Below are 51,415 nucleotides of genomic sequence, written 5' to 3'. Positions count from 1 at the left end.
TATCGGCGGTGTCTACCTCTTCCCATTCCGAACAGAGAAGTCAAGCCCGCCAGAGCCGATGGTACTGCGGTAAAACGTGGGAGAGTAGGTCGGTGCCCAATCTTATCATCCGAATACAGGATGTAAAATCAAAAGCCTTAGCTAATCACTAAGGCTTTTTTGCGTTTAAGGAATTTCCTGAAAACAATAGCTAAACGAGGTTTTAACAACCTAAGGCTTCAGCGTTTCACCTTTCAGAACGGGAACCACCCTCTTATTTGCTATAACTTACCTCATATCACATCTGAACGAGGGTTCGAATCCCTCCGGCTTCACAGGGATTGTTGTTTAAATAAAGGTTTTATCGCCCTAAAGCTTCGTATTATTTATGGCTATCTGTCAATTGTTACAAGCAAAAGATAGCGAGATGCTGATAGTTGCAGTTATGGTTATTGCTTAAATTATCCTGATATGTCGAGATTGAAGCCGTTAACAAGTCAATGTAATCTTACAGAACTCTTCAAGTATTTCTTAGCAGTAAGGGCGTTGAATTTAAGGCTGAAATGTTGCTATATAAGTTTATTACATGGGAAATCTTAATGTTCAAACAAAATTAAACGGGACAATCGATTTATATGGTAACAGTGTTTCGTCATTCCAACGGAAAATGTACGGCAAAGGCTGGATCCTTATTCAGCCCGAAATCTGTAATCGTGAGGGATTGTTAAATGAATTGGCAAATCATCAAATTAATCATTAAGAAACTCCTGCGATTTTTGAACTTTTGAACGAACATACAGGAATGAAAGCAATATAAGTGTTAGTATAGCCAATAGGATGTACAGATTATAATTTTCCCAGAAAATATTTAAGCCACTTTGCGTATCTGTATATTCAAAATTATCGCCCGGTTTATTGACATTGAATAAGTAGGTGTTGGTATTAACATCAGCCAGGCATATGTTGCTTGATAAAACCGAAAGCTGCTCAGTTACTGCTTTTGATGCCGCTGAAAAGGCCTCAGGTATGTGTTTTCCAGTAGCGGTAAATACCAGCGTGGCATTATTGCTTCGTCCATAAAAGATCTGGGCAAGGCCGCTTGATACCGTATCAGATAAAGAATAAATAGGAACGTTGTTGTCTGTATTATATAATCTGAAGTTCTTTTTAAAATTGATGGGAGCATCAGGAAATTCATTCAATAGCTTGTCTGTTTTTGAAAGCAATGCAATGATGTTATATTTTTTCAGATCGGCTGGTTTAATTTCATCTGCATAAATAAACTCAGGAAAGTTTTTCGTGTTGATGTTATTATTTAATTCATAAATGATCTCGCCCAGTGCTGCCGCTGTAAATTTTGAATAATCTCTACTAATTGCTATGAGGGTACTACCGGTATTAAAAGCTTCCGGATATTGGTAAAAACTCAGATTACCTGTTACATAAGCATTTTTCGGTTCCAGATATGACTTGTCGATATCAACCTGCGCAAAAAAATTGTAGAAGTTGTCACGAGAGCGGCCTGCAGATGGGAAAAACCTAAACTCGGCTTCCAGCGTATTATATTTACGACGCTGAAAACGGTTAATGGTTATTGAACTATTTAGTTTTCCTGTTGCATCCAACTTTTCGCTACTGATCAATAACCCATTCAGGTAAATATTAAAGAAACCACGGTCGGCAATGCTTAATGCGCTGTAATTAGCTGTAAAATGAATTTCAATTTCTTTTGGTGTAAAGTTAAAATCGCTGTTTTTAAAGGTATAGGTACTTTTTAAAGATCCAATTCCTGACAGAAAATCTCCAATACCTCCCATTTGTTTCAGGGACAACTTTGTGGCTGGAGCCTCATTGTTTTTAAAAAATGAGGTTTCAGCTTTTTCAATCAGAAGATAATCGCCAAAAGATGAATTTAAGATATTCATATTACCCAAAGTGCTAATGGCTTTTTCGTATCCATCATCACCATTGCCGGTTATAAATAATATCTCTTTTTGCGTGGCATCTGGCTGCTTTACAATTTTAATCGACCCCGGATCATTGTAGGTTACAGCTCTGTGTGTGATGCTATCTTCATTTAATGTTTTGTGTAAGTAAAATAAACCCTGTGTGGTTTTAAGATCTACTTTTAACAATTTACGTTTGGTTGCAGGTAAACTATTGATGTTGCCAACCTGTATGTAATTCTGAATACTATCAGGCAGTTTTCCCTCTTCATATACTTGTATGTTTTGTACCTGCTGTTTTTTTAACCTGGAGTATGACCAGGCCACGGCTTTAAGATCATGGAGTGTAGGGTTTGATGGGTATACTATTGCTCTTTTTGAATCAAAACAATTACTGATATTTATTTTATCGGCACTAAGGCTGTTATTTTTAGGCAACCACAGGTATGAGTAATTTTTAATTTTTAGCCACAACGCAGGGTTATTCAAATCCTTAAAATCATCATCGCTTATGGTTAACAGCGTTTTAACCTGGATCTTTAATAATTTATCGGCCGGCAAATCTGCTGGGCTAAGATTTAAGGTGAGTTTTTGAATAGAATCCTTGGTTAACCGGTTGCTAAATACCGGTTTATTATTAATAAGAACATTGATAAACGATCGCTGCTTTACTAAAGCCTGTGATGGCTCAAAATACAGCACCAATTTACTTCCCTTCATATCTGTAAGCGGGGTAACTTTTACAGAAAATGAATTGGCACCACTTATCCCATATATCACATCATCTTCATGACCGAGAGATTTTAAGGTTATTATGTTTTGTGCCGAAGCGGCTGTAAAAGAAAAGAATACAAAGATCAATAAGGATAGAAATCTATTCATTAGGTGGTAAATGTTAATTGATAACGTTAAATTCTACTCTGAAATAATTGCCATTATCATTGCTGCGGTAGCTAAGTTCGCCACCCATTTCATGAGCCATTAATTTAGCTATGGACAAACCCAGCCCAAGGCGGCTCTCCGTAGCAATTGATGTGTCGTTAAGGGTTTTCAACTTATCAAACATCATGTTTAGCTCCTGCAGGCCAATAGCCGCGCCTTCATCAATAATTTCAAAAACAAATTTTTGGCGTTGTAAACTCGTAACTACCTTTATGGTGTTATTAGTTTGAGCAAACTTTATAGCATTTGATAGCAGGTTTTGAAAAACCTGCCCGGCAAATACCCGGTCGAGTTTTACGTGTAGGGGTAGTTTCAATATGCAATTAATAAGGTCGATATTCTTCATTTTGGCAGTTTCGTACAGTCCCTTAAAAACATCAGTTACTTCCATATTGGCATCAAATGTTTCAAGGTTAAACTTCATACCCGGTGAATCGCCCCCCTTTATATCCATCAGTTTGTTAAGCATGTAATGCATTTTATCGGTAGCTTCTGATATATACTTCAGCAGCTCTTTCTGATCGTTACTGAGGCGGTAATCTTCTTCCAGTATCATATCATTACTCATTACTATGGAGCTGATTAGATTTTTAAGATCATGACCAGCTATGTTAATGAAGCTGTTCTTTTGTATATCCAGTTTACGCAACTGCTCATATTGCGCGTCGATAACATTGTTTTTAATGTTGATATCCGTGTTTTGTTGTTCTATTTGTTTGTTTGATTTTACAATCAATAATTGCGAGCGTACATTATTTGTAGTTACCTTAAACCGTACAACAGGGATAACTAAGGAAACCATGGTAGTAACAAAAAAAAATTGCGCCCCGTTATTTATTACAATATCCAGATTATATTGGCTTAAAGCATTAAAGAATATAGATAGTAATAATAATGCAAATAATAGTTGTACAAAGGAGTTAAAAGGCTCCCAAAATGTCTGGATATTAAAAAATAATACTATTGTTGAAAATATGAGATAGTAGATATTAAGGCTCTCTATTGATACCTTATTGCACAATATGGCCGATGTTACCGCAATTATAAAGAAGCTGATATGCAGCAATAAGCGATAGTCATAGTTTTTAGCTGTAAAAATAACCTGCAATCCCCATATTAACGCACTGGTTGTTAACCGGATAATGAGAAATGGTATCCACAAATGAGGAGCATATATATAATCAACAATACTTAAAAACGGATATATGAAAATAATTGGCCAAATAATATTATTAGTTTGAAACCACCCTTTTTTTGATATCTCTTTTATTAATTCGTTTCTTGTAATTTGAACAAGCATTATTTGTTATCTTCAATTATACGTAAACCACGCGTAGCTACCTGTTTTTTGAGTTTTTACAACGTTTTGTTGTAAAATATAACATCCTAAAATATTTGCCAGCAATGAGTTGCGTAGAAACAAAAAGTAGTCCAAAAGTGTAGAATTTACAATAAAAATATCGATCTGAGGTTATGCATCTGCTTATACGAACTCTGATTTAGTTACAGGATATAACGGGCAAAACCTGTAAAACGTTGTACCCGTTTAGTGAGACGTTGTTAGGTAATATTTTTATAGCCTCAGTACCTAATTATGTGCGCCTTTGTAATATTATTAACATATTGATCAATACTATTTTTATTTATTAGCCATTGAAATTTAAGAGTTGCTGTTGGGGTATCATTTCCATATAGTGCGGAAATTTTTCCAGCCGTGAGTCTAAGGGCAGATACTACTGTGAAATGAAATAACGTAATTATTTTTTAATTGATTACCTTTGTCATGTAATATACTATTATGAAATTTTTTGAAGAAAAACGTCGGGAAGTAATGAGCCATATTGAAAAATATATGCTCGAAAAGATGTTTGAATATTTGAAACCTGTTGATTCTATATGGCAACCATCTGATTTTTTGCCTGATTCTTCAAGAGATTCCTTTTTTAGTGAGATTAAAGAATTGCAGGAAAGCGCGCAGGGTTTAAGTTACGATCTGATAGCAGTTTTAATTGGTGATACCATTACCGAAGAAGCACTGCCTACTTATGAGTCATGGCTTACTATGGTTGAAGGTGTGAATAGGGACGAAGATGGCGGCTGGATGAAATGGACCCGTCATTGGACTGCTGAAGAGAACCGCCATGGTGATTTGCTGAACAAATACCTTTACCTATCGGGCCGTGTAAATATGCGCATGATGGAAGTATCAACCCAATACCTGATTGCCGATGGCTTTGATATTGGTACCGGTACCGACCCATACCGCAACTTTATTTATACATCTTTCCAGGAGCTGGCTACCAATGTATCGCACAGGCGTGTAGCATCACAGGCCAAAAAGGATGGCGATACCCTTTTATCAAAAATGTGTGGTGTTATTGCGGGTGATGAAGCTCGTCATGCTAAAGCCTACAAGTATTTTATTGAAAAGATATTTGAGGTTGATCCGAGCGAAGCCATGATAGCCTTTGAGGACATGATGCGCAAAAAGATTGTAATGCCTGCTCACTTTTTACGTGAGGTAGGTTTAAAAATAGGGCAAACGTTTGGCCACTTTACTGATGCCGCTCAGCGCCTGGGTATTTACACAGCTGTTGATTATGTTGATATATTGAAGGAGCTGATTGAAGACTGGCACATTGAAAGCGCTACCGACCTGAACGAAGCCGGCGAAAAAGCACGTGACTATATCATGAACCTGCCAAACCGCTTACTGCGTGTTGCCGAACGCATGAAAAACCCAATGCTCGAATACAAATTCAGCTGGATAAACGGATAGATAGTTTACCTATTAAGATATTAAACAAAAGAGGCGCATTTATGCGCCTCTTTTGTTTGGAAAAAATATTGTTGTCATCTCGAACGAGATACGAGGAGAGATCTTATACATGTGTTATATATAGCGTATAAGATTTCTCCCTGCGATCGAAATGACAATTACACTTAATTTGCCTGCTCTTTAAAGTCTCTGTTTTGGTATGTAATTTTAGCCTATCAGCTTTAGTTTAGCCCTCTTGTACCAGGTCGGTGCCATGATCGCCGGCGATATCTTTAAACAGATCGTTCAGGATAGATTCAATGGTGAGCGAGTTTACATCATCAACATAATGCTCCGAGCGGGTTATCCAAAGCTCGGCACCGTTAAGGGTTAAGCTAAACAAAAATCCCTCATATATCTCGGGGCCATATATTTCAATAGCATCGCCTTTACGTTCAATCGTAAAATTAATATCACTATCGCCTTTCCTGCGTTCATGAAAAAGCGGGTTAAGCTTTTGCTGCAGCAGGCTATGCAGTTCATTTATATCAACTGGGGTATGCAGTGTTATTATTTTCATGGTAGTACATTTGCATTGTTTAATATTACAAAGCACCTTTGTTATTGTTTCAATCAGGATTTTGGCAAGCTTAGTATATTATGCCGTAACCGGGATTTATATAATTAAAACATCACCTATATGAATTACAAATTACTGGGCCGCTCGGGCCTTAAAGTTTCTGAACTATGTTTAGGCACCATGGGTTTCGGTACCGAAGCCGGATGGGGCGCCGATAAGGATACCAGCTTTGCTATTATGGATGCCTACGCCAATGCCGGAGGCAACTTTTTAGACACGGCCAATATTTATAAACTGGGTACCAGCGAAAAGATCATTGGCGAATATATGAGCAATCATGATCGTGATTATTTTGTGGTGGCAACCAAGTACAGCTTGAAGGATAATATGACCAACCCTAACGCATCGGGTAATAACCGTAAAAACATGATGCGAAGCGTGGAGGAAAGCCTGAAGCGTTTAAAGACGGATTTTATTGATGTGCTTTACCTGCACATCTGGGATGATATTACCCCGATTGATGAAGTGCTGCGCGCCATGGACGATCTGATAAAGCAAGGTAAAATAAACTATGCCGCCATAAGTGATACCCCTGCATGGGTAGTAGCTAAAGGCAATACCCTGGCCGAGCTCATGGGCTGGAGCCAATTTATTGCCTTACAGATTGAGTACAGCCTGCTTGCCCGTACAGCCGAACGGGAACTGATACCGATGGCCAAACACTTCGGGATGACGGTTACTCCCTGGGCACCTTTAGCTGGTGGTGCTTTAACAGGTAAATATTTAAAAGGCGATAAAGGACGTATAAAGACCGAAAGTAAAAGACTAAATGCTCAAGCCGAGGGTATCACCAGGGTAGTTATGGATATTGCTGCAGAACTGGGGGCATCTGAAAGCCACGTGGCCTTAAACTGGACACGCCAACAGGGTTTTTCCTGTATCCCGATAGTTGGTGCCACTAAAGTTGATCAATTACTGGATAACCTGAAAACAGTTGACGTGGTTTTAAACAACGAGCAGCTCAAAAGATTAAACGATGCCAGCGCCATCGAACTCGGTTTTCCCGGTGATTTTTTTAATGAAGATGCCGTGCAGGTTAACTCCTTCGGTGGGTTTTACAATAAGGTTGAGAAAAGGTAGATGGTTAAAAGAGGATGTTAGGGGGAGGCATCCTGAGCTTGTCGAAGGATCGTGCTGGATGGCCTGCGCACCATGGTTCGACGGGCTCACCATGACGGCCTACCCTAAAAACTATCACCCGTCAATCTTAATATCGTACTTGCTTAATAAACCCGGAAGGCCGTGTAAGGAAAACATGGCTTTTTTTATTTGGTTATCATCCGGATCAATAGTAAAGTTGTAAGAACTGCGCAGATCAGCTCCCTTTAATATAGTACGGCTGAAAAACGCCCGGTGCAGGTTGCAGTTAATAAATTTTGAATCTGTAAGATCGCACTCGGTCAGGTCGGTTTCAACCATGGAGCAATCATTGAAGCGTGCCTTTTTATTTTTCTTTTTATAAAAGATGGCATTATCAAGAATACAGTTTTCAAAATGTACCTCAAATAAAAAATCGAGGCTTTTACCAAAATTTACCCCGCTCAATTTGCAATGTTTAAAGCTAACGTTCTGGAAACCGGCGCTGCTAACATCGGCTAAGGAAAGGTTACAATCCTCAAACCTGCAATCAATAAAAATAATACTATACAGGTTGGCATAGGATAGATCGCAGTTAGCAAAGCGGCAGTTTTCATAAGTACGATTGTGCCCGGTTATCTGGTCGGCACTTATTTTGGTAAAAGTTTGGTCTTCCTGGTGTTGAGGTTGCATACAGCAAATTTATATTTCTTGTATTACATTTTGCCTTGCCCTCGTTTTAAAGTAAGGTTATATTTATAAGCATTAATTAAAATGCCAGTCAAGATTTATTAGGCTAAAGCCGGTTTTTGATTTCTTAAACTGGCCCATAAATGGGACGGCAATGAATTCTTTAAGCATGTTTGTTATTCATGTATTTATCATTGCCGTTGGCTTTAGCCAACGGATAAAAGTATAAAAGCCAAAGTTGATGCGGCAATAAACTCCCGCTTCAGGATGTAATAGCTCACAAATGACAGGGAGAGGTAAAAACATGTGGAAAAGTGGGTTGTCACCCTGAGCTCCGTCGAAGGGTAGAGCGCAGAGGCCTACCCATCATGCTTCGACGGAGCTTAGCATGACAGCTTTTTAATTAATGTCTTGGCCATTACCCCTTTTTGGGGCCGCTGCTACATATTCCGCCTGTACTGCCCGCCAACTTCGTACAGCGCGTGGCTGATCTGCCCGAGGGAGCAATATTTACAAACCTCCATCAGGGTTTCAAAAATATTATCGCCGACAATAGCTGCGTGTTGTAAGTTTTTAAGCAGTAGCGGCACGCGTTCCTGGTTACGTTGTTGAAATGCCTGTAAAGCCGCTATCTGGTACTGCTTTTCATCTTCAGTAGCACGGATTACTTCGGAGGGGATAATCGTAGGCGATCCTTTTTTATTCAGGAAGGTATTAACCCCAACAATAGGGTATTCGCCGCTATGTTTCAGCGTTTCATAGTAGAGAGATTCTTCCTGAATTTTGCCGCGCTGATACATGGTTTCCATGGCACCCAGTACGCCGCCGCGTTCGTTAATGGCTTTAAATTCGGTAAGTACAGCTTGTTCAACCAGGTCAGTGAGTTCTTCAATAATGAAAGCTCCTTGTAAAGGGTTTTCGTTTTTGGCGAGGCCAAGTTCACGGTTAATGATGAGCTGTATGGCCATGGCCCGGCGTACAGATTCTTCGGTAGGGGTGGTGATGGCCTCATCATACGCGTTTGTGTGCAGGGAGTTGCAGTTATCGTAAATGGCATACAAAGCCTGCAGAGTAGTGCGGATATCATTAAAATCTATTTCCTGTGCATGTAACGACCGACCGCTTGTTTGAATATGGTATTTCAATTTCTGCGACCTGTCGTTTCCCTTATATTTATTTTTAATAGCCTTAGCCCAAATGCGTCGGGCCACACGCCCGATCACCGAATACTCCGGATCGATACCGTTACTAAAAAAGAAGGATAGGTTAGGTGCGAAATCGTCAATGTGCATACCCCGGCTCAGATAATATTCTACATAGGTAAACCCGTTAGAGAGTGTAAAAGCCAGTTGGGTAATAGGGTTAGCCCCTGCTTCGGCAATATGGTAGCCGGATATGGATACGGAATAAAAGTTGCGCACCTTTTCCGTAATAAAATACTGCTGCATATCGCCCATCATACGCAGGGCAAATTCGGTAGAAAATATGCAGGTGTTCTGAGCCTGGTCTTCCTTTAAAATATCAGCCTGCACCGTACCCCGAACGGTGGATATAGCATAAGCCTTTATTTTCTCATACACATCAGCAGGCAGCACCTGATCGCCGGTAAGGCCAAGCAACATTAAGCCGAGTCCGTTGTTGCCAGGAGGGAGAAGAGAAGCCTCACCTAAATCCTCTTCTTTGGAGAGGGCAGGGGTGAGGCTTTGATACCCTGGCCTTTTAAGCCCCTTATCATGGTACAGTTGTTTAAACTTGGCTTCTACCAGATGCTCCAGCCCATGTTCCATGATATATTTTTCACATTGCTGATCAATAGCTGCATTCATGAAAAAGCCCAGGAGCATGGGTGCAGGACCGTTGATGGTCATGGATACGGAGGTTGATGCCGCGCAGAGATCAAAGCCTGAGTATAGTTTCTTGGCATCGTCAAGCGTGGCAATGCTTACGCCTGAGTTGCCAATTTTACCATAAATGTCGGGCCGAGTGTGCGGGTCTTCGCCATAAAGAGTTACCGAATCAAAAGCGGTTGATAACCGGTGCGCCGGCTGACCAAGCGATACATAATGAAAGCGCTTATTGGTGCGCTCGGGCCCACCCTCACCCGCAAACATGCGGGTTGGGTCTTCGCCTTCCCGTTTCAGGGGGAACACCCCGGCAGCGTAAGGAAATTCGCCAGGGACATTTTCTGTAAGCAGCCAGCGTAAAATATCGCCCCATGCCTGGTACTTTGGTAAAGCTATTTTAGGGATCCGTAATTGCGACAGCGAAGTATAATATAATGGCTGTTTGATCTCCTTATCGCGAACGTGGTAAATAAAATTTTCGGCCTTGTATTTTTTAACGGTTTCGGGCCAATCTTGTAATAAGCGTTTACAATCGGGGTGAAGGCGGGCTTCGAGCACCTCAAGCACCCCCTCTAAATCTCCCCCAAGGGGGGGGACTTCTTCCGGCATGTTGTTATCCCTGTTCTTTTGTCCTTTGTCCTTGCTCTGGTTTATCAATTCCATCGCGCCCTTTAGCTGGTATAGCTGTTGGGCTATCAGGCATTGCTCATCTACCCATTCATCATAAGCCTTGCTGCTTTCGGCTATTTCGGCTAAGTAGCGGTTACGATCAGGCGGAATGATATATATCTTTTCAGATTCAACGTGTTCCTCACCCAATCCCGGCACCTCACTCCCCGCACCTCGCTCCAACAAATCCACCCCGGTTTTGGCTTTAATGGTTTTCATGATGGCGGTGAACAGACTGTTCATGCCCGGATCATTAAACTGGGAAGCCATAGTGCCATACACTGGCAGCTCATCATCCTTAGCGGTAAAAAGCTGGTGATTGCGCTTGTACTGCTTGCGAACATCGCGCAGGGCATCAAGTGCGCCGCGTTTATCATATTTGTTAAGTGCTACCAGATCGGCAAAGTCAAGCATGTCTATCTTTTCCAGTTGGGTGGCGGCACCAAACTCCGGGGTCATCACGTAAAGTGAAACATCGCAATAATCGGTGATCATAGTGTCTGACTGGCCAATGCCCGATGTTTCCACAATGATCAGATCAAATCCGGCAGCTTTGCAAATATCAATACTCTCTTGTACATGTTTTGACAGGGCAAGGTTAGCCTGCCGCGTAGCCAGCGACCGCATATACACCCGCGGATTGTTAATGGAATTCATGCGGATGCGATCGCCAAGCAAGGCACCGCCCGTTTTGCGCTTGGATGGGTCGACGGAGATAATGGCCAGCGTTTTATCTGTAGCCATCAAAAAGCGCCGAACAATTTCATCAACTAATGACGATTTTCCAGAGCCGCCCGTGCCGGTAATGCCGAGGGTAACAGCCTCTAAATCTCTCTTTAAGGGTGAAGCTTCCTGATCTGTTTGCTTTTCAAAAGCCCTCTCCTTTGGGGAGGGTTTGGGTGGGGCTCCCTCCGCCCAGCTGATTAACCTGGCAATAGCACCCGCGTCTTTTTCGGGTAGATGATCCATTTCGCCGTTGAGCTGGGTAACGGTAGGGTAGTCGCACTGGTTCAGCATATCATTGATCATTCCCTGCAAACCCATAGTGCGGCCATTATCGGGCGAGTAGATACGTGTGATGCCGTAAGCCTGCAGCTCCTCAATTTCATGCGGCAGGAATACGCCGCCGCCACCGCCAAATATCTTGATATGGCCAGCCCCGCGCTGGGCCAGCAGATCATGCATGTATTTAAAATATTCCAGATGGCCGCCCTGGTAGCTGGTGAGTGCAATACCCTGCACATCTTCCTGAATGGCACAGTTCACCACCTCATCAACCGAGCGGTTATGCCCCAGGTGTATTACCTCGGCCCCACTGCTTTGCAGTATGCGGCGCATGATGTTGATAGTGGCATCATGCCCGTCGAACAGTGAAGCGGCTGTAACAAAACGGATCTTGTACCGGGACTTATACGGGGCAATACTTTCCATGAAGGGTTATAGTTGGTTATCACAAATTTAGTAATAAAGTGAATGAGGGACGAAGGACTTTGAGACAAAGGATTTTGGACGAAGGAGGAATGATATTTTTCGACGTGTGATTGTGAGGAACGAAGCAATCGCGAACTGTGTATGACTATTGTCTGAGCCACGATTAAACAGATTCACGGATTTATAGATTTAACCAATTGATTAAGGAAATCCTGTTAATCACTAAATCTGTTTAATCGAGGTTCAGACTAATGATTGGAATTATCCCCCAAACTGCCTCAAATGATGATCAATATGTTTATAAGCTAAAAGGCCGGTCTGTTCATCGGTCATTTTGCCGATGAAGGCGTGTACATAGTTGTGGTTGGTAAAATGGGCATATTCATTTATCAGCTCTATCCATTTCGCTTTTTCGGCGGCCACATCAATATCACTTTCTGTTACCCTGAGCTCGGCGAGAGTGGGCATATTTCGCCTTATGGGGTTTTCGTCTTTTATCATTTCTTTCAAGGCCATTTTACCAAACAGCAAACCAATAAATACGCGTTTAAATTTCCGTTTACCTAATGTAGCCTCATCGTAAAGGGTACAATGCTTCAGCATTTGGTTGATGTTCATTTTGCCCCATTGCGCCCTGCTGTTTTCATCAAGTGTATTGATCCTGTTTATCAGCTCATCACGGGTTGTTTGATCAAATATGGTTTTCATACTTATGGTGTTTGTGGTATTGCCTGAGTAAAGATATTTTTATTTATGACCTAAAAAAAGGTGCAAAAGCGACAATAAACAGGGTGTTTACGACAATGGTTTTACCATTAGACCTGGGTTGCCAATGCTCATGAATACTCTCTTTTTCGCGGTTTATTACACTTTAATACACAATAGCGGCAAGCTAATATTAAATACGAGTTAAATATTTAACTTGTATTTATCGAATCTATCGAAACCAATTTGCCTTTTTAAACCATTTATTATGAAAGTATTAACCATTAGCATTTGCAAAATTGCGTGTTTAATTTTCATTTGCTATTTTTTATCATGCAGTAAAAATGAAGCCGGTATCGTACCCGAAAAATTAACCCCGGTAAACGCCGAAACCCAAACGGTGATGCCTGAACCTATCTTTACAGCAGCCCAACATGTTTTTACCGATATTCAGGTTTGTTATGATGATAAAATATTTTTGCTTGAAAATGGCAAACTCAAACGGCTCATTGGCTCCGAGCTGGTTGATGTTGATCTGCCTGCCTCAGTTTATACCAATTTTCATCCTACATTTCTTACCATCTCTAAAGATTATACCTTTTACCTGAGGGCCAGCAATGGCATCAAAATTATTAAGGGAGGGCAGGAAATTAAATTTTATAAAGTTGGCCAGCCGCCCCTGCAAAAATTTACCCCTGCAACTTTTGGCAACCTTGAGGTTGGTACCGATGAAACGGATCATTCTGTAGTTTTCGGAACGGTAAGGAGCGGGTTTGATTCGGTGTTCTTTTCACTGTCGAAAATTACTAAAGACGGTCATTTTGGTGATCTTACCTATACCGGCAGTATTGATGATACACAACAATTTATCAGTACCTTCGGTATCGGTGGTAATCCCGGTACACTATGGGATGCCGGTTTAGGAGCATCAAGCAATAGTTTTTACAGCGAACTTTTTAAAAGTACATTAAACACAGCGCCATATGGCTACCTGGTGAGCAATCGCTATGGTGTAGCACCAACCAATCATACTTCGCCTCCCGGAGAAGGGCCTATAGACAGTGTTAAGTTTAATGTACTGGTTGCCATTGAGGTGAGTAAGGATGGTAAAACACTATATCTGAAAACAGGCGAATATGGTACCGATAATCCCGAACCGGGCGGCGGTATCAGCAATATGGGCGAAATTATGAAAATAAGCGACGGGCAAGTAAAACTGATTGCCACCAATGTGGAGAATAAAAGAATAGCCCTTTCAAATGATGGTAAAACGCTGTACATAGCCGGTAATGGCTTGTCGAAAATAAGTTTCTGATAATGCCCCTATTATATAAACCGGTGGTGGGTAAAAACTCGCTGCCGGTTATTTAAACATAAATAACCTAAGATTTTTCAGCTATTAAAATACTCTTTAGCAGGATTGCCATGCGCCCGGCAATAGCCGCATCTCTCCTTGCTATTTAGCGGGAAATATGCAGCCTTAATTTGCAATTGATGTGGCGGGGTGGGGTAGCTTGTAGGGTAAAATATTGAATTTTAGTTAAATAAAAGTAGTCATTTACTTTTGATAAGCACATACTGATGCTACACAATTGTTGTGAAAAAAGTGTGCAATATGTATACAATTTGTGTGCAAAAAGTAGCTCATGTTGCATTTGAGTTTATTTAAAATTAACTTGTACTTAAAGTTTACCATATATAAACCAATATAAAACCTTATTTTATTATGGCAGATCCGCAGAAAGATATTGAGGACGCACGCAGGGATATTGAGGAAGATAATAATCATTGGGATAAGCTGTTTAAGCTTTGTGCATATGTTATAGGGGCAGTTATTGTATACTGCTTTCTAATAACTTTTATTCCTATTCCACTTGCCAATGTGGAAACAGCCCGGCAGGTGCTTATATTTTTTATAGGCACTTTGGTTGGTTATTGTTTCAATTTACTAAGCCCGGGCATAACCTCTAAAAGAACCTTGCCCACGCAGCTTAACGTTAAAGGCGACAATACCAGCATAACCAGCGGTACAACCACCCGTACTGACATTGGCGTGCAGCCTGCCGATCCAGGCACTGCAGATCAGTAAGCCAAGCATGCGGCGAAGAGGTATTAGCAATGCACTCCCAAAAATTACCTATCTTTGCCGCAAATGCAATTAACAGGATCAACAACAGCGGTTTGGGAAAAGGGCTACAATAACTATGGCCCGTGGCTGCGCGATAAATATAAAGGGCAGCGGGTGTTTAAGGTAATTGTTGATGGTGGGTTTACCTGCCCTAATCGTGATGGCTCTAAGGGCTATGGCGGTTGCACCTATTGCAATGTTGATTCGTTTACACCATCGGTTAGCCGTAATGCGCCTACTGTGCGTCAGCAGGTAATGGAGGGTATGGAGCGCGCGCGTAAAGGCAACCGCGCCGATAAATTCATTATTTATTTTCAGCCCAATACCAATACCTATGCGCCGGCACATTACCTCAAAATGATGTATGACGAGGCGCTGAGCTATGGTACCGAAGACATTGTTGGCCTTAGCGTTGGCACACGCCCTGATTGTATCGACGCGGAAAAGGTGGCCCTGCTGGAAAGCTATACCGACCGGTTTGACGTTGACCTGGAAATGGGCATGGAAAGTATCTACAACGATACCCTGAACCAGATAAACCGCGGTTGCAGCCATGAGGAGCTTATAAAAGCCCTGAAACTTGTTGAAAACAGCAAGCTTGACATTTGCGTTCATACCATATTCGGTTTCCCGTGGGAAACACATGATATGATGTTAAAGTATGCCGATGAGATCAACCGTTTTCCGCAAATTAAATTTGTTAAATTTCATCACCTGCATATTGTGGAAGGTTCAGTGATGGGTGTTAAATACAAACGCGAGCCATTCAAGCTTTTCAGTATTGATGAATATGCCGATTTTCTGTGCGAACTTTTACCCCTCGTTCGCCCTGATATTGTGATACAGCGCCTTTTTGGCCTGAGCGACAGGGAACTGCTGATTGCTCCAAACTGGGGCCTCAAAAAATCAGAGATACAATACTATATAGATCAAAGGATATTAAGCCGCGGCGTAGTGCAGGGATCGAGCCTCACCTAAACTGCGGAGCACCTCACGAGCACGAGAAATATTTGATTGCGAGTAATCCTCTCCAAAGGAGAGGACTTTGATATGCTACTTTGACTCATTCTCCTTCAGATAGGGCTGGGGTGAGGCTTTTTGGTATCACTTTGTAAATCATTGATTATATCATATTGATCTGTTAGTTAAATTTGCATTTACTTTGTCACAACGAGCGCAACAAAACTATATTCCAGCTTTAACCGGGGTGCGTGCAATGGCAGCCTACCTGGTTTTTATATCGCATTTTGCCTATATCTTTGATGGTAGTGTCCCTTACATCCTGCAACGTTTTTTGGGCGAATTTCACATTGGGGTAAGTATTTTCTTTGTGCTTTCGGGCTTCCTGATCACCTTTAGGTATTATAATAATTTTGAGGGCCTAACTAAAAGTTGGTTTTTGCAATACCTTAAAAACCGCGTCGCCCGCATTTATCCCATGTATTTTCTGTTAACCGTGGGAGCATTTATTTACTATTTTATCACCAAAGACGAAACCATTACCAAAGGTTACGAACACCCGGTAGCGCTCCTGCTCATGAACATTACATTTGTGCGCGGTTTTTTTTACCAGTTTTGGGATACCGGAATAGCCCAAGGATGGTCATTAACGGTAGAAGAATGTTTTTACTTTTCGGCGCCCGTTATATTTTTGGTTGCCCGCCGTTATGGTAAATTTTATGTGCAGCCGCTTATCATTACGCTTATTGGTATTTTACTGTACCTGATCTTTAGCCATATTAACTGGTATGGCTTTTTTGGCAATTTTACATTTGTAATGTTGTTTACCTTTCTGGGCCGCTGTTTTGAATTTTTTGTGGGAATGCAATTGGCCCGCTATGTGCTAAAAAAAGGTTTTAAGCGAACTAACAAAGTAAATTATACATACGGAGGCTTTATACTGATTTTTGTTTGTGTACTGGTAATGGCCTTGCAGCCTGTGCCCAAGGGCTGGTTGGCCGGGGTTGAAAGTAGGGTAGGTATTGTTGTTAACAACTACTTCTTATGCATAGCGGTGGCCCTTTTCTTTTACGGCATATTAACCGAAACCACGATCTTTAAAAAATTCCTGGCTTTGCCGTTTATTGAGTTACTGGGGAAAAGCTCATATATATTTTACCTTATTCACCTCGGTTGGATATACACGCTCCTGCATTCGGGTTTTGACCACTTAAATGATTATACGTTTGAGCTGTTTGATAAATGGGGTGTATCATGGTATTCGCCTTTTGAGTTCGATACCTTAAACTTGTTGTACACCTTTATCTTATTAAATATATTATCGGTAACGCTGTTTAAACTGATCGAAGAGCCGCTTAATCATTACATCCGCAAGTCTGATTTCTTGATCAGGTATAAAGCGGCATCTGAAAAATCAATTGTATAAAGCGCGATCATACCGATATAAAAAAGGTCATTACACCTTATAAACGCCGAACAGCTTTTCAATAGCCTTTTCCCGGTAGGCGAATATCTGTTTCACCTTATCGCCTACAAAAATACTGTTGCTTAACCGGCCTATGGGGCCATAAGGGATGGCATAGTGCAAAATATCATTCATCATTACGCCGCCTTTGATTTCCTTAAAATGGTGCTGATGATGCCACAACGCGTATGGGCCAAAGCGTTGCTCATCCACAAAGTATTGTTTATCGGAAACGTGGGTTATCTCGGTCATCCAGTCCATTTTAATACCCAGTAAAGGCGATATTTTGTAGGTGATGATCATGCCCGCGTACATTTTGGTTTCGGCGGTATAATCAGATGTTACCACAAACTTCATATCGTTGGGGGTGATCTTGGCCAGATTCAGTGGCGATGAGAAAAAATCCCAGGCCATATCCAAACTAATGGGTATGGCCTGTTCGGTTTTTAATACGTATGTTTTCATCAAAAGGCTGACAAACCGCAGCGGCTATTTGTTTCAGATAACGGGTAATTATATTTTGGTACTACCTATTGGCAAATCCCTGCGCGACCATTCGCTCCATGACCCCACGTACAATTTTGGCCCGCTGATGCCTGCATAATCCATACCCAACAGCGTATGGCAAGCCGTAACGCCTGAGCCGCAGTGTACGATGACCTTGTTAGGTGTTATATTACCAATGGTATCCTCATAAAGCTTTTTCAGCGTTTCTGCGGAGAGGTATTTGCCTTCGGCATCTAAATTATAAATATAGGGCAGGTTAACTGCTCCGGGAATATGGCCCGCTATGAGGTCAATCGGTTCGGTTTGGCCCTGGTAACGGGGCGTTTCGCGTACGTCTATCACAATATAGCTTTCGTCATGGGCCGCAGCGCCGGTTTGTTCAATGTTAACCGTACCCTCAAACAGATCGGGCACTCGGTATGGGGCTGTTGAGGTTGGTGTGTACTCTTCGGTGCTTAACTCAATGCCTGCATTTTTTGCGGCCTGCAGCCCTCCGTTTAAAACCTGTATGTTTTTATGTCCAATGGCTTTCAGCATCCACCAGAAACGTGCACCGCCAAAAGCACCGGCTTTATCGTCATAAACAACAACATGGCTTTGCGTGGTAATGCCTAATTTACCTAAAAGGTTTGCAAAATCATTAATATTGGGCAGGGGATGGCGGCCACCTATGGCAGCATCGGTAACTTTAGATGCCAGGTCTTTATCAAGGTCAACAAATGCCGCGTTTTTTAAATGGCCGGCAAGGTAGCGTTGGTTTGCATCCTGCCCGGCACGGGCATCGATAAGAATAGTATTCGGGCCGGCTAAAGCCGGATCGTTGATTTCAATTAATGGCGACATAGTGTATCTGGTTTTATTGAAAACCAAATATAATTACACCGCGGGTAGTTTAAAGGTTTTTACTGCACTATTTTGTTGGCACAGTAAGAGCTTGCAAAAGCTTCAGGTTTGGCCTTAAATACAAAGCCCATGCTCAAAATGTAACCCATGGCTTCGTGCAGGGCCTGGTTTGATTTAAACAGTGGATTGGTATTAATATCGGCATGTACTTCCAGTTCTACATCATACAGGTCAAGCAAATCGCAAAGTTTGTAGGCAATATCGATTGATTTTTGTACTTCGCTCAGCATACGTTCTTTAATGCTCATTTTTTGCGATGTACGTTCCTGGTGAATGAACATAAAAGCGCCGCGTTGCTCACGTACAAACACAATAACGGTGGCAAAATCAGTTACACTGCCTTTCACCTGTGAGTCGGTACCGATACATACTTTGAGTTTATTGCCGAGGGCGGCTTCGCGTTCAATTGCCTTTTCAACCTCTTCCATAATTGGCGATTGGATAACCTCGCCGCTGAATTTTCTCCAGGTCATAAAAATTGTTTTAAGTTAATTTTAGCTGACCTTTTTTATAGGTCTATAAAAATAAGTGATAAGGTTTCATATTAACGTAAATATGCTATGATTTATTTGTTAACATTTCACTGATTATTAACAGATTATGATTATTTTCTGAACTATAAATTTACGCAATTGCAGCGGCTAAAGCAAAAACCTACGTTTAAACAGTTTAAAGAGGGGTTTCAATTTCGGATTTGGGAATTTCGATTTCGGATGTTTTCTTATCTGGTGCAAGTATGAAGGGGAGGGAGGATGAGTGTTACTTATCAGTGCCTCACCCAACCCTCTCCAAAGGAGAGGGTTTAAAAAAAAGTGTTTAAAGTCTCCCCCTTTGGGGGAGATTTAGAGGGAGCTTTTGCTTTGTTCCTCCTTTATTTGGCGCAAGGATGAAGCAGAGGGGTAATGCGTGAAGGCTACTTGTGCCTTGTAGGCTGTAAGTTATGATTGCGTGAATCAAACTTTATGTTGAATATTAAGAAATCCGAAATCGAAATTCCCAAATCCGAAATCACGCTAACGCAGCTCTGATCTTGTTTTCGGCCTCAAGCACGAGGTCTTCATATGGGGTTTGGCCAGGCTCAATTGGAGCAAGCACCTCCCAGGTCATGGGGGTGAAGGTATTGAGCGGATACAGGCCATAGCGGATCATTTTCCATGAATCTTTAATAGCGATGGGAACCAGCAGGGCATTTGGGCATTTTTTTAATATGGTAGCAATACCGCCCACCTGGAAAGCTTTTACCTCGCCGTTTTTTGATCGTGTGCCTTCCGGAAATATCACTGCCGACCAGTTATTCTCTTTCATGCGGTTGGCCAGCTTAACAATTTCGGCAATAGACTGGCGCGAATCTTTACGATCGATATTAGCGCCGCCGCCATGTTTTAAGTTGTATGATATGGATGGTATGCCCTTGGTAAGCTCAACCTTTGAAATAAATTTAGCATGATACTTACGCAGATACCATATGAGTGGCGGTATATCAAACAAGCTTTGGTGATTGGCTAAAAAAATGATAGGCCTATCGGTTGGCAGGTTTTGTTTATTGATGAAAGTAACTGAATTACCCACAATATAAGCGGTACTCAACAGACACAGGTTTAACAGATCAACAGCCCGTTTATGTGCGGTATATCCAAAAAACCGAAAACACAACCATTGTATAGGATGGAAGATAAGCAGAGCCAAAAAGAATGCTATAATAGCAAATGGGGACAAAATGTAGCCTAAAAACTTTTTCATCGACCACCAAATTTATATTTTTTTTGTGAAAAGGATAATTTACAACTGGTTTTCTAATATCAGCAGTTGTACTTTGAGTATAGCGGCTACCGTCATCGAGTCGGTGATTTGGCCGTTGCAAACCATGCGGTAGGCTTCGGCAAAGGGTAGTTTTTTGATGATGAGTTGCTCGGTATCTTCGGGCTCGGCCTCAAACTGGGTAAGGTTGCGGGCCAGGTAAATAATGCCCCACTCATCGCTTACCGAATTGCTGAGGTGTATTTGTTGAATTTCGGTCCACTGGCTGGCTTTAAGGCCTGTTTCTTCCAGCAGCTCGCGTTTGGCCGATTCCAGGGGATCAATACCATGCGGCCCCCCGCCTTCAGGCATCTCCCAGCTATATTGATTGAGCGGGAAACGGTATTGGCCAACGAGGTAGGTGTTTAGCTCGTCATCAAGCGGTAACACGCCAATAGCCATATTTTTAAAATGCACCTTGCCATAAATACCGGGATTGCCGGAGGGGTTGATCACCTGAAACTCGGTAACGTTGATCCAGGGGTTATCATAAACATTTTTTTCGGAGGTGATTTTCCAGGGATTTTCTTCAGGATGATGCATGGCGTTAAAAATAGTAAAAGCCCCTCTAAACTGCGAAGCATTCATGAATACAATTTAAAAACAAACCATCGTGAATAATTTCCCCTAAAGAGGAGACTTTATATTGTTACAATAACTCCCCCTTAGAGAGTAATAGCCCATGAAAAGGCAGTTTCATCAAACGACTCACCCCGACATCGCTACGCTTGTCGACCCTCTCTACGGCTTCGCCGTAAAGAGGGTGAGGAAGTTTTTCTTTATGCATTTTCACTACCCTCTTTCCGCCGAAGGCAAGGAGAGAGGGTGGTCCAGCGAAGCGCAGACCGGGTGAGTTTTTTGTATGCCATACAATCAAAGACTATGCCTTTTCATGGGCTATTAAACTTTATAGGGCTGGGGGTTAATGCTTAAAAAACGTGAGGTATATCTGTTTAATAACATGGTATGCCGCAAATGCAAAAAACAGTATGGCTATACCCGTATTAATAAAGCGTGTGCTAAGCGCGAATTTTTCCTGTATGTATTTGGCAAACCTGGCATAAAGAAACAGGCACAAAAAGGCGCCCGCGGCCGAACCTATACTGAAAATAACAAGGGCCACTTTACCATCCAGTATCCACTCATGGGTAATAAGGTAGGTACCTGTAACCATCCAGAACGGAACCTGCATGGGGTTTAAAAAGCCAAGCAGTATGCCGTATTTGATGCTGGCATGTTCAGAGTAATTAGTTTCGGGTGGTTTATTACGGTTTATCCAGGTAATAGTACCTAAAACGCCGAATAATATCACCATTACCCAGTCGATAATAACAGCAAGCCTTAACTCTCCTGATAGCCAGCGCGCGGCATGCATAATAAAATAGGTAAAGAAAAATTCAACGCATGAAAATGCTGTTATAAAGCGGATGGCTTCTTTTATGCCACGGTTTATGGTGATCTGTATTAACGTAAGGTTGATGTTTCCGGGCGGTATGTAACCAATAAAATTGGCGATGAGCCCTATAAAAAAGGTCAGGAATATCATTTAGGCAAAGATAAGTTGTAAATAAGCAGATGTGCAAATTTCATATGTGAAGTTTGTGGAGTTGTCTGAACCACGATTTTTGGGATTTAGTTGACGATTTTTTTTTTAATTAAATGTCTTTCGTCCACAAGTCACTAAGTCCAAACAATCCCTGGTTCAGACAAAAAATCCGCATATTTGCACATCTGAAATCTGCACATTGATAACATGCCAACTGATAAAATAGTTTCCTTACTGCCATCTGCCACCGAAATAGTTTGTGCCCTGGGTCTTGAAGATAACCTGGTAGGCCGCTCGCATGAGTGTGATTATCCCGAATCGGTAAAGTATTTGCCGGTATGTACCGAAGCTAATTTCCCTGATAATTTAAGCAGCCAACAGATAGATGTTAAGGTAAAAGAGATCCTGGCCGATGCACTTTCGGTTTACACGGTAAAGCGCGAGCAAATTAAGCAACTTGCCCCCGATGTGGTGATCACGCAGGATCAGTGCGAGGTTTGCGCAGTATCTCTGGCCGATGTGGAGTTTGCACTTGACAATTACCTCGACAAAAAAGCACGTATTATATCCCTGCAGCCCAACAGTCTGGATGATATTTTTGCCGACATTACTACCATTGCCAAAGCCTTGAATGTGCCGGAAGTAGGTGCCGACCTCTTGGAGCGCCTGATTGAACGGGTAGATATCATTAAACATAAATTAAAATTCAGCGAAAGCAGGCCAACCGTTGCCTGTATAGAATGGCTCGACCCAATGATGGTATCGGGCAACTGGGTTCCGGGATTGGTTAATATAGCTGGTGGCACACCGGTGCTGGCGCAGGATGGTAAGCATTCGCCCTATGTACAGTGGAGCGACATTCAGGAGCAAAAGCCCGAATTTATTGTTGTGATGCCCTGCGGATTTTCTATTGAGCGCACCCTCAAAGAGATCGATATTTTAATGCAGCTGCCCGGTTTTACCGATATGAAAGCAGTTAAAAATAACCAGCTGTTTATTGCCGACGGTAACCACTACTTTAATCGTCCCGGTCCGCGCATAGTTGATTCTATCGAGATACTGGCCGAGATCATGCGCCCCAAACAATTTGCCTTTGGCTACGAAGGTGAAGGCTGGATCAGGTTTGGAATTTAGGACTTCTTGGACTATGAGATAAAAGACAGTCTTGAAACTTACGAAGTTTTAAAAACTTCGTAAGTTTGGGATGCGCTATCAAAAGTCTCATAGTCCTTCCTCCAAAAGTCCTCATGAATATCTTCTTAAAATAATTTAAAAAGTATAGTTGAAATTTTGAAAGGTTAATTATATTTACCTTTCAATCCATTATCAATCAATACTATATTATGCGCAAAATTTTTACAACGATGCTTGTCGCGGTGTTTTTTATGAGCACGGCATTTACGCTTCATGACGAAATAAAATTCAAGGTATCCGATCTGCGCGTTACCTGGCAGGTGGTTGATAATGATTACCAGAATAAAAAACAAGCCCTAACCGCGCTGATACTTACCAATACCGGGCACGATGTATTGTCCGCCACCGGCTGGAAGTTTTATTTTAACTCGGGCCGTGGCTTTGCCGAGCATGCGGTGAGTAATAACGCTAAAATTACCCAGGTAAACGGCGATTTATATTGTATTGCCCCGACAGATGGTTTTAAAGACCTGAAACCCGGTGCATCTGTACGTATAGAATATGTTAATGACGATCCTGTGGTGAACGTTACCGACGCCCCAGAGGGTATTTACCTGGTTTGGGATGCCCAGCCCGAAAAAGGATATACGATCACCTCATTTAACATTGAGCCTTACAAGCCCAATTACCAGGGCCTGGTAACTCCCGAGATAGTTTTTGACAGGAACAAGATCATTACCGATATTCCGGCCGATAACCTGCCGCAGGTTTTCCCTACACCGTTAAGCTATCAGCAAACAGGTACCGATCATTTTGTTTTGAATAACCCGGCACCTATAGCGGGTTTCTCCGACAAAAGATTTGAAAAAGAGGCCCGTTTGCTAACCGATTATATTGCATCATTAAGCGGTGAAAAATCCAAGACCGAAACAAAAGCCGGAGGGTTAAAAACCATTGTTATTAAATATAAGGAAGGTATAAATCCCGAAGGATACGAAATGAGCATTACGCCGGCGGGTATCCACATTTTCGCATCTGCCACGGCTGGCGCATTTTATGCGGTGCAATCAGTAAAAAGCATGATCCCGGCATCGGCATTTGCTGATCCTAAAAAGAACATCGAGATTCCTTGTGCCGAAATTAAGGACGAACCCCGCTTTGCCTATCGTGCTGTGATGCTTGATGTGGCCCGTAACTTTCAGCCTAAAAAACAGGTGTTAAAACTGCTGGAAGCCATGAGCTTGTACAAACTGAATACGCTGCACCTGCACTTAACTGATGACGAGGGCTGGCGGATTGAGCTGCCATCGCTACCGGAGTTAACAGCTGTGGGTTCTAAACGCGGGCATACACTGGATAGCAAGCATTTTTTACCGCCATCGCACGGTTCAGGCCCCGATGTAAATAATACTGTTGGCACAGGTTTTTACACCCGCGCGGAGTATATTGAAATATTGAAATACGCTACCGACCGCCACATTATGGTGGTACCCGAAATTGAAACCCCGGGCCATGCAAGGGCACCCATCAAGGCTATGGATAACAGGTATAACCGCCTGATGGCCGAAGGTAAAAAGGCCGAGGCCGAAAAATACCTGCTGCGCGACTTGAATGATAAATCGGAATATCGTTCGGTTCAATACTGGAACGATAACGTGATCGATGTATCGCTGCCCTCAACCTATAATTTTGTGGAAACTGTGGTGAATGATGTTGCCGCTTTATATAAAGAAGCCGGGGCACCGTTAAAAACCATCCACTTTGGCGGCGACGAAGTGCCTGCGCATGTGTGGGAGAAATCGCCTGCTTACGTGGCTTTAAAAGCAACGCACCCGGAGATACAAAGCACTAACGACTTGTGGTATTATTTTTACGGCCGCGTTAATGATATATTAAAAGCCAAAGGCCTGCTGCTTTCGGGTTGGGAAGAGATGGCCCTGCGCAAAACCATGTTGGATGGCAAACCGGCCTATGTGCCCAATCCCGATTTTACCAAAGAACATTTACAGGCCGATGTATGGAACAATGTGCTTGGCGACGGACAGGAAGATCTGGCCTATCGTTTAGCCAACTCGGGCTACAAGGTAGTGCTTACCTGCGTTACCAATTTGTATTTCGACATGGCCAACTATAAGTCGTTTGATGAGCCGGGATATTACTGGGGAGCCTTTTTAGGCATCGATAAGTTTTTCTCGTTTATCCCTTTTGATTACTTTAAAAATGCCGATGTGGATAAAAACGGCGTGCCTATTAACCGGGCGTTATTCATAGGCAAACAGCGCCTTACCGATTATGGAAAAAGCAATATTGTAGGCCTTCAAGGTGCGCTTTGGGCCGAAACAGTTAAAAGTACCGAGCGGATGGATTATATGATATTCCCCCGCCTGCTTGCGCTGGCCGAACGCGCCTGGGCCAAAGACCCGCAATGGGCTACAGAACCTGATCCGGCCAAGGCTCAGCAACTGTATCAGCAGGCATGGTCGAACTTTTTAAATGTGCTGGGCAAGCGTGAACTGCCTCGACTAAGTTATTACGAAGGCGGTTTTAATTATCGTATCCCTAAACCGGGCATCAGCCTGCAGGATGGCAAGTATCTGAGCAATATAGAATTTCCGGGTTTAACCATCCGCTATACTACCAACGGTAAAGACCCTGACGATAAAAGCAAGGTTTACAATGGTCCGGTTAACTATAAAGGTGGCGAGATCAAATTCCGCGCGTTTGATGTTAAAGGCCGCGGCGGTAATGTAGCCGAGGGCGGAAGCAATGGTTTGAATCCGTAAGATATAGGGAGACGCATGTAATGCGTTTCTACCTTTTTATAATCATTGTAGAGGTGCATCACATGCGCCTTTTTTCTTTAATAAGGATTGAATAAAGGAGGGGATTCATCACATAAGAATGTGTGAGGTTTGAGTCCCTTCTTTCGCACAAAACAAAAAGAAGTGTTTAAAACAATTTAGATTTAACTTTCCATTGTAATAGAATCCACGGTTTTGCTATCATTCATGTTAACAACCAAAATATACTGTGATACGTCTCCGCTAAATACAAAATCGAAAACAGCAAATACATCATCGTTGTCAGGATAAAAGCCTATCCTTCTCAATGTCAATACGGAAAGCATTTGCTGTTCTATAGATAGAGTTTTGTCTGCATGATTCAAGAGATCATCCAATTCACTTTGATCAAATTCATCAATATGATAAGCTAAAAAATCTTTAACATCTTCGCCGTTTTTGAAGTCGTTAAAAATTTCCTTTTTAGCAGTATTGATAATAGCTTGCGGTTCATCTAAATATTCTTTTAAAATGGAGAGTTTAGCGGGATCTATATTTGTTTCATCGAAATTTATATCCAGCTGAACTTTATCTTGTTCTATATCGATATCACTTCATAGTAATCTGTTAAAGATTCAGAATCTAATTCGTTAAAAAATGGTAGGCTAATTATCATTTTGTTTAAAGGTTGGTTTAGGTTAAACTTATGAATTAAAAAACGTAATTGAAAGATAGATTGAAAATGAATAACGAAAGAAATGTGTGATGCGCCTCTACCTTTTCTGTAACTGTAGAGGCGCATCACATGTGCCTTTTTTGATAAGAAATTATTCAATTCCCTCCCCACGGGAGGGGCGGACCGGGTGGGAGCCGGGAGGGAGGGGGGCTGCACGCAATGGATCAAAGGTTGCTAACCCCTTCCTCCTCCTTCCCCAAGGACGGAATCGCACAGGCCGGATTTCTCAAATTAAAAAACAACACCCATGCCCACAGTATAATTCCTCAAAGGCGCTGCATTATAATAACGGTTGCCAACGGCGTTCAGGTCATTCCCCAGGCTGTATTTTTTATTCAGGATATTATCGGCACCGGCATAAATTTCCAGGTGTGTTTTGCTGCCGATGGTTGGTTGCCAGCTTGCTTTGGCCTGTAACAGATTATAGCCCGCGGCATAAACGGTATTGCCATCATTCAGCGGAATGCGGGAGGTATAATTATGCTGTGCAAACAGCGATAGGTTATACGGCACTCTCAACTGTAAACTGGTTACAAATACCTGCCTTGGTACACCTGTAAGGTTATTGCCCGAGTAGCTGGTACTCGCATTGGCATAATCCCTGAAGGTGAATTTACTGTAGGTATACGATTCATTGAATTGCAGCCCACGCACAAAATTATGGCTGTTCGGGCGAATGAGCCAGTCGGTAAAGGAAAGTTCAATCCCTAGTTGATTGGTACCGCCTGCGTTAATGTAATGTTCCGTTTCATCGGCATTTACCCGGCGCACAATGGCATTGCTAATGCGGTAGTAAAAACCTGATACATCCAGGAACATGGTTTCGTCCTGGTTGCGCAGGCGGAAACCAGTTTCATAGTTCCAGCCGGTTTGTGCTTGCAGGGCAGTGTTCACGATATTGTCCGTAGGCCTAACTTCGGCTGTGGTTGGGGTAGAGTAACCACGGCTTACCGATGCCCGCCAGATAAAGCTGTTGGTTAGCTGGTAGCTTAGCGCCAACCTCGGCATCAATTGCGGTGTAAAGTTGCGGTTGGTAAAATCGGTTTGGGCAAGCGGGTAAATATTTTTAAAATCATACTCGTACCAGTTCAGGCTCAGTGCGGCTTCCAGGTGCAGGCGTTTGTAAATATCGGCCTGGTAGCGGGCAAATATGAAATGCTGGTTGGTGTGTATGTAGTCGCTGGTTTGGGTGGTGTCTTTCGCGCCCTTGTTATTGCCATAATTGCTGATGATGGAGTTGGTTTGCTGCCACTCCATGCCCAGATTCACTTTCCAGTTCAGGTTTTCTTTAGGCAGGCCTATCAGCTCAAAATAAGTGCGGAAACCAAAGGTGTTTTCGCTGCGCTGCTCAAAGTTGGTGATGAAAGGATTGGCAAAATCAACACGGTTGCCAAAAACGGCCAGCACGTTGCGAATACGATCTGTAAAATGATACTCATTCACCAGGCCACCGAGGTACATAGTGGTGCTAATGCCGATATGCTGTTGTAAAGCTCCGGGCACTACCGGCGTTGGCAAGCGGGCCAGCCGCGGATCGGTATTGAACTGAGCCAGCGTTAAACCACCCGGTGTTTCGTAGGCCAGGTCGGAGTATAGGCCCAGAAAACGTAATTCGTTTTTGCCGCTGTAATTCCATTTATCGGCCATCTGCACATAATTGCGGCTCATGTTACTATTTTGGCGGTAGCCCTGGTAAGCCTGGTAGCTTTGATTAATGCTGAGCAGGTTTTTGCCAAACTGCTGTTGAATATTGGCTTTTTCATGAAATAACCCGTATGAGCCGGTGTTGATACCGATTGAGCGGTAGCTGCTATCAGCATAACGATTGGTGGGGCTCAGCAGCATTACACCGCCCGAGTTGGCGCCGAACAAACTGCCATCGGGGCCTTTTAAAATTTCAATGCTGGGTACGCTGGCTATATCAATACTATTTAAATAGGTGTTGCCGCCTGCATCAGTTAGGGGTATCTCATCAAAATAAACCTTTACATCGCGCACCCCAAAAGGCGACCGCAGTAAACTCCCCCTGATAGATAGCCTGTAACTCCCCGGCGACCGCTCCTCGGCCCTTATCCCCGGTACAGTATTCAACGCGCTTACAAACGAATTATCGGGCTGTAATTTTAATTGGGCCGCTCCCAAAACGCTTACAGAGGCGGGCACGCTGATCACCGGCTGCTCGCTCAGGTAACCTTTAACGGTAACGGTTTGCAAATGGGTAGTATCTCGTTTGGTCGCAGTTTTTTTGGTTTGCGCGCTGGCACTAATAACGGCTGCAAAGGCCAAAACAAGTGTAGTATAAGTTTTTAACATAAACACATAGGTAGAACCCAAAAATATGTGTTTTAACCTGTAAAACCATGGGTATAATAGTAATGTTGCGCATAGGGTTTAACCAGCTTTCAGCTGATGTAAGCTGGAAGCTTACTGCATGCCTACCACGAGATACGCTGCCCTAATCTCGCGGTAGCAGAAGAAGTAAAGGAAAAATTGTCATTACGAACGAAGTGTGGTAATCGCGAACTTTACAGAGAAAACTTGCATTTCCGCGATTGCTTCGTTTCTCGCAGCAATGATATTTTTTGCAGTTTCATCATAATCTCAGTTTAAAAGGGCCTGTCATCCTGAGCTTATGGGAAGGATCGCGCGCAAAGGCCCTCCCACCATGCTTCGACTGGGCTCAGCATGACATCCATTTACCCTCGCACCTCAATCCTCACTCCTAAATATTACACCAGTAAGTCCATTTAATAACCAGCTGGCGGTTTTTAACGGTGTAAGGTGAAGGGATAGAATTATCGCCATAAACAATAAAAAAGTCGGATGCCGGTTTGTAACGCCATTGCATACGGATATTGGTGTTGATGTTTTTAACCTGCCCGTTGTATTGAATGTAGGTAGTAAAGTAAAGCGTATTGCTTACGGTAACATCGGTACGGGGGCCTATGAGCCAGAAACTGGTATTACCATAAGGCTGCGGCAGTTGAAGATCGTTATATGAACTGTTGATAGCGATGTTTACATAAGGTTGAAAGCGGTAACCCAATTGGCCTATGATACTTGTTTTATGGCCGTTCTGGTAATATCCGCCATAAGCGGCTTCGGCCAGGTAAGTGAATACAGACTGGGGCTTTGATACAAACTGGGCGTCCACCGTGTTCCAGTGATTTTCGGTGCCGATGGGCAGCGGGGTTTTACCGGTATTGGTAGGGTCAAAGGGAACCAGCAGTTTGATGTAATCATTAATGGCCGATAGCGTGAACGTGCTGCGGTTACGCATGGTGATAATGTAAGCCAGGGTACTTTCATTATCGGTACGCTTAAACTGTTCGTTGAAATAGTAATTGGAGGTAAGCTGAATACCGTGGATGAGGACATCGCCAGATTTTGGAAAAAAGTTGCGCAGCAACAGCGGACTGATCTTGTTATAACCCGTACGCGGAACATAGCCGACTCCGGCAGTGTAGTTTTTGCCTACATACTCTTCCTGCAAATAGGCTGTCCAGTATTTACTCAGGTATTGCAGGTGCCCGGCCGCCACAAAATCATGCCCCTTTAAACCGGGCGAAAATGATTTTATACCCAGCAGCTTACCCGTTAACAGGTTGTTTGACGATGCCAGGTTAAACTCCATACCCACGTTGCGGTTGTACTGATTGCCGGGAGTGGTGCTGCCTGTAGCATCTTTATTAATAAACATAAAGCCGATGTTGGAGCGGGCAAATACCCGGCGCTGCAGGGTAAGCACGCCAAAGTTTTCGGCAGGCGAAGCGGCCGCATCCGATTCGCCGGTTTGTATATCCATCAGGCCTACGCGCCAGTCTTTATCGAGTTTGCCGGTAAGCCTGGTGCCAAACCTGATAGGGGCATTTAGCCCGATACGGCGCGAAAAGAAAGGGCGAATATCAGCATAACCAAAGTTTGCAAACAAGTCGCCATTCTCTAAAAAGAACTGACGTTTTTCGGGGAAAAAGAGTTCGTAGCGGTTCAGGTTAACTACCTGCTGGTCCACATCTACCTGCGAAAAATCGGGGTTTACGGTAAGGTCGAGGTTGAGGGATGAGGTAAGGCCTATCTTGGCATCGCCGCCAATTTCTTTTTTCCAGGCAGTACCGGTTTTGGCCTGGTAATCTTTGGAGATCCCGCTTAGTGCATAGGGGATCAGGGAAATGTTAGTGCCAGCATCAGGCGGTAATTCGTCCCAAATCAACGAGCCGGTATAGGCCAGCGATGCGGTAGGGAACTGCCTTGGCACTGGTGCCCAGGCCGATTTTTCGGTGGTTTTTAAATCGTTACGGCTAAAGTTAACACCCCATACGCCCACACCTTTTTTATAACGGATACTTTTAAACGGGATGGCGGCTTCAAAAACCCAGCGGTCGGGGTAATTTTTTACTACGGATGTCCACTTGTTGTCCCAGCTCAGGTCAACTTTGCCGCCCTCATACATGGTACCATCCCATTGGGCCCCGGCTGCATTGGCCCCAAAGCTGAAACCATCGGTACGGGCATCAAAGGGATCCAGAAAAAATATGAAGTTATCGTTCTTTACAAAGTTAAAATCGCGTTTTAAAGACTCAACCATGTACTGGCCTTCCTGCTTGTTGTAACAGGTGGCAATAATGTACAGGTTGTTATTGTCAAAGGTCATGCGCACTTCGGTATGTACACTGGCCTTGCTGGTATCCATAGGGGTAACCATGAAAAAGCTGCTGGCCGAATCGGCTTTGAGCCAGGCATCATCCATTGCGCCATCAATAACAATTGGCCCTGCCGCCCTGCGTATGTGGTACTGAAATGCCGCGTTCTTTTTTTGATTTTGAGCCGATGCTGTGTATGCAAACAAGCAAAATGGTAAAAGCATGCATAGCAATTTGCCTGGTGAAAAGGTAAAAGTGAGGTTCAAATTAGTGCTTGTTTGGGTTTTTTAAATCGATTTACTGGCGGGGTTAAGTTAATAATAATTCAGATTGCTTTTATGTAATGTATCTGATACGAAAGCAATGCATGCAGCATTTGATCATCTTGAAGGTCAATAAATTGGTTTACAGTTGGTGTACGAATAACACTTTTGAAAACGTGAATATAAGGTTGTTTTTTAAATTAAGAAAGAGTTTTTTGAGGGGAGGTGCGGCGAGTGGGGTGTGTGGTGCGGAGGGGGGAGTGGGGTGCGTGGTGCGTGGTGCGGGGAAAGAATATGGGCTGTTTATTGTTTTAAACACTTACGAAGTTTTTAAAACTTCGTAAGTGTGCCGTATTGTCTGAACCACGATTATATAAAACTAAATCCTTTAATCCGATAAATCAGTTTAATCGTGGTTCAGACAAATATTGCGATTGCTTAGTTAACCAATCAATGCTTCACTTCCTTAGCGTATAACTTCTCACCTGCTTCAATAGCTATGGGGAGGCGGTTGCCGTCGGGTGGTTTAGGGCAGGTATAGCCATTGCCGAAAGCGCAGTAGGGGTTATAGGCTTTGTTGAAATCAACTATCACTGTACCATCTTTAAAATCGCCCTCGCGCAGGTCAATATACCGGCCACCGCCGTAGGTAGTTGATCCGTTGGTGTCATCCATAAAAGGCAGGAAAATATAATCGCTGTATTGTGGGTTTTGAGAAAGCATGGTGTTTTTGTACACGGTAAGTTCAAGCGGTTTACCTTTAAGGGTAAACTTGAGCAGGGCATAAGGCCTGTGTTCTTTTCCCGCTCCGCTGAAAACCGGCATAATAAAAGCCTGCGCGTTTACCAATATCTGTACTTTGGCAGTTACCCGGTAAGTGCTGTCGGCATCATAAAAACGGAGGTATTGCAGGTCTTCCTGTTTTAACGGCGAGCGCGGGTCGGTCAAAAAATCGGCCATATAGCTTTTGCGGAACTCCGCTATCTGGGTTTTATGATCTTGAGCAAAGCAATTAATCGAAACAAGCAGCAACAAAAGCAGGAAGTATTTTTTCATGATGAATTAGCGGTTGGCCTGTGCTAATATAGGGAAAAACAAAAAACGATTTGTCATGCTGACCGGAGTGAAGCATCTATTCGGCAGTTTGCATTGTTCAAGAATAGATCCTTCGCTCTCGCTCCGGGTGGCAATCTCATATACGTTTCGGGTTCTAACCCCCACAACTTTTATCTTCCCTTAAATACCTAAAACGATTTACAGAAAATTATATTTGCTTATTGAACCTATAATACCAATAATTTTATGGAGAGTAAACCGCTAAGAAGCCGGCAATGGTTTGGAAAAACGGGTAAGGACGGCTTTATTTACCGCGCCTGGATGAAAAATCAGGGTATTCCTGCTCACCAGCTACAGGGTAAGCCGGTGATAGGCATTTGCAATACATGGTCGGAACTTACGCCCTGCAACGCGCATTTCAGGGAGCTGGCCGAATCTGTAAAGAACGGTATTTATGAGGCCGGGGGCTACCCGGTGGAGTTCCCCGTAATGTCATTGGGTGAAACTTTAATAAAACCTACTGCCATGTTATATCGTAACCTGGTGAGTATGGATGTGGAGGAATCTATCCGCGCCAACCCGGTGGATGGGGTGGTGCTGCTTTGCGGCTGTGATAAAACCACACCTGCCCTTATCATGGGGGCCTGCAGTGTGGATATCCCTACCATCGTGGTATCGGGCGGCGCCATGCTTACCGGTAAATACCGCGGGCATGACATTGGTACCTCAGATATATGGCGCTTTGCCGAAGATCACCGGGCCGGCCACATGAGCGACGAGGAGTTGTACACCGCCGAAGCCTGCATGGCCCGCAGCCGTGGGCATTGCGCGGTAATGGGCACGGCATCAACCATGGCTTGTATGGTGGAGTCGTTAGGGCTTTCGCTGGCCGAGAATGCCGCTATTCCTGCTGCTGATTCGCGCAGAAAAGTGCTGGCGCATTTATCAGGCAACAGGATTGTTGATATGGTTAGAGAAGATCTGAAAATGTCAGACATACTTACGCCCCAGGCCTTTGAAAATGCCATCAGCGTAAACGCAGCCATTGGCGGGTCAACCAATTTTATTATTCATTTGCTGGCTATTGCGGCACGCATTGGAGTTGATCTGAATATGGACGATTTTAATACCACCGCCAAAAAGATCCCGCTGCTGGCCAACCTGCAACCATCGGGCCAGTATTTTATGGAAGATTTTTATTATGCCGGCGGCCTGCCCGCCCTGATGAAAGAGCTGCGTGAAGTATTGAACGAAGATGCCATCACCGTGAGCGGCAAACCCATCAAACACAATTACGAACGCAGTGAATGCTTTAACCGCGACATGATAGCCACCTGGAAAAAACCTTTTAACGAGGTTGCAGGCATCGTAGTGCTGAAGGGTAATTTATGTGAGAACGGGGCTGTAATGAAACCATCGGCAGCAAGTACCGAACTCATGATCCATACCGGCCGTGCCATTGTGTTTGAGGATATTGAAGATTACAAGAACAAAATAAACGACCCTAACCTGGAGGTTGATGAAACCAATGTACTGGTGCTCAAAAACGTTGGCCCTAAAGGCTACCCCGGTATGCCGGAGGTGGGTAATATGTCTATCCCCAAAAAGCTGTTGGATAAAGGCGTACGCGATATGGTACGGATATCTGACGGGCGCATGAGCGGCACCGGCTTTGGTACGGTGGTGCTGCATGTTTCGCCCGAGGCCGCGGTAGGCGGTACGCTGGCTATTGTACAGGATGGCGACATCATCAGCCTTGATGTTTACGCGGGTACTTTGCATCTCGACGTAAGTGATGCGGAGATAAACGCCCGTAAGGAGAAGCTGGTACTGCATACCAACATCAGCAAACGGGGCTACGTGCATCTTTACCAAACCCACGTGGAGCAGGCCCACCTGGGTGCCGACTTTGACTTTTTAAAAGGAGGTTCGGGCAGCGAGGTGGTGAGAGATTCGCACTGATTAATTGTTGAATTAATGAGTTATTGAATTATTGATTGCGGAATATACTCGCCCGACGATGTTTCGCTGGAAAGAGGGCGGGGGAAATAAATATATCATTGCGAGCGTAGAGTGGCAGAAGCCCCCTCTAAAGTCTTTTTTTTTAAGCCCTCTCCTTTGGAGAGGGTTGGGTGAGGTTCTTGTTGGTAAGTAAAAGGTCAGGTACGATTCCCCTCTTGAGAGGGGCGGAGGGGTGTGTTATCAAACGGAAGAACACACCCCTGCCAACACACTGGCTTACGCTCCCCCTCTCGAGAGGGGAAATGGAAAGATTGATTGGGTTAAGGACTGAAAGCAGGGGTCAGGTGCGATTCCCCTCTTGAGAGGGGCGGAGGGGTGTGTTATCAAACGGAAGAACACACCCCTGCCAACACACTGGCTTACGCTCCCCCTCTCAAGAGGGGAATGAAAAAATGAATTATATCAACCTAAATAAATATGACAGACGGAAATTTTACCGGACAGGTTGCCATTGTAACCGGCGCTGGACTGGGTATAGGTTTTGAAATTGCCAAACAAATAGCCCTGCAGGGTGGCACTGTACTGCTTAATGACGTGAACCCGCAGCTGGCTACTAATGCTGCCGAGGCCATCACTAAACTGAGCGGCAATTGTATTGCTTTGGATGGCGACGCTGCCGATGTTGACTTTATACAGCACATGGTTGATACTGCGGTTAAGCAATTTGGCAAGCTCACCATAGCTATAGCCAATGCCGGGATTACCTTATTTGGCGATTTTTTAAATTATCCGGCAAAGTCGTTACAAAGCGTTATGAACCTGAATTTGCAGGGGAGTTTCTTTTTGGCGCAGCGCGCGGCACGGCAAATTATTGATCAAAAAAGCGGGGGGAGCATATTGTTCATGTCGTCGGTAACGGGGCACCAGGCACATAAGGACCTGGCTGCATACGGCATGACCAAGGCCGGGCTCGAGATGCTGGCCAAAAGCCTGGTGGTTGAACTGTCTGAACATCAGATCACGGTGAATACAGTAGCTCCGGGAGCCACCCTAACTGAGCGAACTATGGAAGATGCCGCTTACCAGGATACCTGGGCACGCATCACCCCTATGGGCAGGGCAGGCACCGTACAGGATGTGGCCAACGCGGTGTTGTTCCTGGTATCGCCGCAGGCCAAACAAATTACCGGGCAAAACATTGTGGTAGATGGCGGCTGGTCGGCAGTGAGTACATCGCCTTATTGATTAACGGGCTGCCTGAACGGGGATTTGTATTATTGAATAATAATTTGTCATTGCGAGGAGGAACGACGAAGCAATCGCGAACTATGTTATTCTCTCAGCCTCTGTGCGATTGCCACGCTTCGCTCGCAATGACATGATGTTTAAGCTAACCGTAAATGCCTCAATCAAACTTGGCCCTTAAGCGGTTCCATTCGGGGTGGCGTTTCAGGTAGGATATGATGTAGGCACAAAGCGGTACCATTTTTAAATTATGCTGCTCCAGGTACAGGAAAGTTTTTTCAACCAGATCGGCAGCTATACCTTTGCCTTCCATTTCTTCAGGAACCTCAGTGTGGATGAGGTATACATTGTCGCCTCTTTTTTTGTAATCAACAAAAGAGCGGGTTCCGTCAACTATAAGTTCATAATTATGTATGGGCTCATTATCAATTAGTGGAATATCAGGATATTTCATATATTATGGTGCGGTTATGAGGTGTAACAAAAAAACAATTAAACGGTAACATACCGGCCTTGTTTGCATCTGATGTAAAGATAAAAGCAAGAGTCAGTATCACTAACATAAGTAATTTTAATTGATGATATTTGTTTGCGGCTCAAATAAATTGAACAATCATCCGTTTGTAATACGGTTAAAATGAATAGTCAAAAGCAGCTGGCCTTTGTCTATTTGCTTAAATTTTTAATTAGTTTTGATTTGTATTCCTACTTTTATACAATTTTTATAAAGTTACTTTAAAGCACGTTGTGTTTCGCCCCGAAATGAAAGCTATTGTTAAACTGACCAGGCAACTATTTATACAGTTTGTGCTTTTATTTTTTGTTACCGCTGGTGAAGCTCAGGTAACAGAATCCCATTCATTAAAACCGGCTAAGCGTAAAACATTGGTTGCCGAACAGGCAAAAGTTCAGGGGAGCGCCCAGTTCAGAGAGTTTTCAGTATTGTTGAACCAGGCCAATGTTGCTTTTACTTTTCCAAAAGGATTTAAAGAGATACGTGCTGTTAATAACGAAGATTTTTCCTTTGACTATGCCATGCAAATGCCAGGGAAAGATTTTGAGGTTTGGTTCCAGGTAAAATCGCAGAAAGAAAACTGGGCCAGTTACGAACGTGCGGATAGTGATAATGGAAAGGAGTTGGCTAATCCCGATTCGTTATATATAGATATGGGTAAGGCCCATGCCACTGCCTTTACCGGCGACAGGAATTACTTTGTGCGCAACATGCCGCAAAACGTATTAACTCGCTACAATGCCGATGCCGGAAAATCATACCTGCTTAACCTGCTCGATCTGCCTGCCACCAAACATTACAAATACGCCCTGCTTATTACCCTGCAGCGCAACCATACAGGCACCATTGTAATGGTTTGCTTTACTAACGAGAAAGATCCCGAGTTTTTTAAAAATATTGACAGGGCCACTAACTGCCTTAAGTTTAAAGTTTAAGGATGTTAGCCGGGGTTGTTTTTTTAGTCGACTCACCCCGACTGCGCTACGCTTGTCACCCCTCTCTGCCCTTCGGGCAAAGAGGGGTTTTTCTTTTTCTTTTCTTTTTTTCTCCGCGCCCTCTTTCCGGCGAAGCCGAAGAGAGAGCCGACCAGCGAAGCGGTGTCGGGGTGAGTTGATTACGCTTGTAACTTGCTATTTGATTATCGTATGGTCGACTCACCCCGACTTCGCTACGCTTGTCACCCCTCTCTGCCCTTTGGGCAAAGAGGGGTTTTATTTTTCTTTTTTTCTCCGCGCCCTCTTTCCGGCGAAGCCGAAGAGAGGGTCGACCAGCGAAGCGGTGTCGGGGTGAGTCAACTGCACCAGGCAATCTTCAAGCCTGAGTGAATCAAACCTTTATTTTACCACTTACCATTATCAAAATTACAAATGTTGATAAGTTGACAGTTTTGAATCAAAAGTTCGGAACCGAAACTATATTTTTGCATGAGGTGCATTTTGCGCTTTTTTTTAAATCCACTTTGTAAATGGCAGACGCAGTTAATTATAGTGAAGATAGTATCCGCTCGCTGGATTGGAAGGAACACATCCGTTTACGCCCCGGTATGTATATCGGTAAACTGGGCGATGGTTCAGCTTATGATGATGGTGTTTATGTATTGCTTAAAGAGATCATTGATAACTCCATTGATGAGTTTGTAATGGGATCGGGCAGAACCATTGAAGTAAACATGAGCGATCACAAAGTATCTGTTCGTGATTATGGCCGTGGTATCCCGCTGGGTAAAGTGATTGATTGCGTATCAAAAATTAATACCGGTGGTAAATATGACAGCAAGGCCTTTCAAAAATCAGTAGGTTTAAATGGTGTGGGTACCAAGGCAGTTAACGCCCTCTCAAATGCGTTTGTGGTACAATCATACCGCGATGGCCGTACCAAACTGGCTGAATTTGCCAAAGGTGAGCTGATTCGCGATGAGGCGGAAAAAGACACTACTCAACGCAACGGTACTGCGATAAACTTTACGCCCGACGATACCATTTTCAGGCACTACCGCTTTATACCTGAGTTTGTTGAGAGCATGATCTGGAATTACGTGTATCTGAACTCTGGGCTTACACTTAACTTTAACGGACAAAAATATTTTTCAGAGCGGGGTCTTTATGATCTGCTTACCCGCCATACCGATGCCGAAACGCTGCGTTATCCTATCATTCACCTTAAAGGCGAAGATATTGAGATAGCCATGACCCACGGCCAGGCTTACGGCGAAGAATACTACTCGTTTGTGAACGGCCAAAACACTACACAGGGCGGCACCCACCAGGCGGCTTTCCGTGAGGCAGTGGTTAAAACCGTGCGCGAGTTTTATAAAAAAGAATATGACGCTGCTGATATCCGTGCATCTATAGTAGCAGCCATTGCTATTAAAGTACAGGAGCCGGTATTTGAATCGCAGACTAAAACCAAGCTGGGTTCGCAAAATATTGGTCCGGAAGGCCCGTCGGTTCGTGGTTTCATCAATGATTTTGTTAAAAAGGAATTAGATAACTACCTCCATAAAAACCAGGCTGCTGCCGATGCATTGCTGAAACGCATTCTGCAATCGGAACGTGAGCGTAAGGATATTGCCGGTATCAAAAAACTGGCCAACGAACGTGCTAAAAAGGCATCATTACATAACCGCAAACTGCGCGATTGTAAGCTGCACTTTGAAGATACGCACGAGCGCCGCCAGGATACTACCCTGTTTATTACGGAAGGTGACTCGGCCAGCGGATCCATCACCAAATCGCGCGATGTGATGACGCAGGCTGTTTTCAGCTTAAAGGGTAAACCGCTAAACTGCTACGGGCTTACCAAAAAGGTGGTTTATGAAAATGAAGAGTTTAACCTGCTGCAGCACGCCCTGAACATTGAGGATGGTCTTGATGCGTTACGCTACAACAATATCGTAATAGCTACCGATGCCGATGTGGATGGTATGCACATCCGCCTGCTACTCATGACGTTCTTTTTGCAGTTTTTCCCTGACCTGGTAAAGGCAGGGCATGTGTTCATTTTGCAAACACCGCTTTTCCGTGTACGTAATAAAAAGGAAACTATTTATTGCTACAGCGATGAAGAACGAAAAAACGCCATTGCCAAGCTGGGCAACAAGCCAGAGATAACCCGATTTAAAGGTTTAGGAGAAATATCACCTGATGAGTTCGGCTTATTTATAGGTAAAGATATCCGCCTTGATCCGGTGATACTGAAAGATGCCAACATCAAGGGCTTGTTGGAGTACTTTATGGGTAAAAACACCCCAAGCCGCCAACTGCACATTGTAAATAACCTCAGGGTTGAAAAAGATGATGAAAGCATCAACCCGCTGATTGCCGTAGAAGCAGATGATTTAGCTTTGCCGGTAGCGGTGTAATTGTCAGATTGTTTGTCTGAACCAGGATTTTTGGGATTAAGGGATTAGTTGGATTTTCCTTTTCCGATATGATTAATTGGAATTTAAAGAGGTACATTACATGTGCCTCTTTTTTTGTTTGAACCACGATTTATGGGATTAAAGGATTGGTCAGATTTTTTTCATAATCAGGATGAACAAACCCCGTCGGGGGTTAAAGCTTTGCAGCCAATGTAAACACCATTTGTACCGCGCCGTAGGCACGTAACCTAAAATAGCAATTGTGCCCAATATTTCGTATCTTTATATCATAGCAGCCCGCCTTTCTGATATTGCAGAGAAGCGGGCTGATTGTTTAAGAACCCAAGTGGTGAAAATAGTCCAATATTTGTTCATTGAATTGATTGTCAATTAATTAAAACTTTTTAAAGCTTTTAAAACATCCAAAAATGCCATCAAAATGAGTTAAAAAGGTTCTTTTTATCAAAAAACACAGAATTTTGATTGTTTTTTGATCAATAACTGAATCAAAAAGTGTTAAAAAACAATTTTAAAAAGTTTGGCAAGGATAAAATTGACGGTTCAAAAACACTCCAATTTTGAATAATGCTTTGATCTTATAAAATAATCCTTATATTGTTTCCCCCGGTTTTTTGATGGGGGGATAATTATGATTAACCACGAGATAAAAATTGCTTTTGACGAATATGATTCGATAAAAGAACTGGAAACCGCCGATTATGATTTGTGTGTTGAGGCGGCCAATGCATTAAAAAATTCGCATTCACCATATTCAAAGTTTAGGGTAGGGGCCGCGCTGCGCCTGCAAAGCGGAAAGATAGTTTATGGTAGTAACCAGGAAAATGTGGCCTACCCTTCGGGCCTCTGCGCCGAGCGTGTAGCGCTGTTTTACTGGGGTGCCAATCATCCTGATGACCCGGTTGAGGCTATGGCAGTTACAGCTCAAACAAATGAATTTCAGCTTTCAAAACCGGTAACATCATGCGGCTCATGCCTGCAGGTACTGGCCGAAGTTGAAAAAAAACAGAACAAACCCATCAAGATCATCTTATATGTAGAAGAAGGGCCGGTATGGGTAATAAAGGGAATAGAAAACCAGCTACCCTTTTTATTTTTTGAAGAACGACTAACTACATAAACCATGAAATCAAAACTGTTATTATTTTTCCTGGGCTGTATTTTTGCGTCGAATGTGTTTGCCCAGCAGGGTTTCCCATTTGATAATGAGATCAGGGCCTTTAAACATCAGGATAGTTTAAGCTTTCCTAAACCTAACGGCATATTGTTTATCGGCAGCTCATCCATCCGTCTCTGGGCCGATCTGGAACAACGCTTTGCCGATAAACCGATCATTAAGCGGGGAGTTGGCGGATCAACCATAGCGCAATTGGTTGATTATTATACACCTTACATATTGTTCCCGTACCAGCCGCGCAAAATATTTATTTACGCCGGCGAAAATGACATTGCCGATGGTAAGCCAGCCGCATTTGTTTCGGAAGAGTTTACCAAGCTATGGGAGATGATCCACCAGAAACTACCCGGAACGGAGATCTATTATATGTCGATAAAACCGAGCCCTGTACGTGCAAAATATTATGCCGAAGTAGCCAAAGCAAATGAGCTGATAAAAGGCTATCTGCAAAATAAGCCGCATAGCCATTTTGTAAACCTGGTGCCTGCCATATACAAACCAGGTACCACCGGCCCTGATTCAAGCTTGTTCAAGAGTGATTATCTGCATCTTAATCCTAAAGGTTATGATAAATGGCAGGCCGTGTTGCAGCCGCTGGTAAATTAATATATAAAGCCCAATCCAAAGGAGAGGGTTGGATGTGGCAAAAAAAAGGCCCCGCACAGCGGGACCTCTTACTTACATACATATTAACACTAAACTAAAACTAAACTTATTTAAATACGCTGTATACATTGGTTATTTTCCAGCCTTTACCGGTGTTAGTAACGGTTACCATATTGGTGCGTAAAAAGCCTTCAAACTGCATATCAACTTTTACTACTGCCATAGCTTCGTTGCTTTCAACAATAGTGGTGGTGGTAGTACATTCCTGCTCTGTATTTTTTGAAGCATTTAATGATTCAAGAATTTCGTCCTTTGAAAAATTTAATACTTTAGTACCGCGTAGCATGCTGAATTTAGCATCCGAATCTACTACTTCGCTAAAGTTTTTTACTTTACCATGTGTCATGGCGTCGATGTAAGTATTGATGGCGTAGTTTTTGGTTAAGTTGTCACCATCTGTATATGTATTTGCTTTTGCAACGCTGCAAACTACAAGTAAAGCTAATCCGAGTACTATTGATTTTAAGGTTTTCATTGTATTTGATATTAATGATTGAATGATTATTATTAATTAATTTTATACTCATAAGACAGCAGAAGTATAGCCTGCGTTACAGATTATCTAATAAATATTCACGATTTAACAATCATTTAACATATTGCGGGTTATTTTAAATACTTGGCAATAAAAAGTACCATACGCTAACCTCTATGGTTGATTTTACTACCATTATTTTACAATTTGGCGAACAGGGCGAAAAAACCGGTTGGACATACATTGAAGTTCCGGCCGATGTGGCCCTGCAAATGAAGCCCGGAAACAGAAAATCGTTCCGGGTAAAGGGTAAACTGGATGAGCTACCCATTCGTGGAATGGCTTTAATGCCTATTGGTGAGGGCAATTTTATAATGGCCTTAAAACGTGAGGTATGCAAAAATCTTCACAAACACCGCGGCGCTATGCTGCGGGTACAGCTGGAACCTGATGATGATTTCAAATATGTAATACCTGCCGATCTGCAGGAATGCTTTGAATATGAACAACCCGAAGCCTGGGAGTTTTTCAATAGTCTGGCCGAAAGTCATAGGGGTTATTTTATCAAATGGATTGATAGCGCCAAAACCGAATCTACCCGGGCTAATCGAATAGCCAGTACCATTAGTGCTATGGCCCGCCGAATGGATTACGGACAAATGCTGAGAGAACAAAAGAAAGCCAGGGAATAACTTTTCCTGAACATTGGTTGATAAATTTACTTGTATTTATATAAGCACTTATATAAATTGCATCATGAATTTATATCAAAGCCTCGGGTATTTAGTTTTGGGCAGCAGGCTGCGCCGTTTGAGCGAAGCTTTCCTGGCCGAAATTAACCGTGTATATCAAAAAGAAGGTATTGATTTTGATGCCAGCTGGTTCCCGGTATTCTACCTGTTATCAAAGAACGAGGCATTATCTATCAAGGAATTAAGTGAACAAATCGAGGTATCACACCCGGCCGCCAGCCAGCTCATTACCAATTTAAAAAAACGGGAGCTGGTTACCAGTGCCACTTGTAATGATGATGGTCGCAGGCAGTTGGTAACACTTACTGATAGCGGCAAAAAACTATTGACTCAGATATTACCCGTATGGGATGCCATCAGCACAGCAATGACCAAATTGGTTGAAAGTAATGAGCAAGCGCAGCAATTGCTGCCCGCAATAACCGGATTGGAAAACGCCTTTAGGCAGGCTAACCTTGCCGATGCTATCAGCCAGAACTTAGTTGCTAACCTAAAACCTGTCAATCATGAATAGTGTATTTAATTACGGTACCGATCATTTAACCATAGGTATTTGCCTGGATATTGCAGCGGGTAAAACAAAGGGTATTATTAATAAGGAAGCTGGGCAAGCCATCCACGCATCATGGCGCGAGGTAGAAAAAATTGTACATGCCCATCACCCGGTTTACGGAATTAATACAGGTTTTGGCCCATTGTGCGATACCCGTATTTCCGAAGCTGATACCAGCTTGTTGCAGAGTAATATCCTCAAAAGCCATAGCGTAGGCGTAGGAAAACCCATCCCGCAGGAAATTGCCAAGCTTATGCTTATTACCAAAGTACAGGCGCTTGCCCAGGGATATTCGGGTGTTGCTCCTGAAACGCTGGAGCGTATCATTTGGCATATCGATAATGATATTATCCCGGTAGTGCCCGAAAAAGGGTCTGTAGGTGCCTCTGGTGATTTGGCGCCGCTGTCGCATCTGTTTTTACCCTTGATAGGCTTAGGCAAGGTTTATGAAAATAATGAACTGATATCTGCCGGTGAATTACTGAAAAGGCACGATCTGCAACCCCTTGTTTTAGGGCCGAAAGAGGGTCTGGCGCTTATCAATGGTACTCAATTTATACTGGCCTTTGCCGTGAAAGCGGTACAGCGATTAAACGATGCACTGAACCGTGCCGATCTGATTGGTGCATTATCATTAGAGGGCTTAATGGGTTCGGCAAGGCCATTTGATGCAAGGCTGCATGCCATCCGCCCGTTTAAAGGTATCAAAATGGTGGCCGATAGGTTATTTACCTTATTAACAGGTTCGGAGATCAATTCATCGCACATTAATTGCGATAGGGTGCAGGACCCATACTCTTTAAGGTGTATGCCGCAGGTACACGGCGCGTCGCGCAATGCCTGGCTGCATCTGAAGGAACTGACCGAAATAGAACTAAACTCAGTAACCGATAACCCGGTGATTTTTAATGCTGATGATACTATCAGCGGCGGCGATTTTCATGGTCAGCCGTTAGCTTTGCCGCTTGATTATGCCACCGTGGCCGCTGCCGAACTGGGCAATATTGCCGACAGGCGCTGTTACCTCATGAGCGAAGGGCGTTATGGTTTGCCTAAGCTGCTTACTAATGATGCCGGGCTTAATTCGGGCTTAATGATACCACAGTATACTACTGCTGCTTTGGTTACCGAAAATAAAACACTGTGTTTCCCGGCCAGTGCCGATAGTGTACCTACTTCGCTGGGACAAGAAGATCACGTTTCCATGGGTTCTGTCAGCGGGCGCAAACTGCACCAAGTAATTGATAACCTGGAATATATACAGGCCATTGAGCTGCTATACGCGGCCCAGGCCGTTGATTTCAGGCGCCCCTTAAAATCAACTCCGGTTATTGAGGCCATACATGATAAAGTGAGGCAGCACGTGCCGCATATACAGGATGATCGTGTTTTTGCCGATGATATCAATAGTTTGCATCAGCTAATTACAGATGGCTCTTTGCTGGCAATAGCCAATGAAGCAGCACTTAAAAACCATATAAACCTCAGCCATGACGAGTTCGGAATTTATTAAAACATATGCCAGTCATCCGGTGTACAAGGCACCGCGAGGTATGCAGCTGCATGCCAAAAGCTGGCAAACAGAGGCCCCTTTACGGATGTTGCTCAACAACCTTGACGGGCAGGTGGCCGAAAATCCTGATGAGCTGGTAGTATACGGCGGCATTGGCCAGGCAGCCCGTAACCCCGAGGCGCTCTGTAAAATTATTGAATTACTGTTGGAGCTTGATGAGCACCATTCCTTACTGGTACAATCGGGCAAGCCGGTGGGTATTATCCGCAGCCATCCCGAGGCACCAAGGGTATTGATCGCCAACAGCAACCTGGTACCCGCCTGGGCCAATTGGGAGCATTTTAACGAACTACGTGCTAAAGGCCTGATGATGTACGGGCAAATGACAGCCGGCAGCTGGATTTACATAGGTACACAAGGTATTTTACAGGGAACTTACGAAACCTTTGTGGAATGCGGTAACCAACATTTCGGTGGCGACCTTTCCGGTAAACTCATCGTAAGTGCCGGTTTAGGAGGTATGGGTGGCGCTCAGCCCCTGGCAGCCACTATGGCTGGCGGTGTGTTTTTAGGGGCCGATGTTGATGCCTCGCGTATACAAAAACGGGTAGATACACAGTATATCGACCGTATAACTGATTCATATACCGAAGCCATTGCCTGGATAAAGGAAGCCATCGCCAAAAAGGAAACCCTCTCAGTAGGCCTGGTGAGCGATGCCGGTGATATGCTGCAACAGTTGCTGAATGATGGTATCATCCCCGATATTTTAACCGATCAAACATCGGCTCATGATCCGATTAATGGTTATGTTCCTAATGGTTTATCATTAACAGAAGCTGCCGAATTACGCAAAATCAACGCTGAAGAATATAAAAGGTTATCTCTTAAAAGTATGGCCCGGCATGTTAGCCTTATGTTGCAACTGCAACAGAAAGGTGCCATTACATTTGATTACGGGAATAACCTGCGCGAATTTGCCCGGCAGGGCGGTGAGTCGGATGCTTTTAAATTCCCCGGATTTACTCCTGCCTATATCCGCCCGTTGTTTTGTGAAGGAAAAGGGCCATTCAGGTGGGTAGCCTTATCGGGCGATCCGGAAGACATTTATACTACCGATAGGGCTTTAATGGAACTATTTCCTGAAGATAAGCCACTCATTAAATGGCTCAAAAACGCGCAGGAAAAAATAGCCTTTCAAGGATTACCTGCACGTATTTGCTGGCTGGGCATGGGCGACAGGGAGAAAGCCGGATTGCTGTTTAACGAACTGGTGAAAACCGGCAAAGTAAAAGGCCCTATTGTGATAGGTCGTGATCATTTAGATTGCGGCTCGGTAGCATCGCCCAACCGGGAAACAGAATCAATGAGGGATGGCTCGGATGCAGTTTCAGACTGGCCGCTGCTTAACCTGATGGCCAATGCTGCAGGGGGCGCCACCTGGATCTCGTTCCACCATGGTGGCGGCGTAGGCATGGGCTACTCACAGCATGCAGGCATGGTGGTTTTAGCTGATGGTTCCGAACGTGCTGAAACTTGCCTGAAACGGGTACTGCACAATGACCCTGCAATGGGAATCTTTCGCCATGCCGATGCCGGTTACGACAAGGCCCAGGAATGGGCAGATAGGTTTGGGTTGAAGGTGTAGAGCCCCACCCAACCCTCCCCGGAGCGGGAGGGTTTTAATAAGGTTGTTAATTAAATAAAGTTTTTGAAAGTCTCACCCTTTAGGGGGAGATTTAGAGGGGGCTTCAATATGAAAAAACTAATAGGTCCATTCACTCAAATATTACCGCTTACAGGGCTTGCGTTAAAAGGCGCATTAAAAGATGAGCAATTGCAGATCATCCAGCAGGGCGGGGTATTGGTGGAGGATGGACTGATCCTGGCGGTTGACGGATTTGAAAAATTAAGATCGGCCAACCCGCCGGCACAAATTGAAGAAGTTTCGGGTAGTAAAGTATTGCTGCCGGGATTTGTTGACTGCCACACACATATTTGTTTTGCAGGCAGCCGGGCCAATGATTATGCCCTGCGCACAGCGGGCAAAACTTACCTGGAAATTGCCAAAGCAGGTGGTGGTATCTGGGATTCGGTTAGCCAAACCCGTGCTGCCAATGAAGCAACATTGACAAACCTGTTGTTAAAACGTGTACAGCGGCATTTATCCGAAGGAGTTACTACTATTGAAGTTAAGAGCGGATACGGTTTAAGTATTGATGCCGAATTGAAGCAGTTAAAAGCAATCAAAGCTGCTGCCGATAAAACCCGTGCCAGCCTGATAGCTACCTGCCTGGCCGCGCACATATTGCCAAAGGATTTTGACGGCTCACATCAGGATTATCTGAAACATATTTTATATAACCTGCTGCCGCTTGTTAAGCAGCAGCAACTGGCAAAGCGGGTTGACATATTTATTGAGGAAGGTGCCTTTAACACAAGTGACGCACTTTATTACTTGAGCCGGGCCAAGCAACAGGGCTTTGAGGTAACCGTACATGCCGATCAATTTACTACCGGCGGCAGTGATGTTGCGATTAAGGCAAGGGCGGCATCAGCCGATCACCTGGAGGCCAGCACCGATTATGAGATCAGTATGCTTGCCAAATCTGATACGGTTGCTGTAACTTTGCCGGGCGCATCGTTGGGTTTGGGTATGCATTATGCCCCGGCCCGTAAACTGCTTGATGCCGGTGCCTGCGTGGCTATTGCCAGCGATTGGAACCCCGGTTCGGCGCCAATGGGCGATCTGCTGATGCAGGCTGCTGTAATAGGTGCTGCAGAAAAGCTATGCACTGCCGAAGTTTTTGCAGCATTAACTTTCCGGGCAGCATCGGCACTGAAACTAAATGACCGCGGTGTTTTAGCCGCGGGAAAGCTTGCTGATATGCAGGCCTACCCGTGTGATGATTACCGGGAAATACTATATCAGCAGGGAAAATTGAAACCGGATAGTGTGTGGACCGCTGATTAGAGATTTGAAAGCAAGGGACGGTGCGGTTCCCCTCTTGAGAGGGGTGGAGGGGTGTGTTTGTTGTACGCGAGGAATAACACACCCCTGCCATTTCACCATCCTGCGCTCCCCCTCTCAAGAGGGGAATTATAATAATAGATTTGCTTAAACTACTAAACCAATGAGCCAGAAACTAATAGAATGTGTGCCAAATTTTAGCGAAGGTGTAAACCTCGACATCATTAAACAGATCACCGATCAGGTAGAATCTGTAGAAGGTGTGCGATTGTTAAATGTTGACCCGGGTAAGGCAACCAACCGAACTGTGGTAACTTTTGTGGGCGAGCCCGATCGGGTTATTGAAGCTGCATTTCTGGTCATAAAAAAAGCTGGTGAACTCATTGATATGAGCAGGCAAAAAGGCGAGCATCCGCGGATGGGTGCAACCGATGTTTGTCCGCTGATACCTATTAGCAACATCAGCATGGAAGAAACCGCTGTTTATGCACAAAAATTAGCCAAACGGGTTGGTGAAGAATTACAGATTCCCGTTTATTTATATGAGCAGGCCCAGCCCAATAAAATTCGTAGTAACCTATCGGTGATCAGGGCAGGGGAATATGAAGGCTTTTTCAAGAAGATCAAACAACCAGAATGGGCACCCGATTTTGGCCCGGCTGAAAATGATGTAAAACGTGGTGCTACGGTAATTGGCGCGCGCGATTTCCTGGTGGCTTATAATGTGAATCTGAATACCACATCAACCCGCAGGGCTAATGCCATAGCTTTTGATGTACGCGAGGCTGGCCGAAAAATAACTGACGAAAGTGGAAAGCCTCAACATATCCCCGGCTCATTAAAAGCGGTAAAGGCTATTGGCTGGTATATTGAAGAGTACGGTATTGCTCAAATTTCTATGAACCTCACCAATATTGAGGTAACCCCGGTACACAAAGCTTTTGATGAAGTTTGCACCAAAGCCAGCAACCGTGGCATCCGGGTAACAGGTAGCGAACTGGTGGGATTAATCCCCTTAAAGGCCATGTTGGATGCCGGAATATATTTTCTGCGTAAACAACAGCGTTCGGTAGGGGTAAGCGAAAAGGAACTCATCAAAATAGCCATCAAATCAATGGGCTTGGATGAGCTTGGCCCTTTTATTCCTGAAGAACGTATTATTGAATATTCGTTAAAAGATAAGGCTGATAGTAAACTGGTGAGTATGAGTCTTGCCGCTTTTGCCGATGAAACAGCCAGTGAAAGTCCGGCTCCAGGCGGCGGTTCCATATCGGCTTATGTAGGTGCATTGGGTGCTTCACTGGCTGGAATGGTTGCTAACCTGAGTTCGCACAAAAAAGGGTGGGACAGCCGTTGGGAGGAGTTTAGCACCTGGGCCGAAAAGGCGCAGTTGTATAAACAGGAATTGATAAGTCTGGTTGATCTGGATACCACTGCGTTCAATAGTATTATGCAGGCATTTGCATTACCCAAATCAACAGATGAGGAAAAGACTGCACGCACTAAAGCCATTCAGGATGCTACCAAACAGGCAATAGAGATTCCATTTAAAGTAATGGAGGCCGCGCTAAATAGTATGGAGGTGATCAAAGCCATGGCGCTTACTGGTAATCCCAACTCTGTAACCGATGCCGGAGTAGCAGCACTTTGTGCCCGTACCGCAGTGCTGGGTGCTTTTATGAATGTAAAGATCAATGCTTCAGGTTATAAGGATAAAGATTTTGTGATCGATATTATTTATCGTGGCAACGAAATGGAACGTAAGGCCATTGCACTGGAGGGAGAGATTATTGAGTTGGTGAATGGCAAAATAGGGTTGTAAGCAAAATAGATTATGTTATTCTTCGCTGCTACTGGCCATGGCAATTAACAGGACAGACTTACGAAGTTTTTAAAACTTCGTAAGTGTTTAACAGCAAAAGCACTTTAAAGCCCTCTCCTTTTGAGAGGGTTGGGTGAGGCTCTCTTTCTTCGTCGTTCTTCCTCAATGACAGATTGGGAATTTACTCTTTCACATACAAAGGATAATCACTCTTCGCTTCTCGGCTTTTGTTCAAATCTATTTCACAGGTGATGAATTTTTCATTTTCAGAGGTAGTTCCTAACAGATTTCCTGTCATGGGTTCGGCGATGAAGCTGGTGCCTCCCCATTCAAAATCGTCATCACCCGTGCCAGATTTATTGGAACTTAAACAATAAGCGCCCGAAATTACTGCGAGTGTTTGCCCGCAGCGTGTCCAGTGGTTAATGGAACCTTCGCCGGTAGCGCGTGGGCATAATAGTAAGTCGATGCCTTGTTTGCCGTATTTGCGGGCGTATTCGTTAAACCACATTTCTGTGCAAAGCAATATGCCAATTTTAATGTCTCCTAAGTCTACAACATCAAAGGAAGGATTTGCCTCACGATCATACCAGCTTTCTTCCCAAAAGTGAGGTTCTTCAGGAAAAAATGCCTTGGTATGGATTTTTTGATGACCGATACCTTGCTGATAAACAAAAGCCGTATTAAAATATTGATCGCTCTCGATAACCGGTTTAGAATAAACAACATATTGTACCTCCAGATCTTCCACAGCAGCCATCCACTTTTCATGTTTCTGAACGCTATCAGCTTTTACGGCTTCGTTAACCGTTTTTGTTGATGCCACCCATTTGCAAAAAGGCATTTCGGGCAATAATAACAGATCGGTTTGGTTTTGGCTGAGGTGGGTCTTCAAACTTTTCCAGTCTTCTGCAAATTCAATTTCGTTATCGCTGAGTTGGCAAATGGTAATTTTCATGAGAGGAATTGTAAAGGATAAACGAAGATAGGCAACCTGTAAATAAAAAAGGCCAGTGCAAGCACCGGCCCTTTCACAAATATAGGTGGATGATTAAAATCGGTATCTTACGAACGCCTCCATGGCTTCATATTCGGCCAGTCCGAGGCGGTCATAGCGTTGGGCGGTGTCGCGGGTGCGGTCTTCGGCACGTACCCAGAACTCACGGGCATCATCACCCGGGAACACCGGACGATCCTTCTGCGACTGGTGCTTGAAGATCGCGTTACGCTTGCGGATCACTTCCTGAGGTGAAAGCGGCACCGCCATCTCGATCTCGAATGGCTCAAACTCCTGCCATGCACCGCGGTACATCCACAGCCAGCAGTCGTCTACCCAGGCTTCTGTGCCTTTCAGGCGTTTCAATGCCGCCAGGATAATGTTGAAACATACCAAATGCGTTCCGTTCGGGTCGGCAAAGTCACCGGCAGCGAAGATCTGCTGTGGTTTTACTTTTTGCAGCAGGTCGATGGTCAGCTGGATATCCGCCTCGCCTGCCGTGTTCTTCTTGGTCTTGCCGGTTTCGTAAAACGGCAGGGCCATAAAGTGGATATGGTCGTCAGGTAAACCCGCATACCTCGCGCCGGAGATGGCTTCCGTTTTGCGGATAAAACCCTTCACGTTGCGGATCTCCTGGGTATCGATCTGGTTAGGTTGTTTCTGCGGGAAAAAGGCACGCATCTCTTCATACAGGTTTTGCAGGTGGTTACTGTCCTCGCCAATGCTGTTGGTAAAGTCGATGGCAAACTCCATGTAGCGCAGTACGTCATCATCCCATACGGCGGTATTGCCC

At 43.9% G+C, this 51,415-nt stretch carries 38 protein-coding genes, 1 rRNA gene and 1 pseudogene; 21 read left to right on the top strand and 19 right to left on the bottom strand.

Annotated features, from left to right (window positions below; translation table 11 throughout):
• Nucleotides 1–101 (top strand): 5S ribosomal RNA (gene rrf, locus QWZ01_RS23995); the annotation flags it as partial.
• Nucleotides 102–728: 627 nt separating this feature from the next.
• On the opposite strand, the gene QWZ01_RS23990 is transcribed toward rrf, so the two are convergent.
• Both QWZ01_RS23990 and QWZ01_RS23985 read right to left on the bottom strand, forming a co-directional pair.
• Nucleotides 729–2,807 carry a cellulose biosynthesis cyclic di-GMP-binding regulatory protein BcsB gene (locus QWZ01_RS23990; protein ID WP_290327937.1) on the bottom strand — a complete coding sequence of 693 codons (2,079 nt, stop codon included), beginning with the start codon at nucleotides 2,805–2,807 and terminating at the stop codon, nucleotides 729–731.
• A 13-nt stretch (nucleotides 2,808–2,820) separates the two neighbouring features.
• Nucleotides 2,821–4,167 carry a sensor histidine kinase gene (locus QWZ01_RS23985; protein ID WP_290327935.1) on the bottom strand — a complete coding sequence of 449 codons (1,347 nt, stop codon included), beginning with the start codon at nucleotides 4,165–4,167 and terminating at the stop codon, nucleotides 2,821–2,823.
• 498 nt (nucleotides 4,168–4,665) lie between these two features.
• On the opposite strand from QWZ01_RS23985, the gene QWZ01_RS23980 reads away from it, so the two are divergent.
• Complete coding sequence (locus QWZ01_RS23980; RefSeq protein ID WP_290327933.1) at nucleotides 4,666–5,646, top strand: acyl-ACP desaturase; 981 nt, start codon at nucleotides 4,666–4,668, stop codon at nucleotides 5,644–5,646.
• 226 nt (nucleotides 5,647–5,872) lie between these two features.
• On the opposite strand, the gene QWZ01_RS23975 is transcribed toward QWZ01_RS23980, so the two are convergent.
• Complete coding sequence (locus QWZ01_RS23975) at nucleotides 5,873–6,205, bottom strand: hypothetical protein (protein ID WP_290327931.1); 333 nt, start codon at nucleotides 6,203–6,205, stop codon at nucleotides 5,873–5,875.
• Between the two features lie 120 nt (nucleotides 6,206–6,325).
• Here QWZ01_RS23975 and QWZ01_RS23970 point away from each other — a divergent pair, with 120 nt between their 5' ends.
• Nucleotides 6,326–7,345 (top strand): aldo/keto reductase, encoded by a 1,020-nt coding sequence (locus QWZ01_RS23970; protein ID WP_290327929.1) that lies wholly within the window; start codon nucleotides 6,326–6,328, stop codon nucleotides 7,343–7,345.
• A 114-nt stretch (nucleotides 7,346–7,459) separates the two neighbouring features.
• On the opposite strand, the gene QWZ01_RS23965 is transcribed toward QWZ01_RS23970, so the two are convergent.
• The 3 genes from QWZ01_RS23965 to QWZ01_RS23955 all read right to left on the bottom strand — a co-directional run bounded on the left by QWZ01_RS23965 (nucleotide 7,460) and on the right by QWZ01_RS23955 (nucleotide 12,684).
• Nucleotides 7,460–8,035, bottom strand: a complete 576-nt coding sequence (locus QWZ01_RS23965) for a pentapeptide repeat-containing protein (RefSeq protein WP_290327928.1) — start codon at nucleotides 8,033–8,035, stop codon at nucleotides 7,460–7,462.
• Between the two features lie 437 nt (nucleotides 8,036–8,472).
• Nucleotides 8,473–11,976: a methylmalonyl-CoA mutase family protein gene (locus QWZ01_RS23960; protein ID WP_290327926.1), complete on the bottom strand. Its 3,504-nt coding sequence runs from the start codon at nucleotides 11,974–11,976 to the stop codon at nucleotides 8,473–8,475.
• Nucleotides 11,977–12,237: 261 nt separating this feature from the next.
• Nucleotides 12,238–12,684 (bottom strand): DUF1569 domain-containing protein, encoded by a 447-nt coding sequence (locus tag QWZ01_RS23955; RefSeq protein WP_290327924.1) that lies wholly within the window; start codon nucleotides 12,682–12,684, stop codon nucleotides 12,238–12,240.
• A gap of 265 nt (nucleotides 12,685–12,949) precedes the next feature.
• Between QWZ01_RS23955 and QWZ01_RS23950 the strand changes: the two genes are divergently transcribed.
• The 4 genes from QWZ01_RS23950 to QWZ01_RS23935 all read left to right on the top strand — a co-directional run bounded on the left by QWZ01_RS23950 (nucleotide 12,950) and on the right by QWZ01_RS23935 (nucleotide 17,195).
• A complete protein-coding gene (locus QWZ01_RS23950) occupies nucleotides 12,950–13,996 on the top strand; it encodes a hypothetical protein (protein ID WP_290327922.1) in 1,047 nt (348 codons plus the stop codon).
• A 411-nt stretch (nucleotides 13,997–14,407) separates the two neighbouring features.
• Nucleotides 14,408–14,770, top strand: coding sequence for a hypothetical protein (locus tag QWZ01_RS23945; protein ID WP_290327920.1), 363 nt, complete (start codon nucleotides 14,408–14,410; stop codon nucleotides 14,768–14,770).
• Nucleotides 14,771–14,833: 63 nt separating this feature from the next.
• Nucleotides 14,834–15,787 (top strand): tRNA modification radical SAM protein MnmL/YtqA, encoded by a 954-nt coding sequence (mnmL, locus tag QWZ01_RS23940; RefSeq protein ID WP_290327917.1) that lies wholly within the window; start codon nucleotides 14,834–14,836, stop codon nucleotides 15,785–15,787.
• Nucleotides 15,788–15,971: 184 nt separating this feature from the next.
• Nucleotides 15,972–17,195, top strand: a complete 1,224-nt coding sequence (locus QWZ01_RS23935; RefSeq protein ID WP_290327915.1) for an acyltransferase family protein — start codon at nucleotides 15,972–15,974, stop codon at nucleotides 17,193–17,195.
• A 30-nt stretch (nucleotides 17,196–17,225) separates the two neighbouring features.
• Here QWZ01_RS23935 and QWZ01_RS23930 read toward each other — a convergent pair whose 3' ends face one another.
• The 6 genes from QWZ01_RS23930 to QWZ01_RS23905 form a co-directional block, all read right to left on the bottom strand.
• The gene (locus QWZ01_RS23930) at nucleotides 17,226–17,699 is read right to left on the bottom strand and encodes an SRPBCC family protein (RefSeq protein WP_290327913.1); all 474 of its coding nucleotides are present in this window, start codon (nucleotides 17,697–17,699) and stop codon (nucleotides 17,226–17,228) included.
• Nucleotides 17,700–17,747: 48 nt separating this feature from the next.
• Complete coding sequence (locus tag QWZ01_RS23925; protein WP_290327910.1) at nucleotides 17,748–18,584, bottom strand: sulfurtransferase; 837 nt, start codon at nucleotides 18,582–18,584, stop codon at nucleotides 17,748–17,750.
• 59 nt (nucleotides 18,585–18,643) lie between these two features.
• A complete protein-coding gene (locus tag QWZ01_RS23920) occupies nucleotides 18,644–19,117 on the bottom strand; it encodes a ribonuclease H-like YkuK family protein (RefSeq protein ID WP_290327908.1) in 474 nt (157 codons plus the stop codon).
• Nucleotides 19,118–19,652: 535 nt separating this feature from the next.
• Complete coding sequence (locus tag QWZ01_RS23915; RefSeq protein WP_290327906.1) at nucleotides 19,653–20,384, bottom strand: lysophospholipid acyltransferase family protein; 732 nt, start codon at nucleotides 20,382–20,384, stop codon at nucleotides 19,653–19,655.
• Nucleotides 20,385–20,423: 39 nt separating this feature from the next.
• A complete protein-coding gene (locus QWZ01_RS23910) occupies nucleotides 20,424–20,984 on the bottom strand; it encodes an NUDIX domain-containing protein (protein ID WP_290327939.1) in 561 nt (186 codons plus the stop codon).
• Between the two features lie 379 nt (nucleotides 20,985–21,363).
• Nucleotides 21,364–21,987: a LysE family transporter gene (locus QWZ01_RS23905; RefSeq protein ID WP_290327904.1), complete on the bottom strand. Its 624-nt coding sequence runs from the start codon at nucleotides 21,985–21,987 to the stop codon at nucleotides 21,364–21,366.
• Between the two features lie 207 nt (nucleotides 21,988–22,194).
• Here QWZ01_RS23905 and QWZ01_RS23900 point away from each other — a divergent pair, with 207 nt between their 5' ends.
• Entirely contained in the window at nucleotides 22,195–23,121 is a 927-nt protein-coding gene (locus QWZ01_RS23900) for a cobalamin-binding protein (protein ID WP_290327902.1), read from the top strand.
• Nucleotides 23,122–23,330: 209 nt separating this feature from the next.
• Nucleotides 23,331–25,904: a family 20 glycosylhydrolase gene (locus QWZ01_RS23895; RefSeq protein ID WP_290327899.1), complete on the top strand. Its 2,574-nt coding sequence runs from the start codon at nucleotides 23,331–23,333 to the stop codon at nucleotides 25,902–25,904.
• Between the two features lie 964 nt (nucleotides 25,905–26,868).
• Here QWZ01_RS23895 and QWZ01_RS23890 read toward each other — a convergent pair.
• The 3 genes from QWZ01_RS23890 to QWZ01_RS23880 all read right to left on the bottom strand — a co-directional run bounded on the left by QWZ01_RS23890 (nucleotide 26,869) and on the right by QWZ01_RS23880 (nucleotide 32,596).
• Nucleotides 26,869–28,950 carry a TonB-dependent receptor gene (locus tag QWZ01_RS23890; protein ID WP_290327897.1) on the bottom strand — a complete coding sequence of 694 codons (2,082 nt, stop codon included), beginning with the start codon at nucleotides 28,948–28,950 and terminating at the stop codon, nucleotides 26,869–26,871.
• A 409-nt stretch (nucleotides 28,951–29,359) separates the two neighbouring features.
• Nucleotides 29,360–31,483 carry a DUF5916 domain-containing protein gene (locus tag QWZ01_RS23885; RefSeq protein WP_290327895.1) on the bottom strand — a complete coding sequence of 708 codons (2,124 nt, stop codon included), beginning with the start codon at nucleotides 31,481–31,483 and terminating at the stop codon, nucleotides 29,360–29,362.
• A gap of 507 nt (nucleotides 31,484–31,990) precedes the next feature.
• Nucleotides 31,991–32,596 (bottom strand): DUF1684 domain-containing protein, encoded by a 606-nt coding sequence (locus tag QWZ01_RS23880; protein ID WP_290327893.1) that lies wholly within the window; start codon nucleotides 32,594–32,596, stop codon nucleotides 31,991–31,993.
• A 246-nt stretch (nucleotides 32,597–32,842) separates the two neighbouring features.
• Between QWZ01_RS23880 and QWZ01_RS23875 the strand changes: the two genes are divergently transcribed.
• Together QWZ01_RS23875 and QWZ01_RS23870 are read left to right on the top strand one after the other, a co-directional pair.
• Nucleotides 32,843–34,558, top strand: a complete 1,716-nt coding sequence (locus QWZ01_RS23875) for an IlvD/Edd family dehydratase (protein WP_290327890.1) — start codon at nucleotides 32,843–32,845, stop codon at nucleotides 34,556–34,558.
• A 477-nt stretch (nucleotides 34,559–35,035) separates the two neighbouring features.
• The gene (locus QWZ01_RS23870) at nucleotides 35,036–35,803 is read left to right on the top strand and encodes an SDR family NAD(P)-dependent oxidoreductase (protein ID WP_290327888.1); all 768 of its coding nucleotides are present in this window, start codon (nucleotides 35,036–35,038) and stop codon (nucleotides 35,801–35,803) included.
• Nucleotides 35,804–35,963: 160 nt separating this feature from the next.
• Here QWZ01_RS23870 and QWZ01_RS23865 read toward each other — a convergent pair whose 3' ends face one another.
• Nucleotides 35,964–36,257, bottom strand: a complete 294-nt coding sequence (locus QWZ01_RS23865; RefSeq protein WP_290327886.1) for a GNAT family N-acetyltransferase — start codon at nucleotides 36,255–36,257, stop codon at nucleotides 35,964–35,966.
• A gap of 308 nt (nucleotides 36,258–36,565) precedes the next feature.
• Between QWZ01_RS23865 and QWZ01_RS23860 the strand changes: the two genes are divergently transcribed.
• The 4 genes from QWZ01_RS23860 (at nucleotide 36,566) to QWZ01_RS23845 (ending at nucleotide 41,479) form a co-directional block, all read left to right on the top strand.
• Nucleotides 36,566–37,252, top strand: a complete 687-nt coding sequence (locus tag QWZ01_RS23860; RefSeq protein ID WP_290327884.1) for a hypothetical protein — start codon at nucleotides 36,566–36,568, stop codon at nucleotides 37,250–37,252.
• Nucleotides 37,253–37,782: 530 nt separating this feature from the next.
• A complete protein-coding gene (locus QWZ01_RS23855) occupies nucleotides 37,783–39,678 on the top strand; it encodes a DNA topoisomerase IV subunit B (protein WP_290327882.1) in 1,896 nt (631 codons plus the stop codon).
• 649 nt (nucleotides 39,679–40,327) lie between these two features.
• Entirely contained in the window at nucleotides 40,328–40,816 is a 489-nt protein-coding gene (locus QWZ01_RS23850) for a cytidine deaminase (RefSeq protein WP_290327880.1), read from the top strand.
• A gap of 3 nt (nucleotides 40,817–40,819) precedes the next feature.
• Nucleotides 40,820–41,479, top strand: a complete 660-nt coding sequence (locus QWZ01_RS23845) for a GDSL-type esterase/lipase family protein (protein WP_290327879.1) — start codon at nucleotides 40,820–40,822, stop codon at nucleotides 41,477–41,479.
• A gap of 106 nt (nucleotides 41,480–41,585) precedes the next feature.
• On the opposite strand, the gene QWZ01_RS23840 is transcribed toward QWZ01_RS23845, so the two are convergent.
• Nucleotides 41,586–42,014, bottom strand: a complete 429-nt coding sequence (locus QWZ01_RS23840) for a nuclear transport factor 2 family protein (protein ID WP_290327877.1) — start codon at nucleotides 42,012–42,014, stop codon at nucleotides 41,586–41,588.
• Nucleotides 42,015–42,190: 176 nt separating this feature from the next.
• Here QWZ01_RS23840 and QWZ01_RS23835 point away from each other — a divergent pair, with 176 nt between their 5' ends.
• The 6 genes from QWZ01_RS23835 (at nucleotide 42,191) to ftcD (ending at nucleotide 49,625) form a co-directional block, all read left to right on the top strand.
• The gene (locus QWZ01_RS23835; protein ID WP_290327875.1) at nucleotides 42,191–42,706 is read left to right on the top strand and encodes a YdeI/OmpD-associated family protein; all 516 of its coding nucleotides are present in this window, start codon (nucleotides 42,191–42,193) and stop codon (nucleotides 42,704–42,706) included.
• A gap of 64 nt (nucleotides 42,707–42,770) precedes the next feature.
• Nucleotides 42,771–43,280 (top strand): MarR family winged helix-turn-helix transcriptional regulator, encoded by a 510-nt coding sequence (locus QWZ01_RS23830; protein WP_290327872.1) that lies wholly within the window; start codon nucleotides 42,771–42,773, stop codon nucleotides 43,278–43,280.
• Entirely contained in the window at nucleotides 43,273–44,832 is a 1,560-nt protein-coding gene (hutH, locus tag QWZ01_RS23825; RefSeq protein ID WP_290327870.1) for a histidine ammonia-lyase, read from the top strand. Before QWZ01_RS23830 ends, hutH begins: the two co-directional genes overlap by 8 nt.
• Nucleotides 44,810–46,480: a urocanate hydratase gene (hutU, locus tag QWZ01_RS23820; RefSeq protein ID WP_290327868.1), complete on the top strand. Its 1,671-nt coding sequence runs from the start codon at nucleotides 44,810–44,812 to the stop codon at nucleotides 46,478–46,480. Before hutH ends, hutU begins: the two co-directional genes overlap by 23 nt.
• A 108-nt stretch (nucleotides 46,481–46,588) precedes the next feature.
• Complete coding sequence (gene hutI / locus QWZ01_RS23815; RefSeq protein ID WP_290327866.1) at nucleotides 46,589–47,806, top strand: imidazolonepropionase; 1,218 nt, start codon at nucleotides 46,589–46,591, stop codon at nucleotides 47,804–47,806.
• Nucleotides 47,807–47,966: 160 nt separating this feature from the next.
• A complete protein-coding gene (ftcD, locus tag QWZ01_RS23810; protein WP_290327864.1) occupies nucleotides 47,967–49,625 on the top strand; it encodes a glutamate formimidoyltransferase in 1,659 nt (552 codons plus the stop codon).
• A gap of 181 nt (nucleotides 49,626–49,806) precedes the next feature.
• On the opposite strand, the gene QWZ01_RS23805 is transcribed toward ftcD, so the two are convergent.
• Both QWZ01_RS23805 and QWZ01_RS23800 read right to left on the bottom strand, forming a co-directional pair.
• Entirely contained in the window at nucleotides 49,807–50,583 is a 777-nt protein-coding gene (locus tag QWZ01_RS23805; RefSeq protein WP_290327862.1) for a carbon-nitrogen hydrolase family protein, read from the bottom strand.
• A gap of 93 nt (nucleotides 50,584–50,676) precedes the next feature.
• Nucleotides 50,677–51,415: pseudogene (locus QWZ01_RS23800) on the bottom strand (glucosamine-6-phosphate deaminase); the annotation flags it as partial.

Origin of the sequence: Mucilaginibacter aquaedulcis (assembly GCF_030409325.1) — a bacterium.
Taxonomy (GTDB): domain Bacteria; phylum Bacteroidota; class Bacteroidia; order Sphingobacteriales; family Sphingobacteriaceae; genus Mucilaginibacter; species Mucilaginibacter aquaedulcis.
The sequence above is the reverse complement of the archived record's forward strand: the minus strand, read 5'-3'. Positions and strand labels throughout refer to the sequence as shown.

Coding starts and splice junctions, on each gene's coding strand:
- QWZ01_RS23865 (WP_290327886.1), bottom strand. CDS start 36,257: ATGAAATATCCTGATATTCCACTAATTGATAATGAGCCCATACATAAT.
- QWZ01_RS23950 (WP_290327922.1), top strand. CDS start 12,950: ATGAAAGTATTAACCATTAGCATTTGCAAAATTGCGTGTTTAATTTTC.
- QWZ01_RS23910 (WP_290327939.1), bottom strand. CDS start 20,984: ATGCATCATCCTGAAGAAAATCCCTGGAAAATCACCTCCGAAAAAAAT.
- ftcD (WP_290327864.1), top strand. CDS start 47,967: ATGAGCCAGAAACTAATAGAATGTGTGCCAAATTTTAGCGAAGGTGTA.
- QWZ01_RS23870 (WP_290327888.1), top strand. CDS start 35,036: ATGACAGACGGAAATTTTACCGGACAGGTTGCCATTGTAACCGGCGCT.
- QWZ01_RS23840 (WP_290327877.1), bottom strand. CDS start 42,014: ATGAAAACCTTAAAATCAATAGTACTCGGATTAGCTTTACTTGTAGTT.
- mnmL (WP_290327917.1), top strand. CDS start 14,834: ATGCAATTAACAGGATCAACAACAGCGGTTTGGGAAAAGGGCTACAAT.
- QWZ01_RS23890 (WP_290327897.1), bottom strand. CDS start 28,950: ATGTTAAAAACTTATACTACACTTGTTTTGGCCTTTGCAGCCGTTATT.
- QWZ01_RS23830 (WP_290327872.1), top strand. CDS start 42,771: ATGAATTTATATCAAAGCCTCGGGTATTTAGTTTTGGGCAGCAGGCTG.
- QWZ01_RS23845 (WP_290327879.1), top strand. CDS start 40,820: ATGAAATCAAAACTGTTATTATTTTTCCTGGGCTGTATTTTTGCGTCG.
- QWZ01_RS23855 (WP_290327882.1), top strand. CDS start 37,783: ATGGCAGACGCAGTTAATTATAGTGAAGATAGTATCCGCTCGCTGGAT.
- QWZ01_RS23860 (WP_290327884.1), top strand. CDS start 36,566: ATGAAAGCTATTGTTAAACTGACCAGGCAACTATTTATACAGTTTGTG.
- QWZ01_RS23850 (WP_290327880.1), top strand. CDS start 40,328: ATGATTAACCACGAGATAAAAATTGCTTTTGACGAATATGATTCGATA.
- QWZ01_RS23970 (WP_290327929.1), top strand. CDS start 6,326: ATGAATTACAAATTACTGGGCCGCTCGGGCCTTAAAGTTTCTGAACTA.
- QWZ01_RS23875 (WP_290327890.1), top strand. CDS start 32,843: ATGGAGAGTAAACCGCTAAGAAGCCGGCAATGGTTTGGAAAAACGGGT.
- QWZ01_RS23900 (WP_290327902.1), top strand. CDS start 22,195: ATGCCAACTGATAAAATAGTTTCCTTACTGCCATCTGCCACCGAAATA.
- QWZ01_RS23880 (WP_290327893.1), bottom strand. CDS start 32,596: ATGAAAAAATACTTCCTGCTTTTGTTGCTGCTTGTTTCGATTAATTGC.
- QWZ01_RS23990 (WP_290327937.1), bottom strand. CDS start 2,807: ATGAATAGATTTCTATCCTTATTGATCTTTGTATTCTTTTCTTTTACA.
- hutI (WP_290327866.1), top strand. CDS start 46,589: ATGAAAAAACTAATAGGTCCATTCACTCAAATATTACCGCTTACAGGG.
- hutU (WP_290327868.1), top strand. CDS start 44,810: ATGACGAGTTCGGAATTTATTAAAACATATGCCAGTCATCCGGTGTAC.
- QWZ01_RS23975 (WP_290327931.1), bottom strand. CDS start 6,205: ATGAAAATAATAACACTGCATACCCCAGTTGATATAAATGAACTGCAT.
- hutH (WP_290327870.1), top strand. CDS start 43,273: ATGAATAGTGTATTTAATTACGGTACCGATCATTTAACCATAGGTATT.
- QWZ01_RS23985 (WP_290327935.1), bottom strand. CDS start 4,167: ATGCTTGTTCAAATTACAAGAAACGAATTAATAAAAGAGATATCAAAA.
- QWZ01_RS23965 (WP_290327928.1), bottom strand. CDS start 8,035: ATGCAACCTCAACACCAGGAAGACCAAACTTTTACCAAAATAAGTGCC.
- QWZ01_RS23805 (WP_290327862.1), bottom strand. CDS start 50,583: ATGAAAATTACCATTTGCCAACTCAGCGATAACGAAATTGAATTTGCA.
- QWZ01_RS23925 (WP_290327910.1), bottom strand. CDS start 18,584: ATGTCGCCATTAATTGAAATCAACGATCCGGCTTTAGCCGGCCCGAAT.
- QWZ01_RS23955 (WP_290327924.1), bottom strand. CDS start 12,684: ATGAAAACCATATTTGATCAAACAACCCGTGATGAGCTGATAAACAGG.
- QWZ01_RS23930 (WP_290327913.1), bottom strand. CDS start 17,699: ATGAAAACATACGTATTAAAAACCGAACAGGCCATACCCATTAGTTTG.
- QWZ01_RS23945 (WP_290327920.1), top strand. CDS start 14,408: ATGGCAGATCCGCAGAAAGATATTGAGGACGCACGCAGGGATATTGAG.
- QWZ01_RS23920 (WP_290327908.1), bottom strand. CDS start 19,117: ATGACCTGGAGAAAATTCAGCGGCGAGGTTATCCAATCGCCAATTATG.
- QWZ01_RS23895 (WP_290327899.1), top strand. CDS start 23,331: ATGCGCAAAATTTTTACAACGATGCTTGTCGCGGTGTTTTTTATGAGC.
- QWZ01_RS23960 (WP_290327926.1), bottom strand. CDS start 11,976: ATGGAAAGTATTGCCCCGTATAAGTCCCGGTACAAGATCCGTTTTGTT.
- QWZ01_RS23915 (WP_290327906.1), bottom strand. CDS start 20,384: ATGAAAAAGTTTTTAGGCTACATTTTGTCCCCATTTGCTATTATAGCA.
- QWZ01_RS23980 (WP_290327933.1), top strand. CDS start 4,666: ATGAAATTTTTTGAAGAAAAACGTCGGGAAGTAATGAGCCATATTGAA.
- QWZ01_RS23835 (WP_290327875.1), top strand. CDS start 42,191: ATGGTTGATTTTACTACCATTATTTTACAATTTGGCGAACAGGGCGAA.
- QWZ01_RS23905 (WP_290327904.1), bottom strand. CDS start 21,987: ATGATATTCCTGACCTTTTTTATAGGGCTCATCGCCAATTTTATTGGT.